Raw genomic sequence first — 57,671 nt, 5'->3', positions numbered from 1 at the left:
CTCGGCGAGATCACCGCCGAGGACCACCCTGCTCGGGTTCAGCAGATTGCAGAGATTGGCCACTCCGCTGCCGATGTGGCGGCCGACGTCGGCGATCACCCGGCGGCAGCCCGGATCGCCCTCCCTGGCCAGCCGCACGACGCCCTCCAGGGTGAGGTCTGGGCCGTGGCCGGGCTGGAGCAGCGGGAGCACGTAGCGAGCGGCCGCGAAGGTCTCCAGGCAGCCACGGTTGCCGCAGCGGCAGACCGGGCCGGATTCGTCGAGTGTGATGTGTCCGATTTCTCCGGCGGTACCGCCCGGCCCGCGGTAGATCTTCCCGTCGATCACCAAACCGGCGCCCACACCGCTCGCGACCTTGATGTACGCGAGGTCGCGCACGCCCCTGCCGCTGCCCCAGACCAGCTCGCCGAGGGCGCCGAGGTTGGCGTCGTTGTCCACGTGCACGGGCACGCCGAGCCGTTCGCGCAGCTCCTCGGCGGGCTTGGTGCCGCCCCAGCCCGGCAGGATCGAGGTGGAGCCCAGCGTCCCCGACTCGACGTCGATCGGGCCCGGCACACCGAGACCGACGCCGGCCACCTTGGCACGGCTCACGCCGGTGGCCTCGATCAGCCGGCTGACCAGCTGTTCCGCCCGGTCGAAGCCCTGCGCGGCGGACGCGTCCACGTCCAGCGGCTCGGACTCCTCAGCCAGCACCTGGTGGGCGAGGTTGCCGATCGCGACGCGCAGATGGGTGTGCCCGAAGTCGACGCCGATCACGATGCCGGCGTCCCCGCTCAGGCTGACGCTACGGGCCCGTCGGCCACCCGCCGACGTGGGCGTGACCTCGACGGTTCCGCCGTCCTTCAGCTCCCGCACGATGTTGGAGACGGTCGCGGCGGACAGACCGGTCGTCCGCGCGATCTCCGCCTGCGTGAGGGAACCGGCCAGGCGTACGGCCCGGACGACCCGCTCCAGGTTGGCTCGGTGCAGCGACGACTGCGACCCTGGAGTCTCCACGACGACCTCCTGAGCGCGGGGCCGCTTCGGCGAGGACCCGCGTATGTCCAACTAGTGAACTCTAAGCTGAGCCGTTCGGGGCGACTCACGTCAAGAGGTTGAACCGGATCCGGGGCCCCGAAAGACGCCCGCACACAGCGGCGCACGCCGCCCCGGAAGCCGGAACGGCGTGCGCACGGACGGTCGCGAGGAGTGACCCGCGTCCCCGGGGGCCTACTTCAGCGCCCCCGCGGTCAGGCCCTGGACGACCTGGCGCTGGAAGACGATGTACGCCCCGAGCACCGGAAGCATCGCCATCACCAGGCCCGCGAAGAGGCCGGACCAGTCACCCTTGTAACCCTGGCTGACGGCCAGCTGGACCAGTCCCTGGGTGAGGACCTTCTTGTCGGGGTCGGTGTTGAGGACCGTGGGCAGCATGTACTGGTTCCACTGGCCGAGGAAGTTGAAGATGCCGACGCTGATCAGGCCCGGCTTGGCCATGGGCAGCATGATCTGGAAGAACGTACGCGTGTGCGAAGCGCCGTCCACGAACGCCGCCTCCGCCACCGAGGTGGGCAGGGTACGGAAGAACGCTGTCAGGAAGAAGACGGTGAAGGGCAGCGAGTAGGCGATGTAGACCAGGATCAGACCGTGGATCGTGTTCAGCAGGCCCATGTTGTTCACGACGTAGAACAGCGGGACCAGCGCGAGCATGATCGGGAAGCTCATGCCGCCGACGAACAGGTAGTAGATGAAGCGGTTGCCCGGGAAGTCGAAGCGGGCGAGGACGTAGGCCGCCATCGAGCCGAGCACCAGGGTGCCGACGAGCGAGCCGCCGACCACCAGGACGGTGTTGAGGAAGTAGTCGCTCATGTTGGCCTGGGTCCAGGCCCGCGACCAGTTGTCGAAGTGCAGCTTGTCCGGCAGCGACCAGGGCGAGCCGAAGATGGAGCTGTCGGACTTGAAGGACGTCATCACCGCCCACAGCAGCGGCATGACCACCATGATCGCCCAGACGATCAGCACGCCGTGGGAGAAGACGTTGAGGACACCGCCCTCCCTCTTCCTCCGGTCGGGCGTGGGCGCCGGTACGTCGGTCCTGGAGACGGTCGCGCCGGACTCGGCCGGCAGCGGTGCGGGGGTCTCGGTCGTCTTCATTCTTCTCAGTACTCCAGCCGCTCGCGCCGGCCCAGCCGCATCACGATCGCCGCGAACGCGAGCGTGACGACGAGCAGGGCGACGCCGATCGTGGTGGCGTAGGCGGCCTGACCGTCCCGGAACGCCTTCTGGTACACGTACAGGACCAGCACGGTGGTCGAGTAGTCGGGCCCGCCCGGACCGGTCGTCATGATCTGTACGACCGCGAACGACTCGGCGCCGAGCGCGAGGATGCCCATGTAGACCCAGCCGGACTGCACGGTGTCCCACAGCAGCGGCAGGGTGATCCGGAAGAAGGTGGTGGCCCGGTTCGCGCCGTCGAGCAGGGCCGACTCGTACAGCTCGGCCGGGATCGAGGCCATGCCCGCCGAGAACAGGACCACGAAGAAGCCGACCGTGGACCAGACGAGCACGGCCATCACGCACCACAGCGCGAGGTTCGGGTCGCCCAGCCACAGCGGCTGGACGCTGCCGATGCCGATGCCGCGCAGGACCGAGTTGATCGCGCCGCTGTCCGGGTTGTACGCGAAGGCGAACAGCAGCGCGACGATCGCGATGGACAACACCTGCGGGAAGAAATAGACGATCTTGTAGAAGGAGGAGCCCCGCACACCCGAGATCGCGGGGCCGCCCCCTCTCCGGCGTCCGCCGATATTGATCATGAAGGCGAAGAAGAGCGCCAGACTGATCGTCACCAGTGGCAGCGCCAGGGCGAACAGCAGACTGTGCTCCAGCGACTTCCAGAAGATGTCGTCGTGGAACATCCTCGTGTAGTTGTCGAAGCCGACCATCTTGAATTCGGGGCTCAGACCCGTCCAGTCCGTGAACGAATAGTAGATGGACTGGATGAAGGGCCAGACCACGAAGAGCGCGTACAGTCCCAGGGGCAATGCCAGGAACCCCACAATGAACCGGTACTTGCCGTGCTGCATCGCCACTCCGGTACGGTCAGGGGTGCTGTCTACTGGTGCTTGTAGTGCTTGACCGAAGAATCCTTGGCCGTTTCGTCGGCGAAACCCTGGATCTTCTTGATGGCCTCGGCCGGGGTGAGCCGGCCCGCCATCATCTCGCCGAGGCCGGCCACCCCGATCTTCTCCTTCTGCAGCTGCACGTACCAGTCCTGCAGCCGCGGATTCACCACGTTGGACCCCGCCAGCTGGAGCGCCGCCACGCCGGACTTCAGGCCCGGGGTGAGCGTGATGCCGGAGGTGCCGCCGTTGTAGGCGGTCAGCGACTTCACCTTGGTCGTGAAGTTCTTCGAGGACGCCTCGGAGAGCATGATGCGCAGCTGCTCCATGCCGCCCTCGGCGTTCGCGGCCTTGGCCGGCACGATGAACGGCTCGCCGCCGGAGGCCCAGATGGTGCCGAAGGGCATCTTGTCGGAGGCGTCGATGCCGGACGGCGCGGAGACCGCCAGGTCGAAGTCCTTGGGGATGACGTTGGCCGACTCGTTCTCCACCCAGGAGCCGTTCGGGATGAACAGCGCCTCGCCCTTGGCCCAGGCGGTCTGCGACTGGATGTGGTCCAGGCCCGGGGTGCCCTTGAGGATGTAGCCCTTCTTGTACAGCTCGTAGTACGCCTCGAAACAGGCCTTGACGGCCGGGTGCTTCCAGGCGTTCGGCTCCAGGTTGTCGATGGCGTCGAGCACCTCCCGCCCGCCGACCTTGCCGATCATCGGGTAGAGCGAGAAGGGGATGTAGTACGGGTACTTGCCCGCGTACGTCCAGCCCGCCATGCCCTTCTTCTTGGCCTTCTCGCAGACCGCGAGCATCTCGTCCCACGTCTTCGGGTACTGCGCGTCGAGCGAGTCGAGGGCCTTCTGCGAGTACCAGACGCCGTAGACCGTGTAGGCGTAGTACAGGATCCACACCTGCTGCCCGTCGAACTGGCCCATCTCCACGATGCCGGGACGCAGCGTGTCGCGGACCTTCTTGCCCGGGTCGTCGTACGACGGCGCGTCCAGCAGCGGAGTGAGGTCGGAGAGCTGGCTCTTGCCGACGAGGACGCCCATGTCCATCTGCTCGGCGCCGGAGTTGTCGATGAGGTCCGGCGGGTTGCCCTGGTTGAAGCGGGGCTGGAGGGTGGACTGGATCTTCTGGGTGGCGGAGAACTTCACCGTGGCCTTGGGGAAGTCCTTCTGATAGATCTTCACCGCGTCCTGGGCGTATTCCTTGCCGAAACCGCCGTCGAAGAGGACGAATTCCATCGTGGCGGTCTCGTTGACGCCGAGCGGGTTCTTGGCGGTCTTCGTCCCCGCCTTGTCCTTCTTCTGGCCGCCCCCGCCGCTGCTGGCACAGGCGGACAGCAGGCCCGTACCCGGCGCCGCGACCAGCCCGAGCGCGGCGGACCGCTTGATCAGATCACGACGGCCGACACCCTCGGCACGGTTGTTCGAGGTGGATCCCATGCTCAAGTCCTCGCCTTCTCCAGGACTCAGGCGGTGAACCGGATCCTTCCCGGCACCGCTGTCGGGTCACGCTGGGTGGTGCAGGGCAACGCTGGAAGTGCCGACAGGTATAGTCCACTTTCGGTCGGCGGAGCAAGATCGTGCACAGGGTTCGCGATGGGTCTTTTCCGAGTTGAGACCTCACGGAAATGTCAGGCCGCCGTGCGCGCTTCGCCGGAGAATTTCGCGACATGAGCCCCGAACGCCACAGCCAACGCCCTTGACATCACCGACCACTTGACGCCCTACTGGTCCTGCGTCCCGAGCTTGACAACGTTGTCCGAACAGGACGCAGGAGGGGAATCCGTAGATGCAGCGGAGAACTCGGCACAGATGGGGTCCGGCGGCCGTCCTCACGGCCGCCTTTGTCATGGCCGCCGGCGCCCAGGGCGCGGCGGTCGCCCTGCCCGCCAAGGCTCCGGCCGCCGCAGTTGAGTTCGCATCCTCGTTCGAGGCGGGGGATCCGGCGCCGGACTGGATCGACACCGTGGAGACCGCGCCCGACGGCGGCAAGCGCGCCTCGGGCGTCGACGGCGGCTACAGCACCGGCATCCCGGGCAATGTGACGGACCATGTCACCGATGTCCGGGCGAGCGGCGAGAACGCGGGCGCCGGCGAGGTGAAGGAGAACCTGGTCGACGGCGAGCCCGGCACCAAGTGGCTGACCTTCCAGCCCACCGGCTGGGTGGAGTTCGACCTCGACAAACCCATCACCCTGGCGACCTACGCGCTCACCTCGGCCAACGACTACGCCGAGCGCGACCCGAGGGACTGGACGCTGCTCGGCTCCGGCGACGGCAAGGACTGGAAGACCCTCGACACCCGCTCCGGCGAGACCTTCTCCGAGCGGTTCCAGACGAAGTCGTACGACCTGGCCCGGCCGGCCGAGTACCAGCACTTCCGGCTGGAGATCACGAAGAACAACGGCGCCCCGGGCATCCTGCAACTCGCGGACGTGCAGTTCTCCACGGGCGGCAGCGGCGGCCCGGTGCCCGAGGACATGCTGAGCCTGGTCGACCAGGGCCCGGCCGCCTCGCCCACGGCCAAGGCGCGGGCCGGTTTCACCGGAAAGAGGGCACTGCGCTACGCCGGGCGGCACACGGCGGCGGGCCGGGCGTACTCGTACAACAAGGTCTACGACGTGAACGTGAAGGTCGGCGCCGACACCCGGCTGTCGTACCGGATCTTCCCGGCGATGGCGGACGGCGACCGCGACTACGACGCCACGAACGTCTCCCTCGACCTGGCCTTCTCCGACGGCACCTATCTGAGCGACCTCGGCGCGCTGGACCAGCACGGGTTCCCGCTGTCGCCGCGCGGACAGGGCGCGTCGAAGTCGCTGTACGTCAACCAGTGGAACGACGTGGTCTCGCGGATCGGCGCGGTCGCGGCCGGCAAGACCGTGAAGCGGATCCTCGTGGGATACGACTCCCCCGCCGGACCAGCGAAGTTCCGGGGCTGGATCGACGACGTGTCCCTGAGACCGGCTGCTCCCGAGCGGCCGAAGGCGCACCTGTCGGACTACGTGCTGACCACCCGGGGCACCAACTCCAGCGGCAGCTTCTCGCGCGGCAACGACTTCCCGGCGACGGCGCTGCCGCACGGCTTCAACTTCTGGACCCCGGTGACCAACGCGTCGTCGCTGAGCTGGCTCTACGAGTACGCGCGCGCGAACAACGCGGACAACCTGCCCACCATCCAGGCGTTCAGCGCGAGCCATGAGCCGAGCCCGTGGATGGGCGACCGGCAGACCTTCCAGGTGATGCCGTCGGCCGCGTCCGGGGCCCCGGACACCGGGCGCGAGGCGCGCGCGCTGCCGTTCCGGCACGAGAACGAGACCGCGCGGCCGTACTACTACGGCGTCCGGTTCGAGAACGGCCTCAAGGCCGAGATGGCCCCGACCGACCACGCGGCGGTGCTGCGCTTCACCTACCCCGGCGACGACGCGAGCGTGCTCTTCGACAACGTCACCGAGCAGGCGGGGCTGACCCTCGACAAGGAGCACGGGACCGTCACCGGTTACTCGGACGTGAAGTCCGGCCTGTCGGCCGGGGCGACGCGGCTGTTCGTGTACGGCACGTTCGACAGGCCGGTGACGGACGGGTCGTCGAGCGGGGTGAAGGGCTATCTGCGGTTCGACGCGGGCGCGGACCACACGGTCACGCTGCGCCTGGCGACCTCCCTGATCAGCGTCGACCAGGCGAAGGACAACCTGCGCCAGGAGATCCCGGACGGCACCTCCTTCGACACGGTCAGGCAGCGGGCCCGGCGCGCCTGGGACGGGCTGCTCGGCAAGGTGGAGGTGCGGGGCGCGAGCGAGGACCAGCTGACCACGCTGTACTCCAGCATGTACCGGCTGCACCTGTACCCCGACTCGGGCTTCGAGAAGGTGGACGGGAGGGACCGGTACGCCTCCCCCTTCTCCCCCATGCAGAGCCAGGACACCCCGACCCACACCGGCGCGAAGATCGTCGACGGCGAGGTCTACGTCAACAACGGCTTCTGGGACACCTACCGCACCACCTGGCCGGCGTACGCGTTCCTGACGCCCTCGCAGGCGGGGAAGATGATCGACGGGTTCGTGCAGCAGTACAAGGACGGCGGCTGGACCTCGCGCTGGTCCTCGCCCGGGTACGCCGACCTGATGACCGGCACCTCCTCGGACGTGGCGTTCGCCGACGCGTACGTCAAGGGCGTGCCGTTCGACGCGAAGGCCGCGTACCAGGCGGCGCTGAAGAACGCGACCGTCGTCCCGCCGATGTCCGGCGTCGGCCGCAAGGGCATGACCACCTCCCCGTTCCTCGGCTACACCAGCACCGCCACCACCGAGGGGCTGTCGTGGGCGATGGAGGGGCACATCAACGACTACGGCATCGCGCGGATGGGCGAGGCGCTGTACCGCAAGACGGGCGAGCGGCACTACCAGGAGGAGGCGGAGTACTTCCTCAACCGCGCCCGCGACTACGTGAACCTGTTCGACCCGAAGGTCGGCTTCTTCCAGGGCCGTGACGGCGACGGGACCTGGCGGCTGGACCCCTCGAAGTACGACCCGCGCGTGTGGGGGTACGACTACACGGAGACCAACGGCTGGGGCGACGCCTTCACCGTCCCGCAGGACAGCCGGGGCCTGGCCAATCTGTACGGCGGCCGGCAGGGCCTCGCGGACAAGCTGGACGCGTTCTTCGCCACGCCGGAGACGGCCTCGCCCGACTTCGTCGGCTCCTACGGCGGTGTCATCCACGAGATGACCGAGGCCCGGGACGTCCGCATGGGCATGCTGGGCCAGTCCAACCAGCCCGCGCACCACATCCCGTACATGTACGACGCGGCCGGGCAGCCCTGGAAGACCCAGGCGGCGGTCCGCGAGATCCTCTCCCGGCTCTACCTCGGCAGCGAGATCGGGCAGGGCTACCACGGCGACGAGGACAACGGCGAGCAGTCGGGCTGGTACCTCTTCTCCGCGCTCGGCTTCTACCCGCTCGTCATGGGCAGCGGCGACTACTCCATCGGCTCACCGCTGTTCAAGCAGGTCACCGTGCATCTGGAGAACGGCCGTGACCTGGTGGTCAAGGCGCCGGGAAACAGTGCCAAGAACGTTTACGTCCAGGGCGTGGCGTTCAACGGCCGCCCCTGGAACTCCACCTCGCTCCCGCACTCGCTGCTGTCCAAGGGCGGGGTGCTGGAGTTCTCCATGGGCGACAGACCGTCCACCTGGGGCACGGGGAAGAACGCGGCGCCGGTGTCCCTCACCCAGGACGACAAGGTGCCGGTGCCCCGGGCGGACGTGCTGAAGGGCGACGGGCCGCTGTTCGACGACACGTCGGCGACGGAGGCGACGTTCACCTCGGTGGACCTGCCGGTCGACCACGCGGTCAGGCCCGTCCAGTACACCCTGACGTCCCCGGCCGACCGCACCAGGGCACCGACCGGCTGGACCCTGCAGGGCTCGGCCGACGGCACCACGTGGCGGACGCTGGACCACCGCTCCGGCGAGGCGTTCCCGTGGGACCGCCAGACCAGGGCGTTCACCATCGCCGCGCCGGGCACCTACAGCAGGTACCGGCTGGTACTGGACGGCGCGGCGACGCTGGCGGAGGTGGAACTACTGGCCTGACGCGCGCACGGCAGGGGGCGGGCCCGTCCGGGTCCGCCCCCCTTGTTGCCGGGTGCGCTCAGCCGTGGCCAGGGCGAACACGCGGGAGCCGGACGCTCGCGACGGCCTTGCCGGCCGGGGCCGTGACCTCGTTGCCGTACCCGACGGTGCCGGCCGTGCCGTCGGTGTGGGTGACGGTCGCGGTGGCCTGCCGGTCGCCGTTGACCGCGCTGCCGATGACGGACAACCGACGGTAATACGCGGGAAGTTGGATGGTCCGGCCGATCGCCGAGGCGCTGTCCGGGCCGCCGCCGGGCGAGTCCGGCCAGGTGGAGGTGAGGCCCGCGACGGTGCGCCGCCCGCCCACGGCGAGTCCGGCCGCGGCGAGGGCCTGACGTGTCGTAAGCGGCGGTGTAGCAGGTGGTGCGGTCGGCGCTCCGTGCCGCCGCCGACCCGGATCCCGCCGAGCCGCTCGCGGCGGGCCCTTCCTCCCTACGACGGGTCGCGCACCACAGGTCTCACAAGCCCCAGGGACGACAACCCGCGCCACCTGTACCACGGAAGACCGCGCGCGCCGGGTCGGGCGCCCCCCGGATCACCCGGTCGGGCTACCTCAAGCGGGTTGACGAGGCCGTCCGTTGGGCCGGTAGAGTCATGGACAGAAGGTCAGACAACGTTGTCGCGCGACCCTTCGATCCGTCGGTACCGGCCCATCCCCGGACGCCCCCACACACAAGCCGGCACCACCCGGGCGGACACACCCACCCCCCTCACCCGCCCGGCTCGCGGACCCGGTGCGCCTCGCACCGGGTCCGCCCAGAGTCGCCCGGCCTACGAGACAGGCATAGCCACCCGGCGAACCTGGATGCTACAAAGGCCGCATGTCGGACATGTCCGAACGGTTGTCACGTCGCTCCTGGCGGCCCGTGATCGGCAAGAGCCCGCGGAGCGTCGCCGGGCAGGTCTTCGTCCTGCAAGTGGCGCTGGTCGTGGCGCTCGTCCTCTGCGGTGTCCTCGCGCTGTACCTCCAGTCGCAGCGGGACACCGGCACCGAGGCCAGGCGCCGCTCGATAGCCGTCGCCCAGACCTTCGCCCACTCCCCCGGCATCCTCCAGGCGCTGCGGGCCCCCGATCCGTCCAAGATCCTCCAGCCGCTCACCGAGGCGGGGCGCCGGGCCGCGGGCGTCGACTTCATCGTCGTCATGGACACCCACGGCATCCGCTACACACACCCCCTCCCCAGCAAGATCGGGCATCGGTTCGTGGGCCGGATCGAGCCGTCGCTGGCCGGCAAGGTCTACACGGAGAGCGTGCACGGCCCGCTGGGCCACGAGGAGCAGGCGACCGTTCCGATCGACGACACCAAGGGCAAGGTGGTCGGGCTCGTGTCCGCCGGGCTGAAGGTCGAGGACATCACCAACGCGGTGGACCGGCAGCTGCCGATCATCCTGGCGGCAGGCGCCGGCGCGCTCGTCCTGTCGACCGGGGGCACGGCCCTGGTGGGCCGGCGGTTGCGGCGGCAGACCCACAGCCTGGCCCCGGACGAGATGGCCCGCATGTACGAGCATCACGACACGGTGCTGCACTCCGTGCGGGAAGGGGTGGTCATCGTCGGCGCCGACGGACGGCTGCTGCTGGTCAACGACGAGGCGACGCGCCTGCTGGACCTGCCCGCCGAGGCCGAGGGGCGGACCGTGGCCGAGCTGCCGGAGCTGTCCGGCCTCGACGCGGACATCGTGGACCTGCTCGGCTCCGGGCGCGAGGCCACCGACGAGGTGCTGTTCGCCGGCGACCGGCTGCTGGCGGTCAACCAGCGGCCCACGGGCGGGGCCGGCGGCCCCGGGGGGACCGTGCTGACCCTCCGCGACTCCACCGAGCTGCTGGCGGTCTCCGGCCGGGCGGAGGCCGCCCGTGAGCGGCTCAAGCTGCTGTACGACGCCGGTCTGGGCATCGGTACCACCCTCGACGTGTCGAGCACCGCCGACGAGCTGGCCCGGGTCGCCGTGCCGCGCTTCGCCGACTTCGTCACCGTCGACCTGGCCGATGCCGTCCTGCGCGGCGAGGAGCCGGCCGCCACCGCCACGGACCTGCGGCGCATCGCCATGCGGGGGATCCGGGACGACCACCCGCTCTACGAGAAGGACCGGCTGATCGACTTCCTGCCGAGCACGCCCCAGGCCCGGGGGTACGGCAGCGGCCGCACCGAGCTGGTGACCGACCTGTCCGCCGCGCCGGACTGGCGGGCCCAGGATCCCGAGCGCACGCACGAGGTCCTGGAGTACGGCATCCAGTCGCTGATCGTCGCCCCGATCCGGGCCCGTGGTGTCGTGCTGGGCATGGCCAACTTCTACCGGGCCAAGCGCGAGGCCTTCGACGAGGAGGACGTGTCGCTGGCCGAGGAGCTGGTGGCCCGCGCCGCGGTGAGCATCGACAACGCCCGCCGCTACACCCGTGAGCACGCGCTGGCGGTCACCCTGCAGCGCAGCCTGCTGCCGCGCGCCCTGCCCGAGCAGAGCGCGCTCGACGTCGGGTACCGCTACACCCCCGCGCAGTCGGGGGTGAGCGGGGACTGGTTCGACGTGATCCCCCTGCCGGGGAGCCGGGTGGCGCTGGTCGTCGGCGACGTGGTCGGCCACGGTCTGCACGCGGCCGCCACGATGGGACGGCTGCGCACCGCGGTGCACAACTTCTCCACCCTCGATCTGCCGCCCGACGAGCTGCTGAACCATCTGGACGACCTCGTCGGCCGGATCGACCAGGACGAGGCCTGTGCGGAGACGGCCGGGGAGATCGCCGGTGCCACCTGCCTGTACGCGATCTACGACCCGGTGACGCGCCGCTGCACCATGGCGCGGGCGGGGCATCCGGCACCGGCGCTGGTCCACCCCGGCGGAAGCGTCACCTTCGCCGATCTGCCCGCCGGGCCGCCGCTCGGCATCGGGGGCATGCCGTTCCAGACGGCCGAGCTGGAGCTGGCCGAGGGCACCCGGCTGGTGCTGTACACGGACGGGCTCATCGAGGACCGCACCCGGGATCTGGACGTAGGGATGGAGCTGCTGCGGCAGTCCCTGGAGCGGCACGAGGGCCGCTCACCGGACGAGACCTGCCAGGCGGTGCTGGACGAGCTGCTGCCCGGGCGGCCCACCGACGACGTGGTGCTGCTGGTCGCGCACACCCGGGCGCTGGCGCCCGACCGGGTCGCCGCGTGGGACGTGCCCCGCGATCCGGCGGCGGTGGCGGGCATGCGCCTGGCCGTGGCCGGAAAGCTGGACGAGTGGGGCCTCGCCGAGCAGGGCTTCGCCATGGAACTCGTCCTGAGCGAGTTGGTCACCAACGCCATCCGCTACGGAGCCGATCCGATCCGGCTGCGGCTGATCCGCGACCGCGCGCTGATCTGCGAGGTGGCCGACGGGAGCAACACCTCGCCGCATCTGCGGTACGCCGCGACGACCGACGAGGGCGGCCGTGGGTTGTTCCTGGTGTCGCAGATGACCGAGCGCTGGGGTGTCCGGTACAGCCCCCAGGGCAAGGTGATCTGGGCGGAGCTGGCACTGCCGTAGCGCGCGCCGCGGCGGGCGGGTCAGACGGGGCTGCGCAGCGGCCCGGACAGGCGTGCCGGGGGCGGCTCTCCCGCGGTGGGGGCCGGCTCCGCGGCGCGGAGTTCGATGCGGAACTCGGTGCGGCCCGGCTCGCTGCGTACGTCGATCCGGCCCCGGTGCGCGTCGGTGATCGCCGCCGCCACGGCCAGCCCCAGCCCCGAGCCGCCCTCGCTGAGGCCCTGGCGGGTACGGGAGGGGTCGGCGCGGGTGAAGGGGTCGAAGACCGTGGGGAGCAGGGCGGGCGGGATGCCGGGGCCGTCGTCGCCGACGCGCACCGTGTGGTGGCCGGCGGCGGTCTCGACGCGGGCGGTGACCGTCGTCCCGGGCGGGGTGTGGACGCGCGCGTTGGCCAGCAGCGCGGTCACCGCCCGTCTCAGGCTGCGACCGTCGCCGGCGACCAACAGAGGGTGCTCCTGGGGTAGTTCGAGGCGCCAGAGGTGGCTCGGAGCGGCCGTACGCGCCTCGCGTACCGCCTCCGCGACCAGGACGGCGAGGTCGACGTCGGCCGTGCGCGGCGGTCCGCCCTCGGCGAGCCGGGCGAGCAGCAGCAGGTTCTCGACCAGGCCGGTGAGCCGGGCGGACTCGGTGCCGATCCGGCGGCGGGCGAGGTCGGCGGTGCCGTCCGGCGCGGGGAGGCGGTTCATCAGCTCGGCGTAGCCGGCGATGGAGGCGAGCGGGGTGCGCAGTTCGTGGCCGGCGTCGGCGATGAAGCGGCGCATGCGCTCCTCGCCGCGCCGGCGTTCGGCGAGCGCGGCCTCGACCTGGTCGATCATGCGGTTGAGGGCGGCGCCGACCTGGCCGGTCTCGGTGCCCGGGTCGGCGTCGGCCGCGGCGACCCGGGCGAGCGGGGCGGTCCGGCCGGCGCCGAGCGGGGTCCGGGCGACCTCGGCGGCCATCGCGGCGACCCGGGCGAGCGGGGCGGTCCGGCCGGCGCCGAGCGGGGTCCGGGCGACCTCGGCGGCCATCGCGGCGACCCGGCCGAGCGGGCGCAGCTGCCGCCGGACGGCGAGGGCGCAGCCGGCGGCCGCGAGGGCGAGGACGGCACCGGTGGCCACGGCCTCGATCCGCACGAGCCGGTCGAGGGTGTGCCGTACGTCGTCCTGGGGCAGGCCCGCCAGGACGCGGACACCGCGCGCGTCGAGGGCGGTGACACGGTAGGTGCCGAGTCCGGGGACCGTGCGGGTGTGGGCCGCGCCGTCGTCGGGGACGCCGGTCAGGGCGGCGCGCTGGGCCGGGGTGAGCGGCCGCGGACGCTCGTCCGCGCGCACGACCGCGGCGGCGAGGACGGCTCCGCCGGCGTCGAACCGGGCGGCGAGCAGCCCGTCGGGGTGGCCGCCGGTGCCGAGGAAGGCGAGGTCGGCGGGGCGGGCGGGCCGGCGGGCGGCGCCGGTCACCCCGTGCGCGGCGGCCGCGCCGACCCGGTCGTCCAACGCACCCATGAGGAAGGCGCGTTGGCTGAGGAAGGTGGTGAGGGTGAGGGTGGCGCAGACGACGGCGAGGGCGGCCGTGACGAGGAGCGGCAGGCGGGTCCGCAACGCCCGGATCCGGGTGCGGCGGCGGCCGCGGGTACGACGGGCGTGCGGCCCGGGAGTGCCTGGCATGTACCGAGTCTGTGCCGGGTGGCTGGGGGAAGCCTGTGCTCCGTCTGGGGAGGGGCGATGGGTGGCCGGCGGCGGGGTGCGGCCCGGAGGCGGACCGGGGCAAGGCGAAGGGCCGCGCCCCCGGTACGCGGGGGTGCGGCCCTCTACGGCTGCCGTGTCATGCGGTGCGGTGCCGGTGTGGTGACCGGCTCGCCTGGTCTCGCTTACTTGCGGATCAGGTTGCGCAGCACGTACTGCATGATGCCGCCGTTGCGGTAGTAGTCGGCCTCACCGGGGGTGTCGATGCGGACGACCGCGTCGAACTCGACACCGGTGTCGGTGGTGACCTTGACCGTGCGCGGCGTGGTGCCGTCGTTCAGCTCCGTCACGCCGGAGATGGAGAAGGTCTCCTCGCCGGTCAGACCGAGGGACTGCGCCGAGGCGCCCTCCGGGAACTGCAGCGGAAGCACGCCCATGCCGATGAGGTTCGAGCGGTGGATGCGCTCGTAGGACTCGGCGATGACGGCCTTGACGCCGAGGAGCGCGGTGCCCTTGGCCGCCCAGTCGCGGGACGAGCCGGAGCCGTACTCCTTGCCGGCCAGGACGACCAGCGGGATGCCGGCGGCCTGGTAGTTCTGCGAGGCGTCGTAGATGAAGGAGACCGGGCCGCCCTCCTGCGTGAAGTCGCGGGTGTAGCCGCCCTCGGTGCCCGGCGCGATCTGGTTGCGCAGGCGGATGTTGGCGAACGTACCGCGGATCATGACCTCGTGGTTGCCGCGGCGGGAGCCGTAGCTGTTGAAGTCGCGGCGCTCGACGCCGTGCTCCGTGAGGTACTGGCCGGCCGGGGTGTCGGCCTTGATGGCGCCGGCCGGGGAGATGTGGTCGGTGGTGACCGAGTCGCCGAGCTTGGCGAGGACGCGGGCGTCGGAGATGTCCTGGACCGGCTCGGGCTCCATGCCCATGCCCTCGAAGTACGGGGGCTTGCGGACGTAGGTGGACTCGGCGTCCCACTCGAAGGTGTTGCCGGTCGGGATCGGCAGCGCCTGCCACTGGGCGTCGCCCGCGAAGACGTCGGAGTAGGACTTGTTGAACATGTCCTCACCGATGGCGTTGGCCACGACGTCGTTGACCTCGGCCTCGGACGGCCAGATGTCCTTCAGGTAGACCGGGTTGCCGTCCTGGTCGGTGCCGAGGGCGTCACGGGTGATGTCCACCTTCATGGAGCCCGCGATGGCGTAGGCGACGACGAGCGGCGGGGACGCCAGGTAGTTCATCTTGACGTCGGGGTTGATCCGGCCCTCGAAGTTGCGGTTGCCGGACAGGACCGAGGTGACGGCGAGGTCGTGGTCGTTGACGGCCTTGGAGACCTCCTCCGGCAGCGGGCCGGAGTTGCCGATGCAGGTGGTGCAGCCGTAACCGACCAGGTTGAAGCCCAGCTTGTCCAGGTACGGGGTGAGGCCGGCCTTCTCGAAGTAGTCGGTGACGACCTTCGAGCCCGGGGCGAGGGTGGACTTGACCCACGGCTTGCGGGTCAGGCCCTTCTCGACCGCCTTCTTGGCGACGAGGGCGGCGCCGATCATGACGTACGGGTTGGAGGTGTTGGTGCAGGAGGTGATGGCCGCGACCGTCACCGCACCGTGGTCCAGCTCGTAGGTCGTGCCGTCGGGGGCGGTGACCTGGCACGGGTTGGACGGGAAGCCGTTGGGGTGGGCGGCCGGGGCGTCGGAGGCCGGGAAGGACTCCTTGCCCGCCTCGTCGACGTCGTCCACGTAGTTGCGGACGTCCAGCTTGAACTGCTCGGCGGCGTTCGCGAGGACGATGCGGTCCTGCGGGCGCTTCGGGCCGGCGATGGACGGCACGACGGTGGACAGGTCCAGCTCGAGCTTCTCGGAGAAGTCGGGCTCGGCCTTCGGGTCCAGCCAGAGGCCCTGCTCCTTGGCGTAGGCCTCGACGAGCGCGACCTGCTGGTCCGAACGGCCGGTCAGACGCAGGTAGTTCAGGGTCTCGTCGTCGATCGGGAAGATCGCGGCGGTGGAGCCGAACTCCGGCGACATGTTGCCGATGGTGGCGCGGTTGGCCAGGGACGTGGCGGCGACGCCCTCGCCGTAGAACTCGACGAACTTGCCGACCACACCGTGCTTGCGGAGCATCTCGGTGATGGTGAGCACGAGGTCGGTGGCGGTGGTGCCGGGCTGCAGCTCACCGGTGAGCTTGAAGCCGACGACGCGCGGGATGAGCATGGAGACCGGCTGCCCGAGCATGGCGGCCTCGGCCTCGATGCCGCCGACGCCCCAGCCGAGGACGCCGAGGCCGTTGACCATGGTGGTGTGCGAGTCGGTGCCGACCAGGGTGTCCGGGTACGCCTTGCCGTCGCGGACCATGACGACACGCGCCAGGTGCTCGATGTTCACCTGGTGGACGATGCCGGTGCCCGGCGGGACGACCTTGAACTCGTCGAAGGCGGTCTGACCCCAGCGCAGGAACTGGTAGCGCTCCTTGTTGCGGCCGTACTCCAGCTCGACGTTCTGCTTGAAGGCGTCGCTGGTGCCGAACTTGTCGGCGATGACGGAGTGGTCGATGACCAGCTCGGCCGGCGCCAGCGGGTTGATCTTGGCGGGGTCGCCGCCCAGCTCCTTCACGGCCTCACGCATGGTGGCGAGGTCCACGACACAGGGCACGCCGGTGAAGTCCTGCATGATCACGCGGGCCGGCGTGAACTGGATCTCCTGGCTGGGCTGGGCCTGGGAGTCCCAGCCGCCGAGGGCGCGGATGTGGTCGGCGGTGATGTTCGCGCCGTCCTCGGTGCGGAGCAGGTTCTCCAGCAGGACCTTGAGGCTGTACGGCAGGCGGGCCGAGCCCTCCACCTTGTCCAGCCGGAAGATCTCGTACGACTCGTCGCCCACCTGCAGCGTGCTGCGGGCGTCGAAGCTGTTCGCCGACACGACAGTCTCCTTCATTGATGTGCGCGTACCACCGTCAATCGTGCCGCCACGCCGGTCTGGCCGATCCGCTGAGGTAAGGCTAAGTTAGGTAACCCTCAGCGAGTGGCGGCTGCGGTGCGCCTGGCAGATATCTCGATGTCGAGATAACTCTAGTACATGGGCGCTGGATGGTCATGCCCGACCCGGGTCACCAGTCCCGTTCGGCGGTGGTCTTGGCCGGGCCGAGGACGTCCACGTGACCGTGATCGCCGTAGACCGACGCCCGCCAGCGGGCGTAGACCGCGGCCGTACGCTGCGCATCCTCCTCTTCCCCCGCGCCGTAGTCGACGCGCACCACGGAGGTGGTGCGGTCCCCGCCGGCGGGCGTACGCACGTAGGCGCCGGTCACGTGACCGGCGATGCGGGCGTCCGCCTTCGGCGCGTCCGCCGTCAGGTAGGCGCGGAACTCGCGGAGCATGGGGAACCAGCGGTGCGGACCGGCCGTCGGCACACCGCCGTCGTCGTCCGCGGTGTCCCCCATGGGCGGACCGGGATCCTGCCGGTCGTCACTGGTGGTGTCCGGGAGCTGCTGGTCGTCACTGGTGGTGTCCGGGAGCTGCTGGTCGTCGGTCGTCGTGTCGGGCAGTTGCTGGTCGTCCGCGGTCCCGTCCCTCACGGACGCCCCCCCCCGGCCGGGCCGGCCGCCGGGGCGTTCGCCTGCCGCGCGCCGCAGGAGGCCAGAGCGCAGCACAGCACGAGTACGGCGGCAGCGGCGACGGACCGGCACCGCGTCCTGTTCTTCATGGATGTTCCCCCTTTTCGCAGGAGGAGAGGGGGACGAGCGGACCGGGGTTCCGCACCGTGCGGCGCGCCGGGGACGCACCGCAGACACGCGAGGGACACTCCGGGGAAAGCCCGCTCAAACAGGATTTAACTCGCCAATTTCGTCGAATCCGCATCTGGGCTGGTCGTTGACGCGCTATCACCCGAATGGACCCCCTTGACGGGTGCCATCTCATATCTGAGATAGCCTCAGCCTCATGGCAGACGACTACCTCGTACGCATCGGCAAGCTCATCCGTGACGCCCGGCAGCACCGTGGCTGGACACAGACGCAGCTCGCGGAGGCGTTGGGCACCAGCCAGAGCGCGGTCAACCGCATCGAGCGCGGGAACCAGAACATCAGCCTTGAGATGATTGCCCGGATCGGCGAGGCCCTCGACAGTGAAATCGTGTCGCTGGGGTATGCGGGGCCCATGCATCTACGAGTCGTCGGCGGTCGTCGGCTGTCCGGCGCCATCGACGTGAAGACGAGCAAGAACGCCTGCGTGGCGCTGCTGTGCGCCTCGCTGCTCAACAAGGGGCGCACGGTACTGCGCCGGGTCGCCCGGATCGAGGAGGTGTACCGCCTGCTGGAGGTGCTGAACTCCATCGGCGTGCGCACCCGCTGGATCAACGACGGCGTCGACCTGGAACTGGTGCCGCCGGCCGAGCTGGAGATGGCGGCGATCGACGCGGAGGCCGCCGTACGCACCCGCTCGATCATCATGTTCCTCGGCCCGCTGCTGCACCGCATGGACGCCTTCAAGCTGCCCTACGCCGGCGGCTGCGACCTGGGCACGCGGACCATCGAGCCGCACATGATCGCGCTGCGCCGGTTCGGCCTGGACATCGCGGCCACCGAGGGCCAGTACCACGCGCGGGTCGACCGCGCGGTGCGCCCCGACCGCCCGATCGTGCTGACCGAGCGCGGCGACACCGTGACCGAGAACGCGCTGCTGGCCGCCGCACGGCACGACGGCGTCACGGTCATCCGCAACGCCTCCTCCAACTACATGGTCCAGGACCTGTGCTTCTTCCTGGAGGCGCTCGGGGTCAGGGTCGAGGGCATCGGCACGACCACACTGACGGTGCACGGCGTGCCGAACATCGACGTCGACGTGGACTACTCCCCCTCCGAGGACCCGGTCGAGGCGATGAGCCTGCTGGCCGCCGCCGTGGTGACGGAGTCCGAACTGACCGTGCGCCGTGTGCCGATCGAGTTCCTGGAGATCGAGCTGGCGGTCCTGGAGGAGATGGGCCTCGACCACGACCGCAGCCCCGAGTACTGCGCGGACAACGGCCGTACGCGGCTGGTCGACCTGACCGTCCGCCCCTCCAAGCTCGAAGCCCCGATCGACAAGATCCACCCCATGCCCTTCCCGGGTCTGAACATCGACAACGTCCCGTTCTTCGCGGCGATCGCGGCGACGGCGCAGGGGCAGACCCTCATCCACGACTGGGTCTACGACAACCGCGCGATCTACCTCACCGACCTCAACCGGCTCGGCGGCCGGCTCCAACTCCTCGACCCGCACCGGGTGCTGGTCGAGGGCCCGACCCGCTGGCGCGCCGCCGAGATGATGTGCCCGCCCGCCCTGCGCCCCGCCGTGGTCGTCCTGCTCGCGATGATGGCGGCCGAGGGCACGTCGGTGCTGCGCAACGTCTACGTCATCAACCGGGGTTACGAGGATCTCGCCGAGCGGCTGAACTCGATCGGCGCGCAGATCGAGATCTTCCGGGACATTTGATGCGCAAATGCCGCCACACCCCGTCTGACCTGCGGTGAAGCGGGTCAGGAAGGGGTGCGGCGGCATCCGTGGGACTTCTCTGGGACTTTGCGCCCGCGGCGGGCCCACCGCCGACCTCACCATCAACCTCCGCTCCGCCACCCCCGCGATGCGTGAGCACCTGCTGGACGCGGTCGAGTGGATCGTCCGTGCCGAAGCGGCCGGGCCGCTTCCGCGGCACCGAGGGAGCCGGACATCTCCGTCATCAACGGCTTCCCGGTGACTGTGAACGACGCCGAGGCCACCGCCGCCGTCCCAGTCGCGTTCCGCTCGGCCCTCGGACCGGACCGCGTCATCGACCTCGAACAACCTCTCACGGGCAGCGAGGACTTCAGCGCTTTCGGCACGGCACTCGCCGCCCCCTCCGTGTACTGGGCGTTCGGCGGACTCGACCCGGCCGCGTTCGCCGATGCAGACCTCCTGACGGGCGGGATCCCGCCGCAGATCCCCCACAACCATTCGCCGCTGTTCGCGCCAGTGCCCGAGCCCACCGTCGAACTCGGCGTGCGGTAACCCCTGTTGGCGGCCACACCGTGGCCGACCTCCTGGCGCAAAGGCGGATCCCACCTGCTCCGCCACCACGATCCGCAATCGCCGCAACGAGTGGATCCAGCTGGACGTCTTCGCTCAAGTCCGGCACATCGCACGGGAGATGTACGACCGAATCGTCGGCCTGTGGTGCCGAACTCCTCGGCCGGCCCAGGACCGCGCTCGACCCCGGACCGGCCGAAGGCGAGAACGCCGCCTGCCTCGCCCGCGCCGGCATCGAGGTGATGGCGGTCGACTACTCACCGGTCCAGGTCGACCGGATCGCATCGCGTGAAGTGGTGCAGCGGGCAGGGCCCCGGAACGCGCGGGTGTCTGTCCGGGGCGTGCATCCGCCGGCGGCGCATGCTCCCTGAACAAGGGCAGTCCATCGCGCAAGTCTCCTGGTGAACGGGCAGTTCGACCGGAGGAGCGCGCGATGGCCTTGTCCCAGTCCGAGCTGATGCGGCTGCTTGAGTCACTACGTCGGGCCGACGGAGCTGAGGCAGTCAGGGTGGTGTGCGAGCGCCTCCTGCGGGAGCTGATCGAGGCCGAGGCCACCGAGGTGATCGGTGCCGCGCCGCGCGACGATCGGTTGAGCCGTGACACGGCAGTCGGATCTCGGCCACGAGGACTGGAACCGCACGCGACTGCATCTTTTGGACTACTGCCTTTTCGGCCCTGTGGAGGACGATCTCGCGGCACCGCCGCGAAAGATTTGACCCGTGCGAACCACCATCGGATACACCGCCGAAAGCATCGGCTACGTCCTAGGAGCCCAGGGGCTCGTCAGCTTCGCGTCACAGACCCTCTTCGGCACGGAGTGGGGCTGGATGCACAAATTGGTCGACCTTCCGTCCACCGCCTACCTCGGCATCTTCGCCGTGGGACTGGCGCTCATCGTCGGCGGGGTGAGGATGCGCAAGACGCCCCACGCCAGAGGGTGAGCACGTCGCCGTACTCAGTCAGGTGAGAGTGGCGGGCTGAACCACGGACTGACGGGCGAGCCGTCACTTCGTCGGCCCACACTGGAGTTGCCGTCGTCCTGCGCATGCAGTGTCGGAGAGTGTTCGCGACACCCCCACTGCACTGCGCCATCCGGGACCACCCAGACCCGGGCGTGGCATGCTTGAGCCGGCGTCAGTGAAGCGGTGCACGCGTCTGGCGGGCTGGTCTGCGTCGCCTTGGCGACCCGCTTGTTCAATGAACGGCCCTTTCTCAAAGGCCTCTTGTTGTCTCTCAGGAGCTGTGCCTTCGATGGCGAGACCGGCCTGCACTGGCAGGTCGTTCGGGCGGGGGAGGGGGGTACCGCCATGCCTTCATGGCCTAGGGGTATCGCGAAGGCCGTGGTTGCGGGGGCGGCCGCCACGGCGGCGGTTGTGCTGGATATACGTCCAAGACACCGGCCCGGCGTCGCGGGGCGTTTGACGGTTTTGCCCACGTCGTGGTGGGCGGCGGGGTGCCTGGACGCGGTCTTCTTGGGCTGGCGGGGCACGGTCTTGGCCTTGTCGAGGTGCCCGTACACCGTCGAACCGGACACGCCGAGCATGTCAGCAATCGGCGAGTAGAGCACCCACGAACTCGGCATCCGGCCCAAGGCGTACGACCCGAAACTCGACGTCGACTCCACACCGCTGCGCGAGCAGGACCTGATCGCCGCCGGTCTCGGCCAGGCCGCCTGAACCGCCGCCTCCAACAGAGGGACACCCGCGCTGTTCTGCCAGCGGAAGAACACCGGCCGGACCGGGCTTGACGATCACTACAGTCCAGTCTCATGACGACGATTACGACGCGTACGGTCGAGTACCCGGCCGACGGTTTGACGATGATCGGGCACCTCGCGCTCCCGGCCGGCGTCGACCGCCGGCCCGCGGTGCTGCTCGGACCGGAGGGCATGGGGCTCAGCGACGTCGAGCGCCGCCGGGCCGATGCTCTCGCCGAGCTGGGGTATGTAGCGCTGGCCTTCGACCTTCACGGTGGGCGCTATTTGGGTGACCCCGAGGAGATGCTGGCCCGTTGCATGCCACTCCTCGCTGATCCCGACCGGATGCGGGGCATCGGCCATGCGGCGCTCGACGTGTTGCGCGCCGAACCGCGGACCGACCCCGACCGGATCGCCGCCGTCGGTTACGGCACCGGGGGCGCCATCGGACTGGAACTCGGGCGTGATGGCGTCGGCCTGCGCGCGATCGGCACAGTCAACGCACTGACCACGGGCCGACCGGGAGAGGCGGCGCGCATCCGCTGCCCGGTGTGGGCCGGGGTCGGGTCGGAAGACCCGATCATGCCGCCCGCGCAACGGAACGCGTTCACCGCTGAGATGCAGGCCGCGGGCGTCGACTGGCGCCTCGCGGTCTACGGCGGCGCCTTGCACGCCTTCCACCACCCGCCGGTCGACCACCCCACCGTCCCCGGCGTCGGCTACCACCCACGGCACGCGCAGCGCGCCTGGCGCGACGTCGTCGGCCTGCTCGCCGAGTGCTTGCCCCCGGGGGCATGCCCCAGGTAGGCATGCCCGGCGTAGAACCGCCAGATCGGGGCGACGCCCCGGGCCTGTTCGTACGCGCACTGGTTCAGCCACAGTCCCTGGATGAGGTCTCCGGCGCGCCAGCGCTCGTTCCCCCGCAGGCACAGGCCCATGACGTCGAGCGCCTCGAACCCTCCGGAACGCGTCCGTCCCCCCTCCGCCGGCAGCGACTCGTCACCCTGCCCCAGCATGGCCGGGACCAGCAGGCGGAAGGCGACCGCGTCACGGTACGCGCGCGTCGACGCGTCCAGCCCGGGCAGCGTATCGTCGATCGACCCGAGCGCCGCGCGGCTGCGTCCCCGGATGAAGTCGATCCGCGCTTCGTCCAGTCTCCGTGAGGGACCCGGCCTCCGGTTCCGAGTAGTTCCGCGAATTGATCAGATACGGCACGTCGCTCATCGACGAGACCCCGCGGGGACGCGGACCGGACCGCTCCCCGGACTCCCCCGCCGCCTCGGCGCACATGTCCCCGCCTCCCTCGTCCCGGCCTGGGAGCGGACCGACCACCCCAGTGTGCTCGATGCCCTGCCGGGGGCGGCACCCGCGAGCGCCGCCGCACAGGGGCGCGCCGTCCGGGGGACCGCTGTACGGGTGATCCCCCGATGTCCCCGTCCCGCCTGGAACCAAGGGGTTACCGGGGCGGGACGCCTCCCGGCGGGGGTGTCGGCGGCCGGGGCGGGCGGGGGGACGAGTAGCGGCCTGATCTGCGCCTGAACAGACTGGAGCTGCCGGTCCGTCACCGGGCCACAGTCCACGCTCTCCAGGAGATCGCATGGTGGAGCAGTCCTCCGTCCCCATAACAGGGCCGCAAGAAGCCGCTGTCGCCCTGGTCGGCACCGACCGGGACGGATCGGAGACCGAGCGGGAGTTCGCGCGGGTACTGGCCGACGTCCTGGGTGCCGAGCGCGTCCCGGCCGACAGCCACTTCTTCACCGACCTCGGAGCCAACTCCCTGGTCATGGCCCAGTTCTGCGCGCGGTTACGCAAGCGCCCGGACCTGCCGTCCCCGTCCATGAAGGACGTCTACCGGCACTCCACGATCCGTGGCCTGGCGGCGGCTCTCGATGCGGCGGCTCCCGCGCCCGCCCCCGCGGCGCCCGATCCGTCGGCACCGGCTCCCCCGCCCGCGCCGGCCGCGGCGCCGCGCGGGAACCCGCGGCTGCGGCATGTCCTGTGCGGTACGGCCCAGTTGCTGGTGTTCCTGGCCTACTCCCTCGTCTCCGGCTTCGTCACCGCCGCGGGGTACGAGTGGATCGCCGACGGCGACGACCTCGCCGCGATCTATCTGCGGTCGATGGTGTTCGGGGGAACCGGGTTCCTCGTGCTGTGCGCGTTCCCGGTCGTCGCGAAGTGGCTGCTCGTCGGCCGCTGGAAGCCGGTCGAGTTCCCCGTCTGGGGCCTTGCGTATCTGCGCTTCTGGCTCGTCAAGGCGCTGCTGCACGCGAATCCGATGGTCTTCCTCGTCGGGACCCCGCTGTACCCGCTGTACCTGCGGGCCCTCGGCGCGCGGATCGGCAAGGGCGTCACGATCCTGTCCCACTCCGTGCCCGTCTGCACCGACCTGCTGACGATCGGCTCGGGCACGGTGGTCCGCAAGGACGCGTTCCTCCTCGGTTACCGGGCCTTCGCGGGCCGCGTCCAGACCGGCCGGATCACGCTGGGACGCGACGTGTTCGTCGGCGAGAAGACGGTGCTCGACATCGACACCTCGATGGGCGACGGCGCCCAGCTCGGCCATGCCTCCGCCCTGCACCGCGGCCAGACGGTCCCGGCCGGCGCGCGCTGGCACGGATCGCCGGCCGAGCCCACCGGGGTCGACTACGTCCGGATCGCCCCGGCCGGCTGCGGCACCCTGCGCCGGGCCTGGTTCGGCTGCGCGACGCTGCTGCAACTGCTCTTCGTGTACATCCCCCTGGCCGTCGGCGGGATGTACATGCTGTCCACCGCGGTACCGGCGATCGGCAAGCGGATCGACCCGGACACGACCGTACTGACCCCGACGGAACTGGTCACCGACGCGCTGGTCGTCTCGGCGGCCCTGTTCTTCGGCTTCGTCGTGCTGGGCCTCGCCGCGCTGTACACCGTTCCGCGAGTGCTGCGGCTCGCCGTCAAGCCCGACCGGGTCTATCCGCTGTACGGGTTCCACTACGCGGCGCACCAGGCGACGGCGCGCCTGACGAACATCAAGTTCTTCGCCTGGCTCTTCGGCGACAGCTCGTACATCGTCCCCTACCTGCGCGGACTGGGCTACGACCTGTCGAAGGTGGAGCAGACGGGGTCCAACTTCGGCACCGAGGTGCAGCACGAGTCGCCGTTCCTGGTGTCCGTCGGCAGCGGAACGATGGTGGCCGACGGGCTGTCCGTGCTCAACGCGGACTACTCCAGCACGTCCTTCCGGGTGTCCCGGGTGTCGATCGGGCCGCGCAGCTTCCTCGGCAACAACATCGCCTATCCCGCGGGCGGCAGAACCGGCGAGAACTGCCTGCTCGCGACGAAGGTGATGGTCCCCCTGGACGGCGAGGTCCGCGAAGGCGTGGGGCTCCTCGGCTCGCCGTGCTTCGAGATCCCCCGCTCCGTGGACCGTGACGCGCGGTTCGACCACCTCAGGACGGGCGACTCCCAGCGCCGCCTGCTCGCCGCGAAGAACCGCTACAACCTGCGGTCCATGGCCCTGATGCTGTGCGTGCGCTGGCTGCACACCTTCGGGCTCACCCTGCTCGCCCTCGCCACCGTGGACCTGTACGGCATGCTGGGGGAGCTGGTCATCGCCTCGTATCTGGCGGTGACCCTCGTGCTGTCCACGGCGTACTACATCCTGGTGGAGCGCTGCCTGCTGTCCTTCCGCAGGCTCCGTCCCGACCTGTGCTCCATCTACGACCCGAGGTTCTGGCTGGTCGAGCGTGTGTGGAAGGTTCCGGACCACTACCTCAACATCTTCAACGGGACCCCCTTCAAGAGCCTCGTCTGGCGCCTGCTGGGCGTCCGCGTCGGCCGCAGGGTGTTCGACGACGGCTGCTACGTGACCGACAGGACGCTCGCCGTCATCGGGGACGAGTGCACCCTCAACGCGGGGTGCAAGATCCAGTGCCACTCGCAGGAGGACGGCACCTACAAGGCCGACGTCACCACGCTGGGCGCCGGCTGCACGCTGGGCGTCGCCGCCCACGTGCACTACGGCGTGACCATGGGCGACGGCTCGGCGCTGGCGGCCGACTCCTTCCTCATGAAGGGGGAGGAAGTCCCCCCGGACGCGCGGTGGGGCGGCAATCCCGCCGTGGCCATGCCGGACGACGGCGGCCGGTCCCGTGCCGCCGACCGGACCACGCCGACAGTCAACGCCCCTGCGGCGGACGCGAGTTGAGGAAGGCCATTCGATGGGAACGCGCGAGGAAGCTGACCGGGAGTTCTGGAGCCGGGTACTGACCGCCGGCGGTGTCACGACCGTGCCGCGGTGGGTCCGGCAGCCGGCCGGGGCAGCGGTCGGTCCAGCGGTCGGGAAGGCGGCCGAGCACGAGACGCCGGTGCCGGACGACGTGGCGGAGGCGATGCGCGGCCTGGTCCGGCGGCGGGCGGTCCCGCTCAGCGCGCTGCTGCTCGCCGCGCACGCCAAGGTGCTGGCCGCCCTGTCCGGCGAGCCGGAGGTGGTCACCGGGTACACCACCGGTGTGCGCGGCGAGCCGCTGCCCTGCCGGCTGGCCGTCGCGCCGGGGACCTGGCAGGACCTGCTGTCGGCCGCCGAGCACGCCGAGGCGGAGGTACTGGCGCACCGGGAGTTCCCGGTGGAGAAGCTGCGGTGGGAGCTGGGGCTGACGGAGCCGCCGTACGAGGTCGTGTTCGGCCCCCTGGGAGCGGACGAGGCCCACGCCGACGACGGTGTCCTGCACGTGCGCTGGTGCGACCGAGGCGGGCGGACCACGCTGCTCGTGCGGTACCGCACGGACGTGCTGGACGCGGCGGCGGCGGCCCGGATCGGCGGCTACCACGTCACGGCGCTGCGGTTGATGACGACGGACCCGGACGCCGACCACACGCGGCGGAGCCTGGTGTCGGCCGAGGAGGAACGCGAGCAGCTGGACGGCCTGGCCGGGCCCTGCCGGCCGCTGCCCGACGCCCGCGCGCACGAGCTGTTCGAGCAGCGGGTACGGGCGCATCCGCAGGCGGTGGCGGCCGTGCACGGCGAGCGGCAGTGGACGTACGACGAACTCAACCGGCGCGCGAACAGGCTGGCGCGAGCGCTGCTGGCGCGCGGTCTGGGCCCGGAGGACGTGGTCGCCGTCGTCACCGAGCGCGGTCTCGACTGGTTGGCGGCGATGCTGGCGGTGTTCAAGGCGGGCGGCGCCTACCTGCCGATCGAGCCGCACTTCCCGGCCGGCCGGATCGCGGCAACGTTGTCGCGCGCGGGGTGCCGGCTGGTCCTGACCGAGTCCGGCAGCACCGCCGGCCTCGACCAGGCGCTGGCCACACTGCCGGACGTGGAGCGGCTGCTGGTCGACGCGGCGTACGCGGAACCGCACGACGACACCGACCCGGGTCTGGCGATCGAGCCCGGCCGGCTCGCCTACATCTACTTCACCTCCGGCTCCACCGGCGAGCCGAAGGGCGCGATGTGCGAACACGCGGGCATGCTCAACCATCTCCACGCCAAGATCGACGACCTGGGGATCGACGAGGGCTGCGTGGTGGCGCAGACGGCACCGCAGTGCTTCGACATCTCCCTGTGGCAGCTCATGGCCCCGCTGCTGGCCGGCGGGCGGACGCTGCTGGTCGAGCAGGAGGTGATCACGGACGTGGAGCGGTTCGTCGACACGCTGGAGCGCGGCCGGGTCGGCGTGGCGCAGGTGGTGCCCTCCTATCTGGAGGTCGTCATCTCGTATCTGGAGCAGCGCCCGCGCGCCCTGCCGGACCTGCGGTGCGTGTCGGTGACCGGCGAGGCGCTGAAACGGGAACTGGTCCAGCGCTGGTTCGCCGTCCAGCCGGGGATCGGGCTGCTGAACGCCTACGGGCTGACGGAGACGTCCGACGACACCAACCACGAGCTGCTGCGGGCGGTGCCGGACCGGGTTCTGCTGGGGCGGGCCGTCGGCAACGTCCGCGTCTACGTCGTGGACGAGAACCTGTCGCTGGTGCCGCTGGGCGCGCCGGGGCTCATCGCGTTCGCCGGGGTCTGTGTGGGCCGGGGGTACGTCAACGACCCGGAACGCACCCGTGAGGCGTACCGGACGGACCCGTACCGGCCCGGTGAGCGGCTCTACCTGGGAGGCGACTGGGGGCGCTGGCACCCCGACGGCAAGCTGGAGTTCCTGGGCCGCCGCGACAACCAGGTGAAGATCCGCGGATTCCGGATCGAGATCGGCGAGATCGAGAACTGCCTGCTGCGGGTGGACGGGGTACGCGACGGCGCGGTGGTCGTCGCCGAACGGGCCGACGGCAGGCATCTGATCGCCTTCTACACCGGCACGAGCCGGCCGCCGGAGGCGCTGCGCGAGGCGCTCGGCGCGGCGCTGCCCGGGTACATGGTCCCCGCCGCCTTCCACTGGCGTCAGAAGCTGCCGCTGACGGCCAACGGCAAGATCGACCGCAAGGCCCTGACCGAACTGGCGCAGGAGTCGGCGCCGGACGCGGCAGCGGAAGGGGGCGCCGGCCGCGCGCCGCTCGGTCCGGCCGAACGGCGGCTGGCGGCGGCCTGGGCCGAGCTGCTGGGGCTGGACGAGCGGCGCATCGGCCGCACGGACGACTTCTTCGCCCTCGGCGGCACGTCCCTGACCGCGGTCAAACTCACCGTCGCGCTCGACCGCGCGGTGTCCCTGAAGGACATCACGCGCCACCCCGTGCTCGCCGACCTGGCCGCCCTGCTCGACGGCACGGCCCGCCAGCGCCCGGACCTGCTGGTGCCGTTGTCCGACGGAGGCGGGACGCCGCGGTGCACACTGGTGTGCTTCCCGTACGCGGGCGGCAACGCGGTCAACTACCAGCCGCTGGCGAGTGCGCTGGCCGGCACCGGGACCGCGGTCCTCGCCGTGGACCCGCCCGGCCATCAGCCGGCCGCCCCCCCGGAGCCGCTGGCGTCGGTCGAGCAGATCGCCGAGCGGGTGGTCGCCGAGATCACGGCGCGCGGTCTGACCCGGGTCACGCTCTGGGGCCACTCCTCGGGCGCGGCGCCCGCCGTCGAGACCGCCCGCAGGCTTCAGGACCACGGCGTGCAGGTGACGCGGGTCTTCGTCGGCGCGCATCTGCTCGGCACCGCCTCCGAGCGGCAGGCGGCCGCCGCCGAACTGACGGGCCTCGACGACGCCGAGATCGCGGGACAGCTGGCCGCGGACGGCGGCTACGAGGAACTGGCGGAACTCAGCGCTCGGCATGCCGCGCACCTCGCGGCCGCCTACCGGCACGACTGCCTCGCCGCGCACCGCTACTTCGGCGAGGCCCTGCGCAACCCGCCGGCGGTGAAGCTGTCCGCGCCGGTCTCGGTGGTCGTCGCCGCCGACGACCCGCACACCGCCGGCCACGCCCGGGCCCACCGGGACTGGCTGCTCCTGGCCGAGCACGTCGATCTCCATGAACTCGCCGACGGGGGCCACCACTTCCCGCGCACCCGTCCGGCCGAGGCGGCGCATGCCGTGCTGAGCGCCGTCACCCCCCTGCCCGCCCCCTGACCCCTTCCCCTGTCCCGCCCCTGTCCCATCCGCTGTCCCACCCTCGTCTCATCCCCTGCTCCATCTCCCCAACCTTCGCGCCCCAGGCGGTCGACCGAAAGGAAACCGAAGATGCCGTCCTCATCCCTGGCATCACCGCTCGACGTCGAGCTGCGGCCGGACAAGCCGGCGCTGCTGTGCGTCGATCCCCCAGACGACGCCCCGACGTGGGCGGCCGAGCACCGCGAGGCGCTGCGCGCGCAGGTCACCGAGCACGGGGCGGTGGTCGTCCGCGGTCTGGGCCTGCGGGACAGCGACCAGGCCGCCGCCGTCTTCGCGCGGCTGTCCGGCGGTCTCATGACGGAGCGGGAGGCGTTCGCCCCCCGTGAGGCCCTCGGCCCGGGTCTGTACTCCTCCACTCCCTGGCCGGCCAACCAGCCGATGTGCATGCACCACGAGCTGAGCTACCCGCTCCAGGTGCCCGGCCTGCTGCTGTTCGCCTGCCTGACCGCGCCCGAGCAGGGCGGGGCGACGGCGGTGGCCGATGCCGAGCAGGTCCTCAAGGCGCTGCCCACCTCGCTCACCGAACGCTTCGAGCGGCAGGGGTGGATCCTGACCCGCACCTACAACGACGAGATCGGGGCGAGCCTGGCGGAGTCCTTCGGCACCTCCGACCGCGCCGAGATCGAGCGCTACTGCCGGGCGAACGGCATCGACTGCACCTGGCGGCCCGGCGGGACCCTGCACACCGAGCAGCGCCGCGGCGCCGTCGTGCGGCACCCGGTCACGGGCCGGCGCTGCTGGTTCAACCAGATCGCCTTCCTCAACGAGTGGACGCTCGCCCCGGAGGTGCGCGAGTACCTGGTCGACGAGTACGGCGCGGACGGGCTGCCGTTCAACACCCGCTACGGCGACGGCACTGCGATCGGCGAGGACGTCGTCCAGGAGATCAACCGCGTCTACGAGGCACACACCCGGCGCGACCCCTGGCAGCCCGGTGACCTGCTGCTCGTGGACAACATCTCCACCGCGCACAGCCGGGAGGCGTTCACCGGCGAGCGGCGGATCCTGGTCGGCATGGGCGAGCCCCTGCGCCTGGCCGGCCACGCCCTGGGCGGAGAGGCGGGCGAGCGATGACGGACGTGCTGTCGACCCCGTCCCGGCAGGCCGTGCCCGAGCGGGCCGCCCCGCCGACGTTCGCGGTGATCACCGGGGAGCAGGTGCAGCGGGCGCTGAGCGGGCGCGAGAGGCAGCTCGTGGAGCTGGTCGAGGCCGTCTACCGGCTGCACGGCGCGGGCGACTCGGTCAACCCGCCCTCGTACTTCCTGCGCTTCCCGGACCGTCCCACGGCGCGGATCATCGCGCTGCCGGCCTCCATCGGCGGGCCGGCCCCCGTGGACGGGCTGAAGTGGATCTCCAGCTTCCCGGACAACGTCAGCGCCGGGCTGCCGCGCGCCTCCGCGGTGCTCATCCTCAACGACCACGACACGGGTTACCCGTTCGCCTGCCTGGAAAGCTCGATCATCAGCGCCACCAGGACCGCGGCCTCCGCGGCGCTGGCGGCCGACTGGCTCAGCCGCGGCCGGGGCAGGCCCACCCGCGTCGGGTTCTTCGGTACCGGGCTGATCGCCCGCTACGTCCACACCTTCCTGCGGGGCACGGGCTGGGCCTTCGAGACGATCGGCGTGCACGACGTGTCCGCCGAGAGCGCCGACGGCTTCCGCGGCTACCTGCGGCAGAGCGGGGCCACGGCGCGGGTCACCGTCCACGACAGCGCCGAGGGCCTGGTCCGCTCCAGCGACCTGGTGGTCTTCGCCACCATCGCCGGCCGGCCCCATGTCACCGACCCGGCGTGGTTCGGCCACAACCCGCTGGTCCTGCACGTCTCGCTGCGCGACCTCGCCCCGGAGATCCTGCTCGGCTCGGCCAACTTCGTCGACGACGTCGAGCACTGCCTGAAGGCGGACACATCCCCCCATCTGGCCGAACAGCTCACCGGAGACCGTGACTTCCTCAGCGGGACCCTCGACGACGTCATGTCCGGGCGGGCCGCGCCCCCGGCCGACCGGCCGGTGATCTTCTCGCCCTTCGGACTCGGCGTCCTCGACCTCGCCGTCGGCAAGTACGTCTACGACGAGGTGTACCGGTCGGGCGAACTCCGGTTCATCGATGACTTCTTCCACGAACTGCGCCGGTACGGCTGAGGCCGTCGTCTCGGCCCGGCACCAGGAGGCCCGCCGTGCCTGTCATTACCGCTCCCTACGCCTTCAACGAGGGTGACCTCTTCGTCGACCTGGAGTCGATCTGCGGCTGCCCGCTCTACCTGAAGTGCGAGGCCTTCAACTTCGCCGGATCCATCAAGTTGAAGGCCGCGAACGAGATGGTGGAGAGCGCCGAGCGGGACGGAGTCCTGACGGCGGACTCCGTCCTCGTCGAGTCCTCGTCCGGGAACCTGGGCGTCGCGCTCAGCGTGATCGCCGCCAGCAAGGGCTACCGGTTCCTGTGTGTGACAGACTCCCGCTGCAACCTGTCGACCCGGCTCCTGATGGAGGCGCTCGGCAGCGAGGTGCACGTGGTGGCCGACCAGGACTCCAACGGGGGTTTCCTCGGCACACGGATCGAGTACGTCCGTACGCTGTGCGCCAACGACGACCGGTACGTCTGGCTCAGCCAGTACACCAACGCCGGCAACTGGCTGGCGCACTACCGTACGACGGGCCCGGAGATCGCCCGCCGGTTCCCGGAGCTGGACGTCCTCTTCGTGGGGGCGGGCACCACCGGGACCCTGATGGGGTGCGCCCGCTACTTCCGCCAGTGGCACCGCCCGGTGCGGATCGTCGCGGTGGACGCGGCGGGCTCGGTGGCGTTCGGCGGCGAGCCGGGCCGCCGGATGATCCCGGGCCTCGGCATGAGCATGCGCCCGCCGCTGCTCGACGAGTCCTACGTGGACGAGGTGATCCGGGTGGAGGAGCCGGACACCATCCGGATGTGCCACCGCATGGCCAGACGCGGTTTCCTGTTCGGCGGCTCCACCGGAACGGTGGTCAGCGGCGCGGCCGACTGGCTGGCCGAGCACGGCGGGTCCGGCGTCACCGCGGTGGCGATCGCACCGGACCTCGGCGAGCGCTACCTCGACACCGTCTACCAGTCCAACTGGCTGCAGGACCTGTACGGCGATCAGGTCCTCGGCACCGCCGCCGGCACACGGGTGAGCACCGTGTCGCCGGAGGCGGAGTCCGCGTCACGGACGCCGGCCGACCGGCGCCGGGTGTAGCGGCGCGGTGACCCGGGGCCGCCACGGGATCCGGATCGCCGTCAGGGTGACGATCAGGGCCGAGGCGGCCACCGTGGCCATGCCCAGGGTCAGGTTCGCCGCGCTCGCGACGAACCCGATCAGGGCGGGGCCGCCCAGCAGGCCGGTCGTGCCCATCGCCGCGACCAGGGTCAGCGCGTCCGAGCCGTGCTCGGCGGCCGCGACGTACACGCACGGGGTGACGGCCGCCGCCCCGAGCCCGACGCAGGCGAAGCCGAGCAGGGTGGGCACCACCCCGCCCGCGAGCAGCGCGGTGGCCAGGCCGAGCCCGGCCACCGCGCTGCCGGCCCGGACCACCCGGCCGTCGCCCCAGCGGGTGCGCCAGCGGTCCGCGCACACCCGGGCCAGCAGCATCATCACGGAGACGACCGCGATGCCCAGGGGCGCGACCGCCGCCGGCGCCCTGACGGCGTCCTTCAGATAGAGCGTCGACCAGTCGTTCATGGCGCCCTCGGTGATCGTGCCGAAGGCCATGGCACAGCCCATGAGGAGGGTCGTGGCGGAGGGCAGGGCCAGGCGGCGGTCCCGCTTCGGCCCGGCGGCGCGCTCCGGCCCCGTGTGGGTCAGCAGGGCGGGGCGGGCCGCGGCGAGCAGCAGCAGCAACAGGGCGCCGGCGACGGCGAAATGGGCCGGGACGGACGCCGTCAGCGTGGTCACGCCCGAGGTCAGCAGGGCCGCGGCGAGCAGGCCCGCGCTGAAGGCGGCGTGCAGCTGGGACATCGCGGTGCGCTCGTACGCCTTCTCCAGTGCCGCGCCCTGCGCGTTCATGGCGACGTTGAGGCAGCCGACCGCGACACCGTCCGCGCACGCCGCCGTCAGCGCCGACGGGTAGTCCGGTACGGCGGACAGGGCGGCCAGTACGGCGATCAGCGCGGCGGCCGAGACCAGGGACAGCCGCCGGGAACCGAGGCGCCGCATCAGCACCGCGACCAGCGGGAAGGAGGCCGCCGCCCCGGCGCCGCAGGCCATCAGCAGCAGGCCGACCTCCCCGGCTCCCAGGTCCAGCCGGGTCTTCAGCGCGGGAAGGCGGGAGACCCAGGTGCCGTACTGGAAGCCGAGGAAGCAGAAGAGCGCGGCGACAGACCACTTGGCGCGCCGGAAGGAGGGGGCGCAGGGGGCCGTCATCAGCTCGCCTCCCGCAGCGCGGCCAGCCGCACCGACATGTAGACCGCGCCGCCGCCGTAGCCGGCCGGCGGGGGCGCCTCGGGGTGGGGGCGGTAGCCGTTGGCCCGCCAGAAGGGCTCCTTGCCGTCGACCGCGACCAGCGAGACGGTCTCGAAGCCGCGGTCCCGGGCCAGGTCGGTCAGCCGCCGGACCAGGCGCGTGCCGAGTCCGCGCCGGCGCAGGGGCGGTGCGATGACGAGGTCGTGCAGGTGGAGGTTGGACGGACGGGGGGCGGCGCGGTGGGCCGGCGGCTCGGGGCGGCCCAGGTCGGGGTAGTGGAATCTCGGGTAGGGCAGGGCGAGGACGTAGCCCGCGAGCCGGCCGCCCCGGTCCAGGACGAGGCAGGTGCCCGCCGCGGCCCGGGAGCGCAGCGCGGCCTCGCCCTCCGTGAGCGGCGTGCCGGCGTACGCCGCGGCCTCCAGGGCCGCGACCTCGGGCCAGTCGGTGTCGGTGACCTCCCGTACGAGGTCTGGCATGTCAGTGGTGTCCTTCCTGGCCGCGCACGCAGACACAGGGCAGCGGACGGACGCCGTTGAAGCCCTGGGTCATGTAGCTGGTGGCGTAGGCGCCGGCGGACAGGATCCGGACCGGGTCGCCGGAGGTGAGGGAGGCGGGGACGCGCACCGGGTGCCGGCCGCCGCCGTAGGCGTCGTCGCTGTCGCAGGTGGGCCCGGCGACGATCGCGGGGACGTGGTCCGTCTCGTCCGAGTGGCCGGGGAAGACCAAGCGGTGCATCAACTGGTCCATCTCGTAGAGCCCGTTGAACTTGCCGCAGCTGAGGTAGAGCCAGTACGCGTCCGTGCCGTCCGGCTGCCGGCGGCGGGTCAGGCGGGAGACGTGGGCGCGGACGGTGCCGTGGTCGGCGACCAGGTGGCGGCCAGGTTCCATGACGAACGCGAGCGGGGCGGGGGCGGCCAGGGCGCGCAGCCGGTCCATGCCCTCGCGGAGCACGGTGAGGATCTTGTCGAGGGGCGGGTCGAGCCGGTTGCCGTGGCGGTCCTGGTAGCCGAGGGCGGGCAGGCCGCCGCCGAGGTTGACGTGGTCAAGCACGATTCCCCGCCGGGCCAGCGCGGTCAGGGTCCCGGCGAGGGTGTCGAGCGCCTGCTGCCAGGCCTCGCAGGTCATCTGCTGGGAGCCGACGTGCACGGACAGCCCGGCCGGGGTGAGCCCGTGCGCGCGGGCGGTCTCCAGCACGCGGACGGCGTCCTCGGGGGTGCAGCCGAACTTGCGGTTCAGGCCCCACAGGGCGCCCTCCCCGCTGGTGGCGAGGCGGCAGAACACCCGGGCGCGGGGCGCGTGCGCGGCGATGGCGGTGACGTCCTCGACGCTGTCGGTGGCGAAGGTGCGCACGCCGAGGCGGTGGGCTTCGGCGATGTCGTGGTCGGACTTGATGGTGTTGCCGTAGTGGATGCGGTCCGGGTGCGCGCCGGCGGCGAGGGCCTGGGCGATCTCGGCGGGGCCGGCGGCGTCGAAGCCGGAGCCTGCCGCGCTCAGGCAGCGCAGGACGTCGTCGACGGGGCAGGCTTTGAGGGCGAAGCGGATGTCGGCGTCGGGGAGTTCGGTGCGGAGCTTCTCGTACTGGGTCTCGATGCCGGTGAGGTCGTAGATGATGCGGTCGGTGTCGGCGAGCGCGCCTGACGGGGTGCGTGGGCATGTGTGCAGTTCCCCGCGTCCCTTGGGGCCGCCCCGGTTCGGGTCCGTCATGAGCGTGCCGCTTCGACCAGTGCCGGCCATGCTTCGATCAGGTCGGCGTACGCCGCTGTGTCCGACTCGGCTTCGTCCAGCAACCGGTCCCGTTCGCCGGTCAGTTGGCGGGCGAACGCCTCGTAACGGCCGCCGAGTTTCCGGTACGCCGTCTCCAGGCGGTCCAGGCGCCACACGTTCTCGGTGCGGTCCAGGGCGGTGCTGTCCCGCAGTAACTGCACGATCCGGGCCCCGCGCACCCGGTGCCGCTCGTCCAGCAGTGCGGCGCCCTCGGTCGCCATGCGGTCGTAGACGTCGTGGAAGTAGAGCATCGACAGCAGGAACTTCACGAACCGGCGCTGGTAGGCCGGGAAGCCGGTGGAGGTACGGCGGTGGGGGGTGTGGAAGTTCTCGATGTGCCGGTTGTGCAGGATGCCGGGCAGGCCGGCGTCGTGGACCAGGTGGAGGAGGAAGTAGTCGCTGCCGATGGTGTCGGTGGCGGGTGGCAGCGGGACGCGTTCGTAGACGTGCCGGTCGAAGGCGATGTTGCACATGTCGACGCGCATCGGGTCGACCACGGTGAGCGTGGCGCGGTCGGCGGTGAAGGGTGCCGTGCCCGCGCCCGTGAAGGACTCGGCCACCAGGTCCCGTCTGCGTTCCTCGGACCAGTCGCCGGGTGCCCACAGGCTCACCACGTCGTGGTAGACGCCCTCGTCCAGCCGCCGTATCTCCCCGATGTCGACGGAGAGTTCGCCGATGAAGGAGGCTCCGGCGAGGGAGACCGGGCGGGGCAGCCGCTGAGGGGTGAGGTCGGTGCGGGTGACCGCCGCGGTGGCCTCGTGGGCCGGCCGGCCGAGGAACGGCAGCTCGTGGTGGACCGGGAACACCGGTTGGCCGGCGTGGAGTTGGTAGGCGCTGTCGGAGTCCCTGCGGTGCAGCGAGTCGCAGCCTAGGGCGGCGGCGAGCAGGAAGGCGCGGTTGGTGCAGGCGCCGTAGGAGACGGCGGGCGGGAGCATCAGGGCGAGCAGCCGGGCGGGGTCGGGCAGTCCGGCGCGCTCGATCGTCCGGGAGAGGAAGGCGCGCTGCCCGGACTCGTCGAGGTGGTGGACGCTGACGCCGGGCGCCGGGTGGAGTTCCGCGACGGTCCGGGCGTGTCCGGCACGGGTGCCCGGGTCGGAGGAGTCGAGGATCAGCAGCTGGACGTCGGCGTCGAAGCGCGCCGCCGCGTAGGCGGCCTCGGCATGGATCGCGGTGATGGTGGCGGAGCAGGCCCGGTTGGTGGGCAGGCAGAGGCAGACGCGGTTCACTGTGCCTCTTCCGCGCTCGCGGTCCAGGAGTCCAGACCGAGGAGTCTTCTGCCGAGGGGGGTGAGGGCGGCGGGCCCGTAGCGGTGGGCCTCGGGTTCGCGGGCGTCGCCGAGGAGGGTGGCGTTCCAGTCGGGGGTGGCGAGGGTGCGCCAGGAGTGCACGCGGGAGTCGCGCAGGGTGGTGTGCTCCTCCAGGGCGGGCATCATCGACAGGTACTGGACGGCTCGGACACCGTTGTCAGAGAGGTTCGGCGCGACGCCGTGCGCCAGCAGGCCGTTGAAGATCAGCAGGTCACCGGCCTGGAGGTCGGGGCGGATCACCGGGAACTCGGCGCGGTCGGTGCCGGGGCGGACGGGGTCGCGGCCGGCGGGCTGGGCCACGCGCCATTCCTCGAAGCGGCGGAAGAGTTCCGGGGCGCACTGGAAGCCGCCGAGTTCGGGCCGGGTGTCGCCGAGGGCGAGGATGCCCTGCACGCGCTGCGGGAGCACGGCGAGGGTGGTGTCGACGTCCCAGTGCAGTTCGATGTCGAAGCCCTCGTCGGTGGGCTCGATCAGGGAGCGGGAACGGGTGTGCGTGTTGGGCGGGTTGAGGTTGAGCCGGTCCAGGGTGACCCACAGCTCCTCGCAGTCCCAGACGTCCACGAAGGCGTCGTAGACGCGCCGGCTCTGGCGGCTGTCCCACATCAGCTGGTGGTGGTAGGCCTCGACGAATCCGTAGATGAACAGGTGCTGGTCGAGTTCGGAGCGGAACTCCGGCTCCCGGTACCAGGATTCGGGGTCGTCGGGGTCGAGGCCCTGGAAGTGCCAGGCGAAGTCGAGGAGTCGCCCCGCCTCGTCGGGGGTGACGGCCTCGCGGACGACGACGTAGCCGTACGTCTGCCAGAAGGCGAAGTCCTCTGCGGAGAGCACCCGCAGGGCGTGGTCCTTCTTCAGGTCCCGCAGGGGGGTGGGGGCGAGGTAGGTCTCGCCGTCGGCGCTGAAGTAGGGGCGGTGGGAGGCGGCGCGGTGGAGATAGGGGTGGGGCGTCTGCATGCGATTCCTCTGGACAACAAGGACGAACAAGTGCGAGCACGTGCGGTCGGGATCCGGGAAAAGAGCAAGATCGAGCGGGCCGCCCGCGGGTGGCGGGCGGCCGTGGGCGGCCGCTTCGGTCAGCCGGCGACGACGGCCTCGGCCGCCGCCACCCCGCAGACGCGGGCGGCGCCGTAGGTGGCGATGTGCAGGGCGCCGCGCGGGGCGGCCTGGGGCAGGCCCATCTCCACGACGACGGTGTCGGGGCGGGCGGTGAGCAGGGTACCGAGCGCGGCGCCCATCCAGGGGTGCCGGTGCTCGTCGCGGACCACGGCGACGATCCGGCGGCCGTCGGCGGCGGCGAGCACCTCGGTGGCGGCGCCGTCGCCGGTGAAGGCGCCGGTGGTGGTGCCGGGCAGCAGGCGTCGCAACTCGGCGGCCGGGCCCCAGGGGGTCTGGTCGCCGACGGCGATGTTGCGGGCCGGCTCGAACTGGGCGACGAAGACGGCGGTGTCGAGCGGCACGGCGGCACGGGTGCGGGTCAGGCGCAGGGCGCGGCGGGCCGCGATCAGGCCGATCGCGGGGTCGGGTGCGGTGGCCGCGCCGGCGTCGCGGGCCCCGGCCGTCCAGCGGGCCAGTTCGCGCACCCGGGCGGCGGCGTCGGCGAGCCGCTCCTCGGGCAGTTCGCCGGAGCGTACGGCGGCGACCAGCGCGTCCCGCAGCTTCAGCACCGTACCCTCGTCGCACAGTCCGCCGCCGACGCAGATGGCGTCGGCGCCGGCCGCGATGGCGAGGACCACGCCGTTCTCCAGGCCGTAGGTGCCGGAGATCGCGCGCATCTCCATGCCGTCGGTGACGATCAGGCCCTGGTAGCCGAGTTCGCCGCGCAGCAGGTCGGTGAGGACGCGCGAGGAGAGAGTGCCGGGCCGGTCGGGGTCGAGGGCCGGGACGAGGATGTGCGCGCTCATGATCGCCCGGGTTCCGGCGGCGATCGCGGCGCGGAAGGGGGGCAGTTCGCGGGCGTGGAGGGTGTCGGCGTCGGCGTCGATGCGGGGGACGGCGTGGTGGGAGTCGACGTTGGTGTCGCCGTGACCGGGGAAGTGCTTGGTGCAGGCGGCGACGCCGGTGGACTGCAGTCCCTCGACCCAGGCGGCGGTGTGCCGGGCGACCAGGTCGGTGCTCGCGCCGAAGGAGCGCACTCCGATGACGGGGTTGTCGGCGTTGGCGTTGACGTCGGCGGAGGGCGCCCAGTCGAAGTTGACGCCGCAGGCGGCCAGGCGCCGGCCCAGTTCGCGGGAGACGGCGCGGGTGAGGGCGGGGTCGTCGACGGCGCCGAGGGCGTGGTTGCCGGGGAAGGAGGACCCGGTGCGCACGTCGAGCCGGGTGACGTCGCCGCTCTCCTCGTCGATGGCGACGAGCAGGTCGTCCCGCTCGGCACGCAACTGCGCGGTCAGGGCGGTCACTTGCCCCTCGCTGACGACGTTGCGGCCGAACAGGGCGACGGAGGCGAGGCCCTCACCGAGGCGGCGGCGCACCCAGTCCGGCGCGGTGGTGCCGTCGAACCCCGGCTGCAGCACCGCGAGAGCGTCCCGGGTGAGGGTGTCGGGGCGGCCGGTGGCGAGTGTGGTCATCGGCGGGGTCATCCCTTCACGGCGCCGTCGGTCAGACCGCTGACAGCCTTGCGTTGCAGGAAGATGAAGAGGATCAGGATGGGCAGCGCGAACAGCGACGAGGCGGCCATGGTGGCGCCCCAGTCGTCGCCGAAGGCCGTCTGGAACTGCGACAGCCACAGCGGCAGGGTCTGCTTCTCGTTGGCCTTGTTGAGGATCAGGACGAGCGGGAACTCGTTCCATGCGGTGATGAAGCCGAACAGCGAGGTCGCCATCAGACCGGGCGCGAGCAGCGGGAAGATGACCTTGACGAAGGCCTGGGTGCGGGTGCAGCCGTCGACCATGGCGGACTCCTCCAGCTCCTTCGGCACGGCGGCGACGTAGCCGCGCAGCGTCAGGACGGTCAGGGGCAGCACCATGACGGTGTAGAAGACGGTGAGCGGGACGAGGCTGTCCAGCATGTCGGCATCGCGGACGATCATGTAGATGGCGATGATCATGACTTCCCAGGGAGCCATCTGCGCCAGCATGAACGTGACGATGAAGGCGCGTCGGCCCTTGAACCGCAGCCGGGCGAGGGCGAAGGCGGCGAACAGGGCGATGACGAGGGACAGCAGCACCGAGCTGAGGGTCACCGTCACCGAGTTGCCGACCAGCGTCCAGAAGTTGTCCGCGTCGACGGCCGTCCTGAAGTGGCCGAAGGTGAGGTGCGTCGGGAACCACACCGGGTTCTCGGAGATGATGTCGCCGGTCGGTTTGAAGGCCGTGACGAACATCCAGTAGACGGGGAACACGAAGCCGGCGAAGAGGATGACGGCCGTCGCGTTGGGCCAGATGCGGCCGAAGAGCGAGCGCTTCACAGCTCGTCGTCCTCCTCTTGCTTGAGCACCATGCGCAGGTAGTACGAGGTGATGACGAGCAGCACCAGGATGGTCAGGAACGAGATGGCCGCGCCGACGCCGAAGTGCTGGTTGCCGACGCCCTGGACGTAGGCGTAGATCGGCAGCGTCTCGGTGAGGTGGTCCGGGCCGCCCGCGTTGATGGCGAAGATCTGCGGGAAGGCCTTGAAGACCCAGATGACCTCGAGGAAGGTCGTGGAGTACAGGAAGGGCCGCAGGAACGGGAAGGTCACCGAGGTGAAGCTCTTCCAGGCGCCGGCGCCGTCGAGGGCGGCGGCCTCGTACAGCTCCTTGGGGATCGTGGTGGTGGCGGCGTAGAGGTTGATGGCCACGAAGGGGATGGACATCCACACGATCAGCAGGATGACCACGGAGAAGGTGGAGGTCTGGGTGCCGAACCAGTTGTAGTCGGCCATGGAGTGCCAGCCGAGCTTGTCCAGGACCCAGTTGACGACGCCGAAGCGCTGGGCGAACAGCCACTGGTAGACGGTGGTGGCGGCGAGGGTGGGCATCGCCCAGGCGAGGACGAGGCCGATCATCAGCAGCAGCCGCATCTTCTTGCCGAGGCGGGCGAGCAGCAGCCCGACCAGGGTGCCGAGTGCCATGATCAGGAGGACGTTGATCGCGGTGAAGACCACCGAGCGCTCGACGACGTGCCAGAAGTCCGAACCGGTCAGGACCTCCTTGTAGTTGTCGATCCCGTTCCACTCGGTGAGGTGCTGGATGAGCTGGCGCGGGTTGAGGTTCTGGAACGACAGCAAGCCGTTCTTCACCAGGGGCCAGCCGAGCAGGATCAGGGTGGCCAGCAGCGCGGGCAGCAGCAGGAGATAGGGGGCGGCGGTGCGCCGGGACGGGGCCCCGGAGTCAGGGTCCGCACCGCGCGGCGGCCCCGGTATCCGGGCCTTGCGGACAGCGGGCTCCGCGGCCGTGTCCGTGCCTGGGGTCTGCACTGACATGAGGTGTCATCTCTTCCATGGCCGAACCGGCCGTACGAACGACGGTGCCGGGGGCGCCCGGTGCGGCGCCCCCGGCGCGGGGCTAGTTCTGCTGGGCCAGGCGCTTGTCGATCTCGGACTCGACGTCCTTGGCCGCCGCCGCGGGGTCCTTGCCGTTCAGGACCGCGGTCATGTACGACTTGATCGGGTTCGGGGTGTTCTCGACCGCGGCCCATTCGGGGATCAGCGGGGTGGTGCCACCGCCCGCGGCGGCGGGCGCGGCCGCTTCGGCGGCCGGGTTGCCCTTGACGTTGCCCTCCAGGGACGTCTTGTTCGGCACGATGCCGCTGAGCTTGGCCAGTTCGCCCTCGTACTGGTCGGACAGGGCGGTCTTCAGGAACTCCTTGGCCAGGGACTGGTGCTTGCTGTTCTGGGCGACGGCCAGGTTGGAGCCGCCGAGGAAGACACCCTCGGGCTTGTCGGCGCCGGCGCCGGGGATGGTGAAGTAGCCGAGGTCCTTCTCGATGGACTTGTCGGCCTGGACGGCGGTGGCGGCCTCCCAGCCCATGCCGATGAAGGCGCCGGTCTTGCCCTTGGCGAAGACGGTGGCCTGCTGGGGGGTGGCCTCGTCCTTGTCCTTGGGGGCCTTGGAGTAGGAGGCGTACTTCTTGTAGATCTCCATGGCGGCGGCGACCTTCGGGTCGGCCAGGTTGGAGACGTACTTGCTGCCCTGCTTCTTCACCAGGTCGCCGCCCTGGCCGATGATCAGACCGTCGAGGAAGTACCAGTTCTGGCCGGGGAGGTAGAGGGGCTCGGCGTCGGTCTTCTTGCCGATGGCGTCCAGGTCCTTGAAGAACTCGTCCCGGGTCTTCGGCGTGTCCTTGATGCCGGCCTTCGCCCAGACCGCCTTGTTGTAGATGACGACGCGGTTGGCGAAGTACCAGGGGGCGGCGTACTGCTTGCCGTCGTAGACGGAGGACTGCGAGACCGACGGCGTCCAGTCGGCGCCGATCTCCTTCTTGACGTCGGAGAGGTCGGCGAGGCCGCCGGTGGCCGCGTAGGCGGGGGTCTGGGTGTTGCCGACCTCCAGGACGTCGGGCGGGTTGTTCTCGGAGAGGGCGGTGGTGATCTTCTGCTGGATCCCGTCCCACTTCTGGATCTCGAACTTAAGCTTGGCGCCCGTCTTCTTCTCGAAGGCGGCCTGGACGTCCTTGCTCCACTGCGGGGGCGCGGAGCCGTCCATGGTCCAGACGGTGAGGGTCTGGCCCTTCCAGCTGTCCGGTCCCGCGTCCTTGCCGCTGTCCTTGCCGCTGCTCCCGCCGCACGCAGCAACGGAGACCATCATGCCCGCGATTCCGATCGCGGCAGCGAGCTTGCGCTTCACGCCACCCTCCTCAGGGATGCCACTTGCCCCCCACGCCCTCGGCGGTGATCTGCGTACGACGCTGGTGCACACAGGGCTCGGGACCTGGCCACTAGTGGTGTAGACCAGTAACGTGGAGCTTGGCCTAGACCTTTCGGGGTGTCAAGGGTGGTCCAGCAAGCCGATTCCGGCCGTTACGAGAACGTCACCGGAGGCTGTCCGTCCGCATCCGCCCCGTTCGTCCCGGTCGCCCACGGGGCCGGACCGTTGGACTAGACCATAGGGGAGTCGGCCGCTATAACGGGAGCCCATCGACACAGCCGGGAAGGCAGGCATGACCACCGACGTCAGCAGCGCCCAGCCGTACGCGGGGGCGCCGCGCGGCACCGCGCGCGTGCCGAAGTACTACCGGATCAAGCAGCAACTCCTCGCGATGACCGAGGCGTTGCAGCCCGGTTCGGCGATGCCCGCGGAGCGACTGCTCGCCGTCCGGTTCGACACCTCACGGACCACGATCCGGCAGGCCCTCACGGAACTCGTGGGCGAGGGCCGCCTCGACCGGATCCAGGGCAAGGGCACCTTCGTCGCCCAGCCCAAGCTGTACCGCACGCTCCAACTGACCTCGCACACCGAGGACATGCGCGCCCAGGGCCTGACCCCGGCCTCGCGGATCCTGGACATCGGGGAGATCCCGGCGGACGAGAGGCTCGCGGGGCTGCTGGGCATCGGGCTCGGCGAGCGCGTGCTGCGCGTCGAGCGGCTCCGGCTGGCCGGCGGCGCCCCCATGGCGATCGAGACGACCCATCTGTCCGCCCGGCGCTTCCCCGGCCTGCGCGGCACGCTCGCCGAACGGCCCTCGCTGTACACGACGCTCGCGGAGGTGTACGGCGTCCGGCTCGCCGAGGCCGACGAGACCATCGAGACCTCGCTGTCGACCCCGCGCGAGGCGCAGTTGCTCGCCACCGACGTGGGGCTGCCGATGCTGCTGCTCTCCCGGCACTCGCGGGACGCGCGGGGCACCCCGGTGGAGTGGGCGCGCTCGGTGTACCGCGGCTCCCGCTACAAGTTCGTCGCCGCCCTGCACCGCCCCGACCCCGCCCTGTCCCCCACCCCGATCCGGCGCGACGACACCCCGCCCCGACCCTGACGCCCCCACCGGCAAAAACCGCCACCTCGCGAGCAGAACCCGACCGGCGCAGAACCACCCAGGCCTCCGACCCGGCCCACGCCGACGTGAGCTGCCGGGTACGGACGGACCGCAAGACAGCGCCGGGCGCCCCGGCGGTCCGGGAGAAGCGCCGCCGGTCGGTCTCCGACGCGCCGAGCGGAGCGACCGGTCGGGGCCCGGCCGCGCGCTGCCCCGCGCTGGCGGCGTCGCACGCGTCCGTCGTGGGGCGCACCGGGCCATGCATGCCCGTGTCCCTGCGGAGGCCCTCCTGCCCTCCGGAGCGCCGGACGGACCGGTCCGCTGCGTGCCCGGGCCGCCCGGCGCGCGGTCGGCGGTCACTGGCCGACGAGTGTGACCTCCTGGTCCTCGACGGCGCGGAAGGCGGGCAGCGGGACCAGCCCCGAGGGGCGCAGTTCCATGAGGGTGGCCTGCACATGGGCCTTGCCGGCCTTGAGGGTCTCCGGGGAGGCCTTGCCGGTGTTCTGCCAGCGGTGCTTCGCTCCGTCGCACTGGGCGCCGCTGCCGCCGATGCCGTGCCTGACCTGGGGGTCGTTCTGGCTGACGGAGGAGCTGACGAACACCGGTCCGGTGCCGGCGGTGCAGCGGTAGGTGCCGGAGAGCGTGACGGTGCCGTCGGCGGCGAGCTTGCCGGTGCGGTCGACGGTGACCTGGTCGGAGGGTGCCGCGACGGCCGGGGCGACGGCGGCGCACAGCAGTGCCGCGGCGCCGAGGGCCGAGGCGAGGGCGGGACGGACGGGCATGGGGGTACCTCCCGGTTTCCATGGGGCCTGGGGCACCACTGGATACCGGGCGGCCAGGCCGCGGGGCGTGACCGTCACCCCATCGGTGGCGCGTCATGGAACCGTCCGCGAGTTGTCCGGGTGTTGTCACGCTTCACGGCGAGCGGTTCCGGCGCGTTCACGACGGTCGCATGGTCTGGGGGTGAGGGGCGGCGGCCGGATCCGCCGGCCCCCCTCACGTCCCGATGTGGAGGTGCGCCATGTGCTCCTGCCGGTCCTCGTGCCCCGCGTCCGACCCGACCCCGCGGCACCCCGTGTCCGCCCACCCCGAACAGGGCTGGACCCTGCTGTGCGACGGTTCGATCGTCTTCGACGACAGCGGCGAACTGCACCCGGACGGCAGCGTGGTCCCCCCGCGCCGCCTGCCGTCGACCCGCCTCACGACCGCGGCCTGAGCGGTCCCGGCGCCGCTCAGGGCAGCACGGCGAAGCCGTCCAGCTCGACCATCGCCTGTGCGTCCCAGAGCCGTACGACCTCCACGACGGCCATCGCCGGATAGTCCCGGCCCGCCAGGTCCCGCCAGATGCGGCCGAGCCGGCCCGCGTGGACCCGGTACGCGGCGACGTCCGTGGCGTAGACCGTGACCCGGGCGAGGTCGGCGGGGGTGCCGCCGGCCGCGCGCAAGGCGGTGAGGAGGTTGCCGAGCGCCTTCTCGAACTGTTCGGGGAGCGTCGCGCCGGTGACCTTGCCGTCGGTGTCGAGGGCGGTCTGGCCCGCGAGGAACACCACCCGGGAGCCGGCCGCGACGACGGCGTGCGAGAAGCCGCTGGGCGGGGACAGCTCGGGCGGGTTGACGCGCTCGGTCGTCACTGGGCCTCCCGGTCGTGGGCGCGGTCGTACAAGTCCTTGGCGATGATGCCCCGCTGGACCTCGCTCGCGCCCTCGTAGACGCGCGGCGCGCGCACCTCGCGGTACAGGTGTTCGAGGAGGTGGCCGCGGCGCAGGGCGCGGGCGCCGTGCAACTGGACGGCGGTGTCGACGACGTACTGCGCGGTCTCGGTGGCGAGCAGCTTGGCCATCGCGGCCCGCCCGGGGACACCGGGGTCGCCCCGGTCGTACGCGGTGGCCGCCGCGTACACCATCAGCCGGGCCGCCTCGGTGCGCAGCGCCATCTCGGCGACCTGGTGCGAGACGGCCTGCAGGTCCATCAACCGCCCGTGGAATGCCTGTCGTCGGCGCGTGTGCCCGATCGTCGCGTCGAGTGCGGCCTGGGCCATACCGACCGCGAACGCGCCGACGCTCGGGCGGAAGAGGTTGAGGGTGCCCATGGCGACGGCGAAACCGCGGTCCGGCTCGCCGAGCACGTCGTCCCGGCCGACCGGTACGGCGTCGAAGCCGAGGGTGCCGATGGGGTGCGGGGAGAGCATCTCCAGGGCGGTGCCGGTGAGTCCGGGCCGGTCGGCGGGGACGAGGAAGGCGGTCACGCCGCGCGCTCCGGCGCCGGGTGTGGTGCGGGCGAAGACGGTGTAGAAGTCGGCCTCGGGGGCGTTGGAGATCCAGCACTTCTCGCCGGTCAGCCGCCAGCCGCCGGTGCCGTCGGGGTCGGCCGCGAGGGACAGCGCGGCCGCGTCCGAACCGGCGCCCGGCTCGCTCAGCGCGAAGGCGGCGACGGCGCCGCCCTCGGCCACCCTCGGCAGCCAGCGCTCGCGCTGGGCGGGACTGCCGTGGGCGTGGACGGGATGGGCGCCGAGACCCTGCAGGGCGAGCGCGGTCTCGGCCTCCGTGCAGGCCTGGGCGAGGGACTCCCGCATCAGGCACAGTTCGAGCGCGCCGGAGGCGAACAGCCGCTCCAGCAGCCCGAGTCGGCCGAGTTCGGCGAGGAGCGGACGGTTCACGCGCCCCGGTTCGCCCTTGTCGACGAGCGGGCTCAGCCGGGCGGCGGCCAGCGCGCGCAGCTCGGCGCACCAGGCGGTCTGCTCCGGTTCGAGTGAGAATGCGGGCACTGCCGGTCCTCCCTTTCGAGGCGGGCCACCCCGGCCCGTTCACCGTCTCCCCCGACGTTATCGCGCACAGTTGACTGTCGTCACCAACACGATACGCTCCAGGCACGAGCCCACCACAGAGTCCGTCCGTCACGGCAAGGGGGCGAACCGCCATGCACGTCTCGGCCCACGTCGACAGCTTCGCGCGCGACCATCTGCCCCCGCCGGACGAGTGGCCCGAGCTGCGGTTCGACCTGCCGGAGCTGCGCTACCCCGACCGGCTGAACTGCGCGGCACAGCTGCTGGACCACGCCGGCGCGGACCGTCCCGTCTTCCACACCCCGGACGGCCCCAGCTGGACGTACGGCGAGCTGCGCAGGCGTGTCGACCGGATCGCGCACGTACTCACCGGTGATCTCGGGGTGGTGCCCGGCAACCGGGTGCTGCTGCGCGGCCCCACCACCCCCTGGCTCGCCGCCTGCTGGCTGGCCGTGCTGAAGGCGGGCGCCATAGCGGTCACCGTGCTGGCCCAGCAGCGCCCGCACGAGCTGGCGACGATGTGCGAGATCGCCCGGGTGGGGCACGCGCTGTGCGACGTCCGGTCGGCGGCCGACCTGGACAAGGCCGGGGTCGCCGGCCTGCGGGCGGTCACCTACGGCGGGGCCGGCCCGGACGACCTGCTGCGCCGCCCGGCGTCCGACGCGCCGTTCCCGGCGGTCGACACCGCGGCCGACGACATCGCCCTGATCGCGTTCACCTCCGGCACCACGGGTCGCCCGAAAGGGTGCATGCACTTCCACCGGGACGTGCTGGCGATAGCGGACACCTTCTCCCGGCACGTCCTGCGCCCGCGCCCGGACGACGTCTTCGCCGGCAGCCCCCCGCTCGGCTTCACCTTCGGCCTCGGGGGGCTGGTGATCTTTCCGATGCGGGCCGGAGCCAGCAGCCTGCTCCTGGAACAGGCCGGCCCCAGGCACCTGCTCCCGGCGATCGCCGGGCACCGGGTCTCGGTGCTGTTCACCGCGCCGACCGCGTACCGCGCCATGCTGGAGGAGCTGGACGGGCACGACGTCTCGTCGCTGCGGCGCTGTGTGTCGGCCGGCGAGAACCTGCCCGCGGCCACCTGGCGTGCCTGGCACGAGCGCACCGGCGTCCGGGTCATCAACGGCATCGGCGCGACCGAGCTGCTGCACATCTTCCTCTCCGCCGCCGACGAGCGCATCAGACCCGGCACCACGGGCCTGCCGGTGCCGGGCTGGCAGGCGCGCGTGCAGGACACGGAGGGCCGGCCGGTGCCGGACGGCGAGCCCGGACTGCTGGCGGTGCGCGGCCCCGTCGGGTGCCGCTATCTGGCCGATCCGCGCCAGCGCGTCTATGTGCGCGGCGGCTGGAACATCACGGGTGACACGTACGTCCGGGAGCCCGACGGCTACTTCCGCTACGTCGCGCGCGCCGACGACATGATCATCTCGGCCGGGTACAACATCGCCGGTCCGGAGGTGGAGGACGCGCTGCTGCGCCATCCGGACGTGGTGGAGACGGCCGTCGTGGGCCGCCCCGACGAGGCGCGCGGGCAGGTCGCGGTGGCGTACACGGTGCTGCGCGCGGGGGCGCCGCGCGATCCGGAGGCCCTGCGCCGCTTCCTGCTGGCGGAGCTGGCACCCTACAAATGTCCGCGCGATTTCGTCTTCCTGGACGCGCTGCCGCGCACGGCCACCGGCAAGTTGCAGAGGTTCCGGCTGCGCACCGATGGTGACCAGCAGTGATGTCGACGACCTAAAATGATCACCGTGTCCGAGCAGCACGCCCCCCGGTCCCTCATCGTCACGCTCTACGGCGCCTACGGCCGCTTCATGCCCGGCCCCGTGCCGGTCGCGGAGCTGATCCGGCTACTGGCCGCGGTCGGTGTGGACGCGCCCTCCGTCCGTTCCTCTGTGTCCCGGCTCAAACGGCGCGGCCTGCTGGTGCCGGCACGCACGCACACCGGTGCCGCGGGATACGAACTCTCGCCCGAGGCACGCCAGTTGCTGGACGACGGCGACCGCCGCATCTACGCGACGGCGCCGCCCGGGGACGAGGGCTGGGTGCTGGCGGTGTTCTCCGTGCCCGAATCGGAGCGGCAGAAGCGGCACGTGCTGCGCTCCCGGCTGTCCGGCCTGGGCTTCGGCACGGCGGCCCCGGGAGTGTGGATCGCCCCGGCCCGGCTGTACGACGAGGCCGAACACACCCTGCGCCGGCTCCACCTGGACCCGTACGTCGACTTCTTCCGCGGCGAGCACCTGGGTTTCCCGGCGACGGCCGAGGCGGTCGCCCGCTGGTGGGACCTGGCCGCGATCGCCAAGGAGCACGAGCGCTTCCTGGACGCGCACGCCCCGGTGCTGCACGCCTGGGAACGCCGCCCGGGCACCCCGCCCGAGGAGGCCTACCGCGACTATCTCCTCGCCCTCGACTCCTGGCGCCACCTGCCCTACACCGACCCCGGCCTGCCCGCCCGGCTGCTCCCCGCCGGCTGGCCGGGCCTGCGCTCGGCGGAGGTCTTCCGCGGCCTGCACGCACGGCTGCGGGACGCGGGCGCGGAGTTCGCCGGCGTGTGAGGAACCGGCGGGCGACCCACGACGACCGAGCACCCGCCGAGCAGACCGTACGACGCCCGGCCCGCCACCCCGGACAACCGCCCCCTGATCAGCCGCCGCGTGCGGGGCACGGCGCGAGCCGTGCGGAGAGACCGGCGGGCCACGTTCACGAAGGCGCACCGCCCGGCGCCCGCCGGAGCGGACCGTACGACGCCCGTGCCGCCGCCCCGGACCACCGGCCCAGAGCGGGCCGGGCTTGCGAAGTCGCGGTCCCAGCCCATGGCGACCGGGCACCCGGCAGGCGCCGGGGGCAGACCGGGGACACGTCCGTGTCGCCGGCCCGGACAGCCGGGTGCCGGGGTGTCAGCGGCCGAGTGTCAGCCGTGGTCTGGGGGCGTCGGTGCGTCCGGTCCGGGGGCGGCGGCTGCCGGCGCGGTAGGGGGCGGGCCAGGCGACGCCCGGGCCGTCGTAGCCCTGCTCGGCCGCCGCGTGCAGGGTCCAGTGCGGGTCGTACAGATGCGGGCGGCCCAGCGCGCACAGGTCGGTACGCCCGGCGAGGATCAGCGAGTTGACGTCGTCCCAGGAGGAGATCGCGCCGACAGCGATCACCGGGACGCCCACCTCGTGCCGGATGCGGTCGGCGAACGGCGTCTGGTACGACCGCCCGAACTCCGGCTGTTCCTCGGCCACCACCTGCCCGGTGGAGACGTCGATCGCGTCGGCGCCGTGCGCGGCGAAGGCCCGGGCGATCCCGACGGCGTCCTCGGCGGTCGTCCCGCCCTCGGCCCAGTCGGTGGCGGAGATGCGGACGGTCATCGGGCGCTCGGCCGGCCACACCGCCCGCACGGCGTCGAAGACCTCCAGCGGGAACCGCAGCCGCTTCTCCGGCGATCCGCCGTAGGCGTCGGTGCGCCGGTTGGTGAGCGGGGAGAGGAAGCCGGAGAGCAGATAGCCGTGGGCACAGTGCAGTTCGAGCAGATCGAACCCGGCCCGCACGGCCCGCCAGGCGGCGGCCGTGAACTGCTCGCGGATGTCGGTCAGCTGGGCCCGCGTCAGCTCGCGCGGGGTCTGGCCGCCGGGCTTGTACGGCAGCGGGGAGGCGGCCACGAGCGGCCAGTTGCCCTGGGGCAGGGGTTCGTCCATGCCCTCCCACATCAGTCGCGTGGAGCCCTTGCGGCCACAGTGGCCGAGCTGGACGCCGATCGCGGTGCCGGGGGCCCGCGTGTGCACGAAATCGGTGACCCGCCGCCACGCCTCGGCCTGCCGGCCGGTGTAGAGCCCGGCGCAGCCGGGGGTGATCCGGCCCTCCTCGCTCACGCACACCATCTCCGTCATCACGAGCCCGGCCCCGCCGAGCGCGCGGGCGCCGAGGTGGACGAGATGGAAGTCGCCGGGGACGCCGTCGGCGGCGGAGTACATGTCCATCGGTGACACCACGACCCGGTTGCGCAGGGTCAGCCCGCGCAGCCGGAAGGAGGTGAACATCGGGGGCGTGCCGGGCGGGCAGCCGAACTCGCGCTCGACGGCGCCGGTGAAGCGCTCGTCACGCAGCCGGAGGTTGTCGTGGGTGACCCGTCGGCTGCGGGTGAGCAGGTTGAAGGCGAACTGCCGGGGCGGCCGGCCGAGATACAGCCCGAGGTTCTCGAACCACTCCAGGCTCGCCCGGGCGGCGCGCTGGGTGGAGGCGACCACGGGCCGCCGCTCCTCCTCGTAGGCCGCCAACGCCGCCCGCAGGTCGGGCTGTTCCTCCAGGCAGGCGGCCAGCGCGAGGGCGTCCTCCACGGCGAGCTTGGTGCCGGAGCCGATGGAGAAGTGGGCGGTGTGGGCGGCGTCGCCGAGCAGCACGACGTTGCCGTGCGACCAGCGGGCGTTGACCACCGTACGGAAGGTCGTCCAGGCCGAGTTGCCCGCGCGCAGGGGGCGGCCGCGGAGGGCGGCGGAGAAGATCTTGGCGCACCGCTCGACGGACTCCGACGTCTGAAGCTCCCCGAACCCCGCCGCCCGCCAGACCTCCTCGCGCATCTCCACGATCACGGTGGAGGCGCCGGAACGGTTCGGCGGCCCGGAGGGACTCGTCGAGGGGTGGTGGTCGGGCGACGGGCGGGCGTAGGGGTAGCCGTGGAGCTGCATCACGCCGTGCTCGGTCTCGGCGACCTCGAAGCGGAAGGCGTCGAACGGGAAGTCGGCGGCCAGCCAGATGTAGCGGCAGCGGTGGGCGGTCAGCCGGGGCTCGAACACGTCGGCGTGGGCCGCGCGGGTGGTGCTGTGCACGCCGTCGGCGGCGATGACGAGGTCGTACCGCGCCGACAGCACGTCCGGATGCGGGGCCTCGGTGCGCAAGCGGATGTCCACGCCGAGGGAGCGGCACCGCTCGTGCAGGATCTCCAGCAGGCGCCGCCGGCCCAGGGCCGCGAACCCGTGCCCGCCGCAGCGGTGGGTCGTGCCCCGGTGCACGATGTCGATGTCGTCCCAGCGGACGAAGTCCCGCTGCAGTGCCTCGTAGACCACCGGGTCGGCGTGCTCGATACCGCCGAGGGTCTCGTCGGAGAGGACCACTCCGAAGCCGAAGGTGGCGTCGGGGGCGTTGCGCTCCCACACGGTGATCTCACGGGCCGGGTCGAGGCGTTTGAGCAGGGCGGCGGCGTACAGCCCGCCGGGACCGCCACCGATGACGGCGACCTTCATGGCGCCCATGTCACCTCCCCTGCCACTTCGGCGGGCGCTTCTCCGTGAAGGCCGCGTGGAACTCGGCGTAGTCCTCGCCGTTCATCAGCAGCGCCTGGGTCGAGGCGTCCAGTTCGATCGCGGTCGCCAGCGGCATGTCCAGCTCGGCGGTGAGCAGGGCCTTCGTCTGGGCGTACGCGAGGGCCGGGCCGTCGGCGAGACGGCGGGCCAGGGCCCGGGCCGCCTCGTCCGCGTGGCCCTCCCGCGTCAGCTCGCTGATCAGACCGATGCGCTCGGCCTCGGGGGCGCGGACCGGTTCGCCCAGCATGAGCAGGCGGGTGGCGTGTCCGAGGCCGACGACCCGGGGCAGCAGATAGGCCGCACCCATGTCGCCGCCGGACAGGCCGACGCGGGTGAAGAGGAAGGCGAAGCGAGCCGAGGGGTCCGCGACGCGGAAGTCGGCGGCGAGGGCCAGGACCGCGCCCGCGCCCGCCGCCACCCCGTGCACGGCGGCGATCACGGGGAACGGGCATTCCCGGATCGCCCGCACGACCTGGCCGGTCATCCGGTTGAAGTCGAGCAGCTGGGCGGTGTCCATGGACAGGGTGGCGCCGATGATCTCGTCCACGTCGCCGCCGGAGCAGAAGCCGCGTCCCTCGCCGGTCAGCACCAGGGCGCGCACCGCGCGCTCCCGGGACAGCTCGGCGAGCAGGTCGCGCAGGTCGGCGTAGCCGCCGAAGGTGAGGGCGTTGAGTTTGTCGGGGCGGGCGAGGGTGACGGTGGCCACCCCGTCGGTGAACTGGACCCGCAGGTGCTCCCAGTCGCGGGTGCGGGCGGCGGAGCCGGTGAAGGGACTCATGACGTGCGGCCTCCTAGGGCGGCGGTGCCGTACGTTGCGCTGTGCCCCTCGAAGTTATCACCGATTTCTGACTGTCGTCACGAGTGCGCTACAGCCCGGTGCGTCACCGATCGGCGACAGGGTCGTAACAGCGAGGACTGGTGGGAGAGGCGGGGCGTTCGTCTGGGTAAGCCGCCCGGTACCGGGGCCGGGCGGACGGGCCCGAGGTCCCGGTGAAGCCCGCCGACCGGCCCCGTGACCCGGCCCGTACCATTCCTACAGTCGAAAGCAGGACAGCCTGCTCCATGAACGGACTCACCTTGCACGAACGCCCCGCCGAATCGGCCTCCTGGCGCATCGCGCTGCCGCACACCGCCGCCGCGGTGCCCGTGGCGCGCGCTCTGGTGCGCACGGCCCTCGCCGAGGTGGAGCACGCGGCCGACAGTGACACCGCAGAGCTGCTCACGGCCGAGCTGGTGGCCAACGCGGTGGAGCACACCGCCGGGCGCGGTCCGATAGAGCTGGTGGTGCGGCTGCTGTCGACCGGCTGCCAGGTCGAGGTGCACGACCCGGACCCGGCGCCGCCGGGCCATCTGACCAGGCCGGTGATCGAGGCGCCCGACCCCTGGCAGGAGGACGGGCGCGGCCTGCTGCTGATCCGCGCCCTCAGCTCGTCCTGCGGCCACCGCCCCACCCCGTCGGGCAAGGCGGTGTGGTTCACACTGCCTGTGGTTCCCGCCCAGCGGCGGCGGCCGGCGTGACCTCGGCGGCCTCGGGGGCTGCGGCGGGCTCGGCGGCTGCGGCGGGCTCGGGTGCCGCCTGGGCAAGCGTGGAGTGCCGCCGGCCGTAGGCGGCGTAGATCGCGAGGCCCACGACGAGGAACACGGCGAACTGCAGCCAGGTCCGCCAGCCGGTCTCGTACATCAGGTACAGGCAGAAGGCGATGCCGAGCAGCGGACCCACCGGGTACAGCGGCACCCGGAAGCTGCGGGTGAGGCCCGGCTCGCGGCGGCGCAGGGCCATCACCGCGATGTTGACGACGGCCATGATGGCGAGCGTGCCGATGGTGCACAGGTTCATCACGGCGTCGAGGGAGGCGAAGGCCGCCGGGAGCGCGAAGACCACGGCGACGATCAGGGTGCCGGCCACCGGCGTGGAGGTCCTCGGGTTCACCTTCTCGAAGACGCGCGGGATCAGGCCGTCGCGGGACATCGACATCAGGATGCGGGTCTGCCCGTACATCACCGCGAGCACGACGGAGGCGATGGCGACGACCGCGCCGAAGGCGATCACGCCGCCGCCGACGGTGGAGCCGGTGACCTCGTTGACGACGTACGACAGCGCGGCGGGGCGGCCGGCGACCTGCCTGCCGCCGATGGCGCCGATGGCGGCGAGCGCGACCGCGCAGTACAGCAGGGTCACGATGCCCATGCAGACCATGATCGCGACCGGGATGTCCCGGCGCGGGTTCTTCGCCTCCTCGCCGGCCGTGGTGATCGCGTCGAAGCCGATGTAGGAGAAGAAGGCGGCGGTCGTGCCCGCGCCGATGCCGCCGAGGCCCGCCGGGGAGAAGGGGGTGAGGTTGCCGTGCTTGAAGGCGCTGTAGCCGATGGCGCAGAAGGCGAGCAGGACGACCAGCTTCACGGCGGCCATGGCGGCGGTCGCCCGGGCGCTCTCGCGCACTCCCCGCACCAGCAGCACCGAGGCCATCGCGATGACGATCACGGCGGGCAGGTTGATGATCCCGCCGTCACCGGGGCCCGCGGACAGCGCGGCCGGGAGCTGGACGCCGGTGAGGCTGTGCAGCAGTTCGTTGACGTACTGGCTCCAGCCGACGGCGACCGCCGAGATGGAGACGCCGTACTCCAGCAGCAGGCACCAGCCGACCAGGAAGGCGGTGGACTCGCCGAGCCCGGCGTAGGCGAAGGAGTACGAGGAGCCGGAGACCGGGATCGCGCCGCCCAGCTCGGCGAAGGAGAAGGCGGTGAAGACGCAGGTGATCGCGGCGAGGACGAAGGAGACCACGACGGCGGGACCGGCCTGGGCGACGGAGTCGGACAGGCCGACGAAGATGCCGGTGCCGACGATGGCGCCGACGCCGAAGCAGATGAGCTGGAAGAGGCCCATCGTGCGCTTCAGGCCGTGCCCCTCGCGGTCGGCGCCGGATTCGGCGACGAGCGCGTGCGGGGACTTGATGCGGGGAGCGGGCATGCGGATGGTGCTCGATTCTCGGTGGTGCGGGCGACCGGATGGGGCCGCGGCGGCGGCACGAATGGGGTGTTTTCGGGCCGCCGGTCAGGATAAGGCCTGGTGAGGCCGGTCAGGCAAGACTGTGTGACACGAATCAGGTCGGGCGCGATTCTGGCCGGGCGCGAATCAGGCCAGGGTGGCCACGAGGACCGCCTTGATCGTGTGCATCCGGTTCTCCGCCTCGTCGAAGACGACCGAGTGCTCGGACTCGAACACCTCGTCGGTCACCTCCAGCTCGGTCAGCCCGTACGTCTCGTGGATCTCGCGGCCGACCTTGGTGCCGAGGTCGTGGAAGGCCGGCAGGCAGTGCAGGAACTTCACGTCGGGATTGCCGGTGGCCGCGAGGACGTCCATCGTGACGGCGTACGGGCCGAGCAGCGCGATGCGCTCGTCCCAGACCTCCTTGGGCTCCCCCATGGACACCCACACGTCGGTCGCGATGAAGTCGGCGCCGCGCACGCCGTCCTTGACGTCGTCGGTGAGCGTGACCCGGGCACCGGAGGCGGCGGCGAGCTGCCGGGCGACCGCGACGATCGTCTCGTCCGGCCACAGCACCCGGGGCGCGACGATCCGGACGTCCATGCCGAGCAGGGCGCCGGTGACCAGGTAGGAATTGCCCATGTTGTAGCGGGCGTCGCCGAGGTAGGCGAAGGCGACCTCGTTCAACGGCTTGTCGGTGTGCTCGGTCATGGTGAGCACGTCGGCGAGCATCTGGGTGGGGTGCCACTCGTCGGTGAGGCCGTTGTAGACGGGGACCCCGGCATGGGCGGCCAGTTCCTCGACGACGCCCTGGCCGTGCCCCCGGTACTCGATCGCGTCGAACATGCGGCCCAGCACCCGGGCGGTGTCCTTCACGGACTCCTTGTGCCCGACCTGGGAGGCGGTGGGGTCGAGGAAGGTCGTGTGGGCGCCCTGGTCGGCGGCGGCGACCTCGAAGGCGCAGCGGGTGCGCGTCGAGGTCTTCTCGAAGACCAGCGCGATGTTCCTGCCCTTCAGGTACGGCGTCTCGGTCCCGGCCTTCTTGGCGGCCTTCAGCTCGGCCGCCAGCTCGATCAGGCCGCGGAACTCCGTCCCGGTGAAGTCCAGCTCCTTCAGGAAGTGGCGGCCGGCAAGGGCGGTCGGGACTGTCGCCATGGGGGCGCTCCGGTGGATACGGGGAACAGGGACTCTGGAATTCTATACGACGTCCTGAATTTCTATACGGTTGGTGGGGTCCGTTTCGTCACACCGGCCGGGCAGCCCCTCATATCCGGCCGCCCCACCGCCGGTCAGACGGGGTCGCGTTCCACCGGGCAGCTCATGCAGCGGGGGCCACCGCGGCCCCGGCCCAGTTCGCTGCCGGGGATCTCGATCACCTCGATGCCCTGTTTGCGCAGGTGCGTGTTGGTGGTCGCGTTGCGCTCGTAGGCGACGACGACACCGGGCTCGACGGCGAGCACGTTGCAGCCGTCGTCCCACTGCTCGCGCTCGGCGGCGTGCACGTCCTGGGTGGCGGTCAGCACGCGGATCTCCCCGAGGCCGAGGGCGGCGGCGATGGCGCGGTGCATGTGCTCCGGAGGGTGGTCGGTGACCTTCAGCTCCCTCTCGCCGACGCCCGGCTCGATGGTGTACGAGCGGAGCATGCCGAGGCCCGCGTACTGCGTGAAGGTGTCGCCGTCGACCATGGTCATCACGGTGTCGAGGTGCATGAAGGCCCGCCGCTTGGGCATGTCGAGCGCGACGATCGTGCGCGCGGAGCCGGCCGCGAACAGCTGGTAGGCCAGCATCTCCACGGCCTGCGGGGTGGTGCGCTCGCTCATGCCGACCAGGACGGCGCCGTTGCCGATCACCAGGACGTCCCCGCCCTCGATGGTGGACGGGTGGTCGGCCTGCCCCTGCGACCACACGTGGAACCTCTCGTCGCGGAACAGCGGGTGGTGGCGGTAGATCGCCTCGAAGTGGACGGTCTCGCGCTGGCGGGCGGGCAGCCGCATGGCGTTGATCGCGACCCCGTCGTAGACCCAGGCGGAGGTGTCCCGGGTGAAGAGGTGGTTGGGCAGCGGGCCGAGGAGGAAGTCGTCGAGGTCCATCACGTGGAAGCGCACGGACGTCGGCTCGGCGTGCGCCGCCAGGAACTCCCGCTTGGTCATACCTCCCACGAGCGCCTCGGCCAGCTCGCACGCGGGCAGGGCGGCGAAGGCGGCGCGCAGGTGGTCCACGGCGAGGGGGCCGTACTCCTTCTCGTGGAAGACCCGGTCGAGGACGAGGTCGCGGGCTTCGGGCAGCTCCAGGGTCTCGGTGAGCAGGTCGCCGAAGAGGTGGACAGCGACGCCGCGGTCCCGCAGGACGTCGGCGAACCCGTCGTGCTCGGCGCGCGCCCGGCGCACCCACAGCACGTCGTCGAAGAGGAGGGCGTCCTTGTTGCTGGGGGTGAGCCTTTTGAGCTCCAGGTCGGGCCGGTGCAGGATGACGCGGCGCAGCCGCCCGGCCTCGGAGTCGACACGGTAGGTCATGCCTCCATCCTGGCCGTACCCGACCGTCTTCACGCCCTTGTCGGCCGTTTCCGGCACTTCTTCTGGCGCTTCTTGTTCTCGTCCCATTGACGAAAAACGGCACCCTCCCTTATCGTCCTGATGACGAGAAACGGGGCCGCCCCATCCCGCCCGGGCCTGGAGGACGACGGGGGTGTCGTCGAGGCCCGGGCGCCTTCCGGGATGCCGGTGCGGACCGCCACCGGCCGGAGGATCGGGCCGCCCCGCTCCGTGAGGCAACAGCGGACCGTAGCGCCACCGGCTACTTCCGCGGTTGCGCCCGCCGGTCCTCCAGGCAGCGGACGCCGGAGAGGGGCATCTGCGCGGGCATGCGATCCCGATTCCTCCGGCGTGCGGTTCACCAGGCCAGCAGGCGGCGAGCGGACCACCGACCATCCGTCCATGGCGCGCCCGCCACCGAGCCGCGTCCGGCGGACCGGGACCACCGAGCCACCGGCCGGCCACCCGACCGGGACCACCCACCACCGCTCACCGGCCCCCGCCACCGGACCACCGACCACGGCCCATCCGCCACCGAGCCACCGACCACGGCCCGTCCGCCACCGACAGCGAGCCGCCAGACCGGGCGGCCCACCA

General features: G+C 71.6%; 41 protein-coding genes and 2 pseudogenes (1 of these 43 only partly in view). 18 read left to right on the top strand and 25 right to left on the bottom strand.

Annotated elements, in window-relative coordinates:
- From ACZ60X_RS05030 to ngcE, 4 genes are all read right to left on the bottom strand, one after another.
- Positions 1 to 996, bottom strand: partial view of an ROK family transcriptional regulator gene (locus ACZ60X_RS05030; protein ID WP_469593401.1) — the 5' portion only. Its footprint begins 216 nt before the window's first position; the window shows 996 of its 1,212 coding nt (coding positions 1–996); it begins with the start codon at positions 994 to 996; its stop codon lies off the left edge, out of view.
- Between the two features lie 213 nt (positions 997 to 1,209).
- Entirely contained in the window at positions 1,210 to 2,133 is a 924-nt protein-coding gene (locus ACZ60X_RS05025) for a carbohydrate ABC transporter permease (RefSeq protein ID WP_469593399.1), read from the bottom strand.
- A gap of 5 nt (positions 2,134 to 2,138) precedes the next feature.
- The gene (locus tag ACZ60X_RS05020) at positions 2,139 to 3,065 is read right to left on the bottom strand and encodes a carbohydrate ABC transporter permease (RefSeq protein WP_469594376.1); all 927 of its coding nucleotides are present in this window, start codon (positions 3,063 to 3,065) and stop codon (positions 2,139 to 2,141) included.
- A gap of 29 nt (positions 3,066 to 3,094) precedes the next feature.
- Entirely contained in the window at positions 3,095 to 4,540 is a 1,446-nt protein-coding gene (gene ngcE, locus ACZ60X_RS05015; RefSeq protein WP_469593397.1) for an N-acetylglucosamine/diacetylchitobiose ABC transporter substrate-binding protein, read from the bottom strand.
- A 349-nt stretch (positions 4,541 to 4,889) separates the two neighbouring features.
- On the opposite strand from ngcE, the gene ACZ60X_RS05010 reads away from it, so the two are divergent.
- Entirely contained in the window at positions 4,890 to 8,693 is a 3,804-nt protein-coding gene (locus tag ACZ60X_RS05010; protein ID WP_469593394.1) for a GH92 family glycosyl hydrolase, read from the top strand.
- A 58-nt stretch (positions 8,694 to 8,751) separates the two neighbouring features.
- On the opposite strand, the gene ACZ60X_RS05005 is transcribed toward ACZ60X_RS05010, so the two are convergent.
- Complete coding sequence (locus ACZ60X_RS05005; RefSeq protein ID WP_469593392.1) at positions 8,752 to 9,039, bottom strand: hypothetical protein; 288 nt, start codon at positions 9,037 to 9,039, stop codon at positions 8,752 to 8,754.
- 514 nt (positions 9,040 to 9,553) lie between these two features.
- On the opposite strand from ACZ60X_RS05005, the gene ACZ60X_RS05000 reads away from it, so the two are divergent.
- Positions 9,554 to 12,232, top strand: a complete 2,679-nt coding sequence (locus ACZ60X_RS05000; RefSeq protein ID WP_469593390.1) for a SpoIIE family protein phosphatase — start codon at positions 9,554 to 9,556, stop codon at positions 12,230 to 12,232.
- A 20-nt stretch (positions 12,233 to 12,252) separates the two neighbouring features.
- On the opposite strand, the gene ACZ60X_RS04995 is transcribed toward ACZ60X_RS05000, so the two are convergent.
- The 3 genes from ACZ60X_RS04995 to ACZ60X_RS04985 form a co-directional block, all read right to left on the bottom strand.
- Positions 12,253 to 13,872: an ATP-binding protein gene (locus ACZ60X_RS04995; protein WP_469593388.1), complete on the bottom strand. Its 1,620-nt coding sequence runs from the start codon at positions 13,870 to 13,872 to the stop codon at positions 12,253 to 12,255.
- A gap of 203 nt (positions 13,873 to 14,075) precedes the next feature.
- Positions 14,076 to 16,793: an aconitate hydratase AcnA gene (gene acnA / locus ACZ60X_RS04990; RefSeq protein WP_469593386.1), complete on the bottom strand. Its 2,718-nt coding sequence runs from the start codon at positions 16,791 to 16,793 to the stop codon at positions 14,076 to 14,078.
- A gap of 187 nt (positions 16,794 to 16,980) precedes the next feature.
- A complete protein-coding gene (locus tag ACZ60X_RS04985; protein ID WP_469593384.1) occupies positions 16,981 to 17,448 on the bottom strand; it encodes a hypothetical protein in 468 nt (155 codons plus the stop codon).
- A 364-nt stretch (positions 17,449 to 17,812) separates the two neighbouring features.
- On the opposite strand from ACZ60X_RS04985, the gene ACZ60X_RS04980 reads away from it, so the two are divergent.
- The 11 genes and pseudogenes from ACZ60X_RS04980 (at position 17,813) to sbnA (ending at position 32,339) form a co-directional block, all read left to right on the top strand.
- On the top strand, positions 17,813 to 19,342 hold the full coding sequence (locus tag ACZ60X_RS04980) for a helix-turn-helix domain-containing protein (RefSeq protein WP_469593382.1): 1,530 nt from the start codon (positions 17,813 to 17,815) through the stop codon (positions 19,340 to 19,342).
- Positions 19,343 to 19,600: 258 nt separating this feature from the next.
- Positions 19,601 to 19,894, top strand: a complete 294-nt coding sequence (locus ACZ60X_RS04975) for a hypothetical protein (RefSeq protein ID WP_469593380.1) — start codon at positions 19,601 to 19,603, stop codon at positions 19,892 to 19,894.
- A gap of 37 nt (positions 19,895 to 19,931) precedes the next feature.
- Positions 19,932 to 20,057, top strand: a pseudogene (locus ACZ60X_RS04970) (IS5/IS1182 family transposase); the annotation flags it as partial.
- 288 nt (positions 20,058 to 20,345) lie between these two features.
- Positions 20,346 to 20,495: pseudogene (locus ACZ60X_RS04965) on the top strand (IS256 family transposase); the annotation flags it as partial.
- A gap of 136 nt (positions 20,496 to 20,631) precedes the next feature.
- Positions 20,632 to 20,853 (top strand): hypothetical protein, encoded by a 222-nt coding sequence (locus ACZ60X_RS04960; RefSeq protein WP_469594441.1) that lies wholly within the window; start codon positions 20,632 to 20,634, stop codon positions 20,851 to 20,853.
- 827 nt (positions 20,854 to 21,680) lie between these two features.
- Positions 21,681 to 22,415, top strand: coding sequence for a dienelactone hydrolase family protein (locus ACZ60X_RS04955; RefSeq protein WP_469593378.1), 735 nt, complete (start codon positions 21,681 to 21,683; stop codon positions 22,413 to 22,415).
- 790 nt (positions 22,416 to 23,205) lie between these two features.
- Positions 23,206 to 25,794, top strand: coding sequence for a Pls/PosA family non-ribosomal peptide synthetase (locus ACZ60X_RS04950; RefSeq protein WP_469593376.1), 2,589 nt, complete (start codon positions 23,206 to 23,208; stop codon positions 25,792 to 25,794).
- A gap of 13 nt (positions 25,795 to 25,807) precedes the next feature.
- Entirely contained in the window at positions 25,808 to 29,086 is a 3,279-nt protein-coding gene (locus tag ACZ60X_RS04945) for a non-ribosomal peptide synthetase (protein ID WP_469593374.1), read from the top strand.
- A 111-nt stretch (positions 29,087 to 29,197) separates the two neighbouring features.
- Positions 29,198 to 30,202, top strand: a complete 1,005-nt coding sequence (locus tag ACZ60X_RS04940) for a TauD/TfdA family dioxygenase (RefSeq protein ID WP_469593372.1) — start codon at positions 29,198 to 29,200, stop codon at positions 30,200 to 30,202.
- On the top strand, positions 30,199 to 31,269 hold the full coding sequence (gene sbnB / locus ACZ60X_RS04935) for a 2,3-diaminopropionate biosynthesis protein SbnB (protein ID WP_469593370.1): 1,071 nt from the start codon (positions 30,199 to 30,201) through the stop codon (positions 31,267 to 31,269). The genes ACZ60X_RS04940 and sbnB overlap by 4 nt, the downstream gene beginning before the upstream one ends.
- A gap of 35 nt (positions 31,270 to 31,304) precedes the next feature.
- Complete coding sequence (sbnA, locus tag ACZ60X_RS04930; protein ID WP_469593368.1) at positions 31,305 to 32,339, top strand: 2,3-diaminopropionate biosynthesis protein SbnA; 1,035 nt, start codon at positions 31,305 to 31,307, stop codon at positions 32,337 to 32,339.
- Here the strand turns inward: sbnA and ACZ60X_RS04925 are convergent.
- The 9 genes from ACZ60X_RS04925 to ACZ60X_RS04885 form a co-directional block, all read right to left on the bottom strand.
- On the bottom strand, positions 32,307 to 33,503 hold the full coding sequence (locus ACZ60X_RS04925) for an MFS transporter (protein ID WP_469593366.1): 1,197 nt from the start codon (positions 33,501 to 33,503) through the stop codon (positions 32,307 to 32,309). The two genes, sbnA and ACZ60X_RS04925, sit on opposite strands and share 33 nt — an antisense overlap.
- Entirely contained in the window at positions 33,503 to 34,018 is a 516-nt protein-coding gene (locus tag ACZ60X_RS04920) for a GNAT family N-acetyltransferase (protein ID WP_469593364.1), read from the bottom strand. The genes ACZ60X_RS04925 and ACZ60X_RS04920 overlap by 1 nt, the downstream gene beginning before the upstream one ends.
- A gap of 1 nt (position 34,019) precedes the next feature.
- Complete coding sequence (locus ACZ60X_RS04915) at positions 34,020 to 35,246, bottom strand: type III PLP-dependent enzyme (protein WP_469593361.1); 1,227 nt, start codon at positions 35,244 to 35,246, stop codon at positions 34,020 to 34,022.
- Positions 35,243 to 36,532, bottom strand: coding sequence for a DUF6271 family protein (locus ACZ60X_RS04910; RefSeq protein WP_469593359.1), 1,290 nt, complete (start codon positions 36,530 to 36,532; stop codon positions 35,243 to 35,245). The genes ACZ60X_RS04915 and ACZ60X_RS04910 overlap by 4 nt, the downstream gene beginning before the upstream one ends.
- On the bottom strand, positions 36,529 to 37,563 hold the full coding sequence (locus tag ACZ60X_RS04905) for a phytanoyl-CoA dioxygenase family protein (protein WP_469593357.1): 1,035 nt from the start codon (positions 37,561 to 37,563) through the stop codon (positions 36,529 to 36,531). Before ACZ60X_RS04905 ends, ACZ60X_RS04910 begins: the two co-directional genes overlap by 4 nt.
- A 119-nt stretch (positions 37,564 to 37,682) precedes the next feature.
- Complete coding sequence (locus ACZ60X_RS04900) at positions 37,683 to 39,173, bottom strand: glycoside hydrolase family 3 protein (RefSeq protein ID WP_469593355.1); 1,491 nt, start codon at positions 39,171 to 39,173, stop codon at positions 37,683 to 37,685.
- Positions 39,174 to 39,181: 8 nt separating this feature from the next.
- Positions 39,182 to 40,012, bottom strand: a complete 831-nt coding sequence (locus ACZ60X_RS04895; RefSeq protein WP_469593353.1) for a carbohydrate ABC transporter permease — start codon at positions 40,010 to 40,012, stop codon at positions 39,182 to 39,184.
- A complete protein-coding gene (locus ACZ60X_RS04890; RefSeq protein ID WP_469593351.1) occupies positions 40,009 to 41,007 on the bottom strand; it encodes a carbohydrate ABC transporter permease in 999 nt (332 codons plus the stop codon). The genes ACZ60X_RS04895 and ACZ60X_RS04890 overlap by 4 nt, the downstream gene beginning before the upstream one ends.
- 82 nt (positions 41,008 to 41,089) lie before the next feature.
- Positions 41,090 to 42,370, bottom strand: a complete 1,281-nt coding sequence (locus tag ACZ60X_RS04885) for an extracellular solute-binding protein (RefSeq protein WP_469593349.1) — start codon at positions 42,368 to 42,370, stop codon at positions 41,090 to 41,092.
- 313 nt (positions 42,371 to 42,683) lie between these two features.
- Between ACZ60X_RS04885 and ACZ60X_RS04880 the strand changes: the two genes are divergently transcribed.
- Positions 42,684 to 43,496, top strand: coding sequence for a GntR family transcriptional regulator (locus tag ACZ60X_RS04880; RefSeq protein ID WP_469593347.1), 813 nt, complete (start codon positions 42,684 to 42,686; stop codon positions 43,494 to 43,496).
- A gap of 356 nt (positions 43,497 to 43,852) precedes the next feature.
- Here ACZ60X_RS04880 and ACZ60X_RS04875 read toward each other — a convergent pair whose 3' ends face one another.
- Positions 43,853 to 44,278, bottom strand: a complete 426-nt coding sequence (locus ACZ60X_RS04875; protein ID WP_469593344.1) for a DUF6299 family protein — start codon at positions 44,276 to 44,278, stop codon at positions 43,853 to 43,855.
- 239 nt (positions 44,279 to 44,517) lie between these two features.
- On the opposite strand from ACZ60X_RS04875, the gene ACZ60X_RS04870 reads away from it, so the two are divergent.
- Positions 44,518 to 44,712, top strand: coding sequence for a DUF5999 family protein (locus tag ACZ60X_RS04870; protein ID WP_469593343.1), 195 nt, complete (start codon positions 44,518 to 44,520; stop codon positions 44,710 to 44,712).
- Positions 44,713 to 44,728: 16 nt separating this feature from the next.
- Here ACZ60X_RS04870 and ACZ60X_RS04865 read toward each other — a convergent pair whose 3' ends face one another.
- Entirely contained in the window at positions 44,729 to 45,127 is a 399-nt protein-coding gene (locus tag ACZ60X_RS04865; protein WP_469593341.1) for a RidA family protein, read from the bottom strand.
- Positions 45,124 to 46,260, bottom strand: a complete 1,137-nt coding sequence (locus tag ACZ60X_RS04860) for an acyl-CoA dehydrogenase family protein (RefSeq protein WP_469593338.1) — start codon at positions 46,258 to 46,260, stop codon at positions 45,124 to 45,126. Before ACZ60X_RS04860 ends, ACZ60X_RS04865 begins: the two co-directional genes overlap by 4 nt.
- A 152-nt stretch (positions 46,261 to 46,412) precedes the next feature.
- Here ACZ60X_RS04860 and ACZ60X_RS04855 point away from each other — a divergent pair, with 152 nt between their 5' ends.
- Positions 46,413 to 48,005: an AMP-binding protein gene (locus tag ACZ60X_RS04855; RefSeq protein ID WP_469593336.1), complete on the top strand. Its 1,593-nt coding sequence runs from the start codon at positions 46,413 to 46,415 to the stop codon at positions 48,003 to 48,005.
- A 15-nt stretch (positions 48,006 to 48,020) separates the two neighbouring features.
- Complete coding sequence (locus ACZ60X_RS04850) at positions 48,021 to 48,833, top strand: PaaX family transcriptional regulator (protein ID WP_469593334.1); 813 nt, start codon at positions 48,021 to 48,023, stop codon at positions 48,831 to 48,833.
- 342 nt (positions 48,834 to 49,175) lie between these two features.
- Here the strand turns inward: ACZ60X_RS04850 and ACZ60X_RS04845 are convergent, their stop codons facing one another.
- Together ACZ60X_RS04845 and ACZ60X_RS04840 are read right to left on the bottom strand one after the other, a co-directional pair.
- The gene (locus ACZ60X_RS04845; RefSeq protein ID WP_469594374.1) at positions 49,176 to 51,497 is read right to left on the bottom strand and encodes a bifunctional salicylyl-CoA 5-hydroxylase/oxidoreductase; all 2,322 of its coding nucleotides are present in this window, start codon (positions 51,495 to 51,497) and stop codon (positions 49,176 to 49,178) included.
- Between the two features lie 10 nt (positions 51,498 to 51,507).
- The gene (locus ACZ60X_RS04840; protein ID WP_469593332.1) at positions 51,508 to 52,335 is read right to left on the bottom strand and encodes an enoyl-CoA hydratase family protein; all 828 of its coding nucleotides are present in this window, start codon (positions 52,333 to 52,335) and stop codon (positions 51,508 to 51,510) included.
- A gap of 284 nt (positions 52,336 to 52,619) precedes the next feature.
- On the opposite strand from ACZ60X_RS04840, the gene ACZ60X_RS04835 reads away from it, so the two are divergent.
- A complete protein-coding gene (locus ACZ60X_RS04835) occupies positions 52,620 to 53,075 on the top strand; it encodes an ATP-binding protein (protein WP_469593330.1) in 456 nt (151 codons plus the stop codon).
- On the opposite strand, the gene ACZ60X_RS04830 is transcribed toward ACZ60X_RS04835, so the two are convergent.
- The 3 genes from ACZ60X_RS04830 to ACZ60X_RS04820 form a co-directional block, all read right to left on the bottom strand.
- Complete coding sequence (locus tag ACZ60X_RS04830) at positions 53,032 to 54,525, bottom strand: amino acid permease (RefSeq protein WP_469593328.1); 1,494 nt, start codon at positions 54,523 to 54,525, stop codon at positions 53,032 to 53,034. The genes ACZ60X_RS04835 and ACZ60X_RS04830 overlap by 44 nt on opposite strands.
- A 165-nt stretch (positions 54,526 to 54,690) precedes the next feature.
- A complete protein-coding gene (argF, locus tag ACZ60X_RS04825) occupies positions 54,691 to 55,698 on the bottom strand; it encodes an ornithine carbamoyltransferase (protein WP_469593326.1) in 1,008 nt (335 codons plus the stop codon).
- A gap of 134 nt (positions 55,699 to 55,832) precedes the next feature.
- Entirely contained in the window at positions 55,833 to 57,056 is a 1,224-nt protein-coding gene (locus tag ACZ60X_RS04820) for an arginine deiminase (protein ID WP_469593324.1), read from the bottom strand.
- Positions 57,057 to 57,671 lie beyond the last annotated feature (615 nt).

It is taken from the genome of Streptomyces sp. NPDC104106, assembly GCF_055584345.1.
The sequence above is the reverse complement of the archived record's forward strand: the minus strand, read 5'-3'. Positions and strand labels throughout refer to the sequence as shown.

What these genes read in the sequence shown, in the direction of transcription:
- ACZ60X_RS04855 (WP_469593336.1), top strand. Translation starts at nt 46,413, where the DNA reads ATGCACGTCTCGGCCCACGTCGACAGCTTCGCGCGCGACCATCTGCCC.
- ACZ60X_RS04980 (WP_469593382.1), top strand. Translation starts at nt 17,813, where the DNA reads ATGGCAGACGACTACCTCGTACGCATCGGCAAGCTCATCCGTGACGCC.
- ACZ60X_RS04840 (WP_469593332.1), bottom strand. Translation starts at nt 52,335, where the DNA reads ATGAGTCCCTTCACCGGCTCCGCCGCCCGCACCCGCGACTGGGAGCAC.
- ACZ60X_RS05020 (WP_469594376.1), bottom strand. Translation starts at nt 3,065, where the DNA reads ATGCAGCACGGCAAGTACCGGTTCATTGTGGGGTTCCTGGCATTGCCC.
- ACZ60X_RS04925 (WP_469593366.1), bottom strand. Translation starts at nt 33,503, where the DNA reads ATGACGGCCCCCTGCGCCCCCTCCTTCCGGCGCGCCAAGTGGTCTGTC.
- ACZ60X_RS05010 (WP_469593394.1), top strand. Translation starts at nt 4,890, where the DNA reads ATGCAGCGGAGAACTCGGCACAGATGGGGTCCGGCGGCCGTCCTCACG.
- ACZ60X_RS04995 (WP_469593388.1), bottom strand. Translation starts at nt 13,872, where the DNA reads ATGCCAGGCACTCCCGGGCCGCACGCCCGTCGTACCCGCGGCCGCCGC.
- ACZ60X_RS04920 (WP_469593364.1), bottom strand. Translation starts at nt 34,018, where the DNA reads ATGCCAGACCTCGTACGGGAGGTCACCGACACCGACTGGCCCGAGGTC.
- ACZ60X_RS04875 (WP_469593344.1), bottom strand. Translation starts at nt 44,278, where the DNA reads ATGCCCGTCCGTCCCGCCCTCGCCTCGGCCCTCGGCGCCGCGGCACTG.
- ACZ60X_RS04890 (WP_469593351.1), bottom strand. Translation starts at nt 41,007, where the DNA reads ATGTCAGTGCAGACCCCAGGCACGGACACGGCCGCGGAGCCCGCTGTC.
- ACZ60X_RS04820 (WP_469593324.1), bottom strand. Translation starts at nt 57,056, where the DNA reads ATGACCTACCGTGTCGACTCCGAGGCCGGGCGGCTGCGCCGCGTCATC.
- ACZ60X_RS04950 (WP_469593376.1), top strand. Translation starts at nt 23,206, where the DNA reads ATGGTGGAGCAGTCCTCCGTCCCCATAACAGGGCCGCAAGAAGCCGCT.
- argF (WP_469593326.1), bottom strand. Translation starts at nt 55,698, where the DNA reads ATGGCGACAGTCCCGACCGCCCTTGCCGGCCGCCACTTCCTGAAGGAG.
- ACZ60X_RS04945 (WP_469593374.1), top strand. Translation starts at nt 25,808, where the DNA reads ATGGGAACGCGCGAGGAAGCTGACCGGGAGTTCTGGAGCCGGGTACTG.
- ACZ60X_RS04905 (WP_469593357.1), bottom strand. Translation starts at nt 37,563, where the DNA reads ATGCAGACGCCCCACCCCTATCTCCACCGCGCCGCCTCCCACCGCCCC.
- ACZ60X_RS05000 (WP_469593390.1), top strand. Translation starts at nt 9,554, where the DNA reads ATGTCGGACATGTCCGAACGGTTGTCACGTCGCTCCTGGCGGCCCGTG.
- ACZ60X_RS04940 (WP_469593372.1), top strand. Translation starts at nt 29,198, where the DNA reads ATGCCGTCCTCATCCCTGGCATCACCGCTCGACGTCGAGCTGCGGCCG.
- ACZ60X_RS04880 (WP_469593347.1), top strand. Translation starts at nt 42,684, where the DNA reads ATGACCACCGACGTCAGCAGCGCCCAGCCGTACGCGGGGGCGCCGCGC.
- sbnB (WP_469593370.1), top strand. Translation starts at nt 30,199, where the DNA reads ATGACGGACGTGCTGTCGACCCCGTCCCGGCAGGCCGTGCCCGAGCGG.
- ACZ60X_RS04900 (WP_469593355.1), bottom strand. Translation starts at nt 39,173, where the DNA reads ATGACCACACTCGCCACCGGCCGCCCCGACACCCTCACCCGGGACGCT.
- ACZ60X_RS04845 (WP_469594374.1), bottom strand. Translation starts at nt 51,497, where the DNA reads ATGAAGGTCGCCGTCATCGGTGGCGGTCCCGGCGGGCTGTACGCCGCC.
- ngcE (WP_469593397.1), bottom strand. Translation starts at nt 4,540, where the DNA reads ATGGGATCCACCTCGAACAACCGTGCCGAGGGTGTCGGCCGTCGTGAT.
- ACZ60X_RS04870 (WP_469593343.1), top strand. Translation starts at nt 44,518, where the DNA reads ATGTGCTCCTGCCGGTCCTCGTGCCCCGCGTCCGACCCGACCCCGCGG.
- ACZ60X_RS04915 (WP_469593361.1), bottom strand. Translation starts at nt 35,246, where the DNA reads ATGACGGACCCGAACCGGGGCGGCCCCAAGGGACGCGGGGAACTGCAC.
- ACZ60X_RS04835 (WP_469593330.1), top strand. Translation starts at nt 52,620, where the DNA reads ATGAACGGACTCACCTTGCACGAACGCCCCGCCGAATCGGCCTCCTGG.
- ACZ60X_RS04850 (WP_469593334.1), top strand. Translation starts at nt 48,021, where the DNA reads ATGATCACCGTGTCCGAGCAGCACGCCCCCCGGTCCCTCATCGTCACG.
- ACZ60X_RS05025 (WP_469593399.1), bottom strand. Translation starts at nt 2,133, where the DNA reads ATGAAGACGACCGAGACCCCCGCACCGCTGCCGGCCGAGTCCGGCGCG.
- ACZ60X_RS04830 (WP_469593328.1), bottom strand. Translation starts at nt 54,525, where the DNA reads ATGCCCGCTCCCCGCATCAAGTCCCCGCACGCGCTCGTCGCCGAATCC.
- ACZ60X_RS04955 (WP_469593378.1), top strand. Translation starts at nt 21,681, where the DNA reads ATGACGACGATTACGACGCGTACGGTCGAGTACCCGGCCGACGGTTTG.